Source organism: Photobacterium sp. WH24, assembly GCF_019204055.1.
Lineage (GTDB): Bacteria > Pseudomonadota > Gammaproteobacteria > Enterobacterales > Vibrionaceae > Photobacterium > Photobacterium arenosum.
Genome location: NZ_JAGSOZ010000015.1, coordinates 1 through 57,671 on the forward strand (window position 1 = coordinate 1; position 57,671 = coordinate 57,671).

The following is a 57,671-nucleotide window of genomic DNA, read 5'->3' on the forward strand; positions in this document are numbered from 1 at the left end:
AACCGACATTAACTTAATCGTTCCATGCAGGAATAATTTTCAAAGCAGCTTCACTTTAATTGCATCTTTCTAATTCAGCACATTGGCGCTGTCTCAGCTTCACGTTATTCTAGTGAATGTGTTGAATATCCTCAGGGACAGCGAATGTCTTCATCTCAATATATCTTTGATACCAGTTTGCCACATTGTCAGTGGTGGCTAGCCATTACTTCGCCACAAATTTGCTACAGCAGAGACTTGTATGACTATCACATTCCAGGCATGAGAAAAACAGATGATGATCTGGAAGCGTGGGGACGGAGTATTACCGACTCCTGGGGAATTGAAAACCGCCGTGATTGGCATCAGGTTATTCATCAACTCGCGATGGCAGAAGTTCATGGCAAAATTTGGATGAGTGAGTTCAGTCGTCGCGCCTGTATGACCAGCAGTGGTTGGGAACAACGCATCGCTGATGCGGACGATGAAGTGGCACAAGGGGAAATGCGTTTTCTGGACGTTGTTTACCGCCATGTGGGTCAGGTTGGTTTTAAAGCTTGGGACTATTGCAGGGGCTCCTTTCTAACCCGAGTCGGTTACGTCCTCGGTATGGTGACGCAAGAAGAGTTTGCTTTCTTGTTGAATTACTTTAGCCAGCAGATTCAGAAGCAATTTTCGGGTTGGGAACAATATCAGCATAGTTTTATTTTCGGGCGAAGCTATTGGGAATATATTAATGAGCAAGATGATGATCAGGTTAATATCCCGTATTTGCTCAACAGTGGGTTCAGTATTGGCTATAGTCAGTTTTTTAACCTTATTGAGAATGACCCTGATATTCCCATTCCCGCATTAAACTGGCATACGGAACTGCCGGATATCCGTATACCTGAAACACTCAGATCATTGTTGAATGAAGAGGAAGAGGGATAATCATGGGTATCTGGGATGTTTTGGAAATAGAAATAACCACCGACGAAGCTGCCATTAAAAAAGCTTACCGCCGGAAGTTACGTCAGCATCATCCTGAAGATGATCCGGCAGGGTTTCAACGAGTCCGGGAAGCGTATGAAAGAGCGCTTGCTACGTTGAATGAAGCCGACGGGTCTGCGACTGCCCCGATTCTGGACGATGCTGAACAAATTGTACCCTTGTCTGTTAGAGTTGTGAGCGATGGACTGGCCGAAGTTGTGAGTCAGTTTGCCGAGTCTTTGAATCAGCTGATTTCCAATCCCTGTTGCCGATTCAAACAGGAGCAATGGCAAAGCTGGATTGAGCCGATGCATCTGTTGCCGATCACACAACAACAAGCGGTATCGGATACAGCCGCAGAATTGATTATGTCTAATCCTTGGTTGCCGGGCGAAGTCATTGAAATACTCTGGCAGGGACTGGGCTGGCCGCTTTTGCTTACAGGGACAGAGCGGCAGCGTGAAGTTGGAGAAAATCTCGACGCTTGGCGTCAGCAGAGCACCTCAGTGGAACTTGCCGATTTGGATCGGTTATCCGGCGCTGAGCAACGCGCGGCCCTCAGTTTTTTGCGCCCGTTTGATCTTGCTTTGGGGTACGGTGATACCGAGGCGTTAGGTCAGATTTTGCGCCAACCGACTACTACGTTATTTCTTTCCTCAGTGAAGTTTCGGATCAGACTGTTGAAAGCCTGTCAGGCTTGTCATTTTTATCCGGCATCTGTGATTGGCTTACTCGTGAAACGACTGGTAGACGAATCGGCTGAATCTCTGACGATCAGACATTGGGAAGTCATCGGCGAAGTCGGCTTGAAGTTCGATGATCATCCGGTGATCCATCAGGTATCTGAAGGTTTTATGGCGCTGAATGCATTTGGCGAAGTTGCAGAGGTTCAATATCAGCAGGCGCTGAAAAACAATCCATTGCTGGCGATGTGTTACGCTTTCCTTCGTCAGCAATGGAAACCGTTACCCCCGGTATTCTGGCGTGCTGAGCGCAGGTTGCTCCCTGCACCTGAATTAGGTGAAGCGCATCGCATGTTCGATTGGTTATATGGCCAACTGATTGAGCTTGATCAGCCAACATTCAACCATCGTCTTGATTTTCTGGGGCTGGATGGTCTCGAGGCCTTGTTGGTCAAAGCTTTCTGGGCCGGGCGGTTCGGTAGCTGGGCGTGGGTGGAAACCATTAGACAGCAGTTAAAAGCGACCAAGACTGATTTCGGTGAAAGCTTTGCGGTTACTCTGACGCTCATTTGGCTTGAAGAACAACTGGCAAGTCAGACAGCTTGCGTGTCATTGCAGAAGAAACTGGCACTGTACGAAACGGATGCTTTCTTTGAAGTCGCTTCGTTGACTGAGGAAGAGATGCAGTCTCAGGATAAATCACAGTGGCTGCAGTGTATGGCGCGGCATCCTCTGGTTCCGGACAGCTGGTTCCATCAGCTTATTGAGCGGGAAATTCTGACGAAGCAAGATCTGTGGGATGTCTCGGTATTTCCTGCTTATGCCGACTCGCTGAGTTTTTTCCGGTGCGTGAACCCTGAATTCCGACTCTCAAGCTGTTGGCTGGATGCCCCATTCGATGGCATATTTGATTGGGCACTGTTTTTCTTTTCTCATATGTCACCTGTAGGAGTGCAGCGGCAGAAGATTCTGGATACGCTTCCGGTTTTGCCATCCTCGCAGGCTGATGGGCCCTTTACTAAACTGATCCCCTTCGCTTTACAGCCGGATGTCTACTTACCGGATGCACTACAGTCCTTAAATGTGTATCCGGAGCAGTTTGTATTTCGCTCTATTGTGGATGCACAAGTCACATTGCTTACTCGCACCTGCGATCAGACACAATTAATTACGCTTGCGAAAAACGGGGATGTTGCGGCCTGTTGCGCGCTTTCCCGGCTTCTGGAACATGATCACTTTGATGAAGCGATTGTTTACTGGAATCTGACTGCTGCAGCTTTGGGCAGGCATCCTCATTTTCTGGATGTGATCGTCTGGCAGCAGCAGTCTCTGACTCGTCTCAGAGAAGAAAAGGGCTTGAAACAGGAGAGTTATCGTGTGACAAATCCCACATTCATTCATGCCATGCTGACCAGGGACAAAGACTGGTTTATGTCACCTGCGGAAATGGCTGAGTTTTCGCCGGCCGATGAAGCTAAAAATTTCCACTATCCGATGTATCACTTGCTGACGCAACTGCATTTAGGTTTGGGTGATAAAGGCTATGATCTGTCAGCATTGGAGATGTTCACTCATCGTCGAGCGCTGCAAACGGATTTGCAACGCGAGACCACGGATGTTGCGATTGCGCATTTAGAAGTCATGTACCAGCATAGGTTGGAGCAGGATATTCAGCATAAAGGAAAAAAAGCGGCAACATTCAGCAAAACAAACTTACAGTGGATGCTGGTTGTTTTTTGTACTGCCTGGTTGTTTTCCTTCCCGTCTACATTTGGTCAGATTGGCAAGCAGGATATTTTTCAGCTCAGTGCTTCGGCGAAAGAGTTTGCCAAGATCTTCTTTATTCCACTTTTCATTTATCTTGTATGGAAAATATCGTCTCAGATCATTGAAAGAGATAATAAATATAAGTTTGTTCTCTATTCAGGATTTATGCTGTGGATAGCTCAGATATCACAATCTTTGTTTTGTGCCATAGTGACGATGGTGACTCTTTTTTCGACTACACGGGGTCTGACTGATCTCTTGGCTACTGGCGGTTGGGAGAAAAAAGCGGTTAAGTCACGCAGAGTGAACCTGCGTCAAGTTTTGGGATTTAAAGATAAAAAGCAATAAGGCAGCTGGAAAGAGACCGAAAGGTCTCTTTCTGTACAACAATTTCTGCCAGGAGTTATTACGGGAGCATCGCACCATTCAGCGTTGGTTTTTTCAGCAGAAAAGAGATTCATTAAAAAAATCTTCGTTAGATCACTATAAATCAATTGAATAACAACAGTACTTCCAGTATTTTTTGACAGATTTTTGACGGTGCTATTTCGGCTTTCATTTCGGGCTGAGGTGTAATCAGTATCGAATAGCCATTATTTCACTTGAAAAATATTCTGTATGCTGAAGGTTGTATTTGTGCAGACGACTTGTGCAACCATGATAAAAATTCGATGGGGAAATAATGAAAACGATGATGAAACATTTGAAAGGGATTTTAGTTTTTGGCTTCGCAGTCTTGCTCACTGCCTGTTCAGTAACACCTCAGCCAACTGTTGCGTTGGATGAGAATCTTTTGTCAAAAGACATGAAAATTGGTGTGGTTTATGTGCAGCCTGCAGATAAGGCAACGACCCATATTTGGGGGGCTAATTGCTTGCTTTGCTATGGTGTTGCCGCAGCATTAACCAGTGAGCTGGATACTCATTTAGAGAGTTCTTTAACGAATGAAGAGCTGGATAATATCAAAGAGTTGGTTTTGTCTGAGTACGCAACGCGTGCCAGTCAGGTAAAGCTGGTTGATCTGGGTATGGATATCCGCGATTTGAAAGATTCGAATAAAGGACTTGGCTTTGCTTCAAAAGATTTTACTGGTTTGAAAGAGAAAATGGATCTGGATTTACTGGTCGTATTACAAATCTTCCAGCATGGTGCATACCGGGGTTTCAGTAATTACATCCCAAACACGGATCCACAGGGATATGTGAATGGGATGCTGTATGCAGTTGATTTAAATACAAATGCATATGTTCAGTATCTAGTTATTGATGAAAAAGTGCAGCCAACCGGTGAGTGGGATGAACCATCAACTTTCCCTAGTGTGACTACATCCTATTACCAAGCGGTTGAGAATGTGAAACACAATATCAAACAAGCCATTTAAGTGTTTCAGGTTAATAAATGAGATTCTGGAAGTTTCTGCTGATGTCAGCTTCGTTGTCTCTGGTGGGGTGTGGAAGCACCCCGTATCAGGATGATTATGCAAGACACATCAATAATCTACCGAATGGTACTATTTCGGATTCGGTGTTTCAGTTTAGTTTTGAAGATGCCACACTGGTTGATATGCGGGGGAGTTACCTGCCTGACGACTCGGTGGATCCAACACAGATCATGTATCACGGTGGTGCTGGGGTTATTGGTCTGCTGGCACAAGTTGGCACTTACTCTACTCTAATCCAGTCGCAAAGAACTGAAAAGCTGGTCCAGGAGCAGGAAAAGGCAAACGAGAAAATTTTGCCGTTGATTGAGGTGACGAAAGATATACCTTTAGCAAATCTTGTTGGCGAATATGATTCGCATCATTCTCAGGCCGAGACGCAAAATGCTCAAACAATCAGAGTTAAACCTATCTTTTTCAGTAACCGAGAAATGAACAATTTGTCTCTGAAATCGATTGTCTGGTTGCCAAATGAAGGTCACACCGATGTCAGGTATAAGAATCTGATTCAGGTGTACGGACCGCATTTAGATGAATCACAACGGGAGAGTGTTTTAAACGGTGATCAGGCGCAGTTGGTTGATGTTTTATCTTCAATGTTAAAAGGAACGATATACATCATCAAAAATGAACTGACAGGAAAATATACCTCCGCCAAAACGAACCAAGAGACATTTCTGATCAAAAATGAGACAGGCGTGAAAGCAATTCGTGGTACCGTAGTAGAGGAAAAGTGTGGATATCAAATTATCAAAGATATTCGCTCTTGGTATATCGCATACCCCAAACCGGAAACAACAATGAAGAACTTTTCAACACAATGTTAAAATCAATTGGGAGTATGATTCATATTCCCAATTTTTAAATTTTATTCTTATTTCAGTATTTTACTGAAAGCCCCACATCTTCAGTTGCTGTTCGACCTTTTTCCGCATGTCGTTGATACTATGTTCATCCTGACTTTGCAGCGTCTGAGTAAAGTTTAGAATCAGTTGTTCAACCATCTGTCTTTCATGCCCCAGTTTTTCTTCATAAAGTCGGTTGAGTTTTTCAGACAGAGCGATATTCGGTAGTTTATCCCGTGGATGTGTCTTGAGTTTCGCCAGGCGCTCACGACTGGCTTGTTTATTGTCTTCACTCATACCGGTTGGCGTCCGGTCAATTACCTTCTGAATTTTCTGGTTTGTCGACAGAACTGTGACATCGACCTCCAGCATGCCGTTGATATCGTAGCTGAAACGAACATCGATTGCTTCAGCACCCGCTTGATTCAACGGTACATCAATTTCGAATTCGCTAATGAAAATATTCTCTCGTGCCCAGAAACGCTCGCCTTGATAAACAGCAATGCGGACTTTTTCCTGTTGGTTGTAAGATGTGCTGAAGCGCTCAACGCGCGAGACGGGAATGACTGTGTTTCGCTCTATTATTGGGCTGAAAACATCAATTTGGCCGTCCCGATTGGCAGCAATCCCCAGACTGAAAGGGCTGACATCGGTAAGCACGATCTCTTCAACTGCTTCATCCCGCAGTCTGCAGGCAGCCTGCGTTGCAGCCCCCATCGCAACGACCAAATCAGGATCGAGGGTGTTCTGACCAAAGCGGCCGATCAAGCGCGTCGCCAATTGCTGCACCTGACGTAAACGCGTTGCTCCGCCAACGAAAATCAATTCATCAATTTCATCTGTGCTGAGGCGTGCATCGCTTAGCGCACGGCGTAAAGGCTGCGACAATTTCAACAAGGCTGATTTCCAGACTTCTTCTAATTGGAATGGTGTTAGTGTGAAATTTCTGTTGAATGGCTCAGGCAGCGAGATTGTCAATTCTGATTCATTTCGTTTTTTGGCTTCTTCACAGGCACTGATAATCTTTGCTGATTCACTCAGGTCAAGATCACGCTCACTGACCTGAAGCTGAGCAAGAACATAGTCTGCAAGCAGCCGAGTAAAGTCTTCACCGCCCAACTGGTTATCCCCGGCTGAAGCGCGAACATCGACAAAACCATCCTGATGTTCTACGACAGTGACATCAAAGGTTCCGCCACCCAGATCAAAGACAAGGAAACGCCGCTCGTGGGTTTCATGGAGGCTATAGGCGAGACATGCTGCTGTTGGCTCGTTAATCAGTCTGACGGCGATAAGCTCGGCCAGTTCTGCCGCCTGATGGACCTGTTTACGTTGCTGATCGCTGAAATAAGCAGGAACCGAAATCACGACTTCTCGGACACGTTCATCCAGATAGGTTTCCGCATCATCTTTTAGAGAGCGCAGAATCAAAGCACACAGTTCAGTTGGCGTATAGTTGGACTCACCCAACTGGTAAGTTTTCTCTGTACCCAGAAATCGTTTAAAAGCGGCAACGGTTTCCTGCGGACGCGTTATCAGTCTTGACCGGGCTGCATCGCCAACCAATAGCTGTCCTGTATCATCAATACTAACAACCGATGGGGTGAGATAGCTGCCAAGCGCATTCGGGATGAGCTCAGGTTTGCTATCACGCCACACGGCAATTGCGCTGTTTGTGGTTCCTAAATCAATGCCGATCGCCAGATGATTGTTCTTATTCACATTTATACCTATTGCAAACCAACCGGAGCCAGCAGGATAACAAGAGATAGGTCTCCCGCCAATGTGTTGATTTCGGAGATGTGAAGCTTTGAGGCGACCCGTTTCAGCCCGGCTCAGTAGCCGGGGCTTGTGTTGCACTGAGGTTGATATCGACAGATTTCCACATAGTCAGTAATAGGACATTGAGCGAGTTGTATATGATGTGTGTCACATATAATTAGGTTAAATACCTGTCAGGCATAGAGTTTCAACTTTCTTTGATTTCAGATAACTCTTCCCCGGATTCCCTGCTGCAAAATACGTGCTTTGTTGCTTATTTTGGCAGGGACATCACGTGAAACTTGGAAATATATCAATAAAAATAAAGCTGCAACTGCTGGTGGCAATAGCCGCCGGGATTATTGTATCTGTCTGTATTTATAATCTGGCGCAGCAGCGCAGCGCTTCATTCAGCGAGCGTGAAGATAAGCTGCGCGCACAAGTTGAAACCGCGCAAAGTATCATTCAGTTTTTTGCCGCTCAGACGGCAGATTTAGGTGCAGAGCAGGCGAAAAATATGGCACTGCAGGCCATTGAGCAGCTCAGGTATGATGGTGATAACTATTTCTGGATTACCAACCCAAGGCAACAAGTCATTATCCACCCGTTAAAGCCGGAATTGGACGGCGCTGATGCTTCTGCGATCCGCGATGGTTCTGGCAAGTATCACTGGCGTGAAATGGCGAGTATCGCGTCGGCAACAGGCCAGGGGTTTCTGGATTATACCTGGCGGGCACCGGATGGTCGGCTGCACGAAAAAATATCTTATGTGATGTATTTTCCTGAGTGGGACTGGATAGTCGGCTCGGGCGTACTGGTGTCGGATATAGACGATGTCTTCTACAGTGATCTGGCGAAGGCATCGGTTTTTGCTGCCGCTGCGGTGATCATTCTGGCATTGTTCGGGTACTTGCTGGCACACGATATTGTCACACCGCTCACTGCGCTGGTCGAAAAAGTTCATGTGATTGCAGACGGTGATCTGAAAGTCAGGCTGAATAAAAAGCGTAAGGATGAAATTGGTGAAATGGGGCGGGAAGTCGACCGCATGCTGGATAAACTGCAGGCGGCACTCAAAGTGGCCAGTCAGTCTGCGGAGCAATCACGTGAAATGGCTGGCCGAATTGCCAGTGCCAGTGAAGAGACGGCAACCAGCGTCGAATCTCAGCACGTACAGCTTGAGCAACTGTCGGCGGCGATGAATGAAATGTCGGCAACCATTAACGATGTCGCCCAAAATGCAGAAAGTACCTCCGAGGCCACTGTTCACGTTGCTGAGCAGGCTTCGCAAAGTAGTGTCAGTATGAAAGCCACCAGCGATAATATTCAGTCGGTGGCTGAAAACATCACCCAGGCAGACAGCTTCGTCAATGAGCTGTTACAGGGGGTAAAGGATATTCATGCTGTGGTGAACGTGATTCAGGATGTCTCGGAGCAGACCAATCTGCTGGCATTGAATGCCGCCATTGAAGCGGCCAGAGCCGGTGAGATGGGACGCGGATTTGCCGTGGTTGCCGATGAAGTCAGAAATCTTGCCAGTCGCACTCAGCAGTCGACATCAGAGGTCAAGGCCAGTATCGACAGACTGACCAGTATTGCTGAGCAATCGAGCAAAACCATGCAATCGAGTCATTTTCAGGCGGCAAGCTGTGTCGATGTTGCGCTGGAAACGCGGATCACCTTTGAAAATATGGTGTCAGACTTGAACCAAACCACTGACAGAGTGGTGCTGATAGCGGCCGCGGCGGAACAACAAGGCATAGTCGCCAATGAAATGAATGAAAATGTCAGCAGCATTCACCTGTCTGCTAACGTGATGAAAGAATCATCCATGAACCTTGCTCAGGAAAGTCAGGCAATGGCGCAAGTCTCTGAATTACTTAACCAGCACCTGGCCTATTTTAAGGTGTAGTGTTTACTTGATGATAATAAACAGCAGGGAGTTTGCTCCCTGCTTGATTCGTTAGCCATTCAGTGAAAGATCAGCGGATAAGCGTGCCTGTCTGTCGCTTTGCTGCTGCATTTTCTCTATGAAAACCGCTGGAGGAATGGGTTTATCGTAGAAATAGCCCTGGAAAAACTGAATGTTGCGCAGCTTGAGATAGGCTTCCTGTGTCGCGTTTTCCACCCCTTCTGCAACGACATCTATGTTCAGTCTGTTGGCCAGATCAACCACGTTATCTACGATATGGCTCGGCATGTCTACGGAACCAATCAGGTGGGTAAAGCTCTTATCGATTTTAATAATGTCGATGTTGAACTGGTTGATATACGCCAGCGATGAATGACCGGTGCCGAAATCATCCAGCGCAATTTGAACCCCCAGGTTATGCAGCTTCTCAAACAGGAGGGCAGCATTCCCTGTATCTTCAATGAACTCCCGCTCTGTCAGTTCAGCGACCAGTTTTACCTTTCCTTCCGGAAAGGCAGACATGAAACTCAGGCAGTCATTATAGAAAAGCAGATCATTACACTGGCCTGGGCTGATATTAATGGCCAGGTGAAAGCCGTCGGGCAGATAGTGTTGATTCTGAAGTAAATAAGATTTCACGCTGGTCAGCATCTGAGTCGTCATGATTGTAATCAGGCCGGTGTCCTCTGCTAGAGGGATAAATAAGTCTGGCATGATGAACCCCTGGTTCGGGTGGTGCCAACGCATTAATATTTCCGCACCGCAAATCCTGCCTTGATGGTTCACTATAGGTTGCAGGTAAGGCAGAAACTCATTGTCTTCTACGGCCCGCCGTAATTCCTCTTGGGGTGAGCGCGGGCGCTTGAGCTGGCGGTAGCCATTGATGCTGATGATAATGGCAATGATGATGCACAGATATATGGGAATGTATAAATGCGACAGCATGTAATCCAGATACATTTGCTGGCTTATCCGAGATGAAATGGTGAACTCATCATCCCGGGAATTCAGGGCGATTAATGTGCCGTTTTTTGTCTCAGAGTAAAAAGTGTTGTATGTCACTCTCTGCTGGTTATTTAACGTAACTGTTAACGGAATTTTCTGTCCAATAGTCTTGAGTGTTTTTTTTATATAATGGACATCAATACTTGCGATTGCATACCTGTCACCAGCTTTTGAGCTGAGAAAAAGAATGTTTTCATTTGGATTGAAATAATTATGCGTGGCCAGAAACAGCCGGTTGTCGATTGAGATGTGGGTGTTAGCATTCTTTTTCAATGTCCTGCTGAACAGTGATGAACAGTAAACGTAATCATCTTTGACTAAGTTAATGGTGCGAATATTAGGGCTGAGCACGGAAATGCGCTTTAGCTCTTCCGCGGTTGCAGGGGTACAGGCGGCACCGAGCAATGGAGTAGCCTTATTAACAGCAATATGGGCTTCATCCATGGTGTTTTGCAGAAGCGCACTCGCAATGTTGGCTTTTTCGTTTACAAGGCTTTCCAGACTCCCCCTGGCATGCAGGTAAATACCGCCCAAGCCGAAAGCTAAGACGCTGAGTCCCAGTAATACTGCCAGCAGAAAATGTTTATACCGAATGGCAAAACGAATAATGAACCAGCTTTTACAGGTTAAAGTCATGTGAATACTAATAAAGGAGAAGTAAGCATGGTTACTCCGTGATTGTTATGTTTTTTGCACTTATTATGACTTTCATTAATACGGCAGCGCGAATGCTACAGTATTCTGGTTGTATTTTAAACACTGGTCACATTTTTTATTGTATCGGTTGTTGATATACATCAATGAACAGGGTGCTTTTACAGTTGAACCTTTCGGGTGCAGCGAAGTACGGTCAGACTTTTTCAGCGGAAATCTGCTGTTGCGCCAATGCAAACTGACACTGATTTTTGCCGTTTTTCTTCGCGCAGTACATGGCCTGGTCAGCATGTTTCAGCAGAGATTCGCGGGTCGTGCCGTGTGACGGATACATTGACACGCCTATACTGACGCCGAGATGGAGTGGGTTATCTGTCAGCATGAAAGGACGGCTGAACATGGTGAGTATTTTGTCTGCCAGCATTGTGGTTGTATCCGTCGATGCGATATTTTCCAGTATCAGTATAAATTCATCGCCACCAATTCTGGCCACTGTATCGGTTTCTCTCAGTGAGTTTACCAGTCTGATCGATACGGCTTTCAGCAGTTTGTCTCCGGCATCATGCCCGAAGGTATCATTCACGTCTTTAAATCCGTCCAGGTCGACAAACATTAAAGCCATATTGGTATTGCTGCGTTGGCAACGCAGGATGGCACTGTCAATTTTTTCCTGAGCGTAGCGAAGGGTGGGCAGATTGGTCAGCGCATCGTGATTGGCCATGTGTCTCAGCCTTGCTTCAGTCTGGCTGTGTTTTTTGATCTCATCCTGCAATCGGGTTATCCAGAATCCAAGCACAAGAATGATCACCAGTGAGACTGCAGACCAGCGATAAATATCTGTGAAATTATGACGTTCTGTAATAGTGAACTGTGTCCATTTTCGGGAAATCTCTCGGTGTTCTTCAGGGGTAATAGATTGCACTGCCATGTTCAGTAACCTTAGCAACTCGGGCTTATCCAGCCTGACCCCGACAGCAACAGGCAGCGAAAAGTCGAGCTTGGCAATGATCTTTTTACGAAAGACATCTTCTTTCAGTTCATCTATCAGTGAATCTAACGGGGCAACAAAGGCGTACACTTCCCCGGCATTTAACAGGTGCATGGCTTGCAAAGGGGTGGCGGCATAGACTTGCTGAATCTCTGGGTGGGTGTGTTGCAATCTGGTCATTACAGCGGTGTGTTTTGGCCCGGCAATGGATTGTCCGGCCAGTTCATCCAACGAGGTCAGCATGGGTTTATCAGCCTTGGCAACCAGCACGTTGTGAATCTGATAGTAAGGTGAGGTAAACGACAGGTATTTTTCCCGCTCCGGGGTTTGGCTGATAGCCGGAATAAAATCGCAGTGGCCGAGTTGCAGGGCGGTTAAGGACTCACTCCAACTGCTCGTGAAATAGGGATGAAAAGTGACGCCCAGATAACGCTCAATAAGGTGCAGATAATCGGCAAAAATGCCTTTGTGCTGCTCTTGCTCCTGGTAATCGTACGGACGCCAGGCAGGATTGAAGCAATAGGACACTCTCTGTGAAATCAGTTCAGTTGCCCATGGTTCGTGATCTGCTAAAGGTTGTCTCAATGGATCCTGATGAGAGGCACACGTGATTACCGGTGCAAATCCTGCCAACAATATAAAAAGCTTGAGAAACTGATTTCTCATTGCTCCTCCCTGAGAACTGCAATCCATACCACTGTTTTAGAGAAAATGAATGTAACGATTTGTTTGATTTTTGACCAAGCTCCCACAAGTCTAATTCAGTAAAAAAAATAAGCAGGTCGAAATGACAAAAATTTAATCTTCTGCACAAAGTTTGATTCTTAACGCTTATTGATTAACAGGTAAATTCAGAGAGATCATCGCATTAAGTGAAATAGGCATTGTATTGAAAGAGTGAATTTCATTAATGAATATTTTTGTGCAACCTGGTTTTATGCAGTCGCGTTTTGTGCATCTGGGTTTTTGTGCGTCTGTGTTTCTGGTGTAAGGTAGCGGGCTGATGAAAAACTGAAGAGTTATGACTGGAGTAAGCATGATAATCAGAAAAGTGGCATTAGATGATGCTGAAAGGCTGGTGGCGCTGTTTCATTTGCTCGATACAGAGACAGATTTCATGCTGTTTGAACCCGGAGAGCGTCAGCTGACGATAGAGCAGCAAAGAGAGCAATTGCCGGAATGGGTGGATTCCAATCAGCAAACGATGTTCGTTGCAGAAAACGAGGCTGGAGAAGTGATCGGCTTTATCGTCGGGGTGGGCGGCAAAATGAACCGTATCAGGCATTCTCTTTACTGCGCCATTGGCATTCAAAAAAGTGCTCAGGGTAAGGGTGTCGGCCGGCAACTGATGGCGTCTTTAGAAACGTGGGCATGTCATCATGCTTTTCACCGTATTGAGCTGACGGTGATGGCACATAATGCACCAGCTCGTCACCTATACAAGGCTGCCGGGTTTGACGAAGAAGGGATCAAGCGGGATGCCATGCGGGTGAATGGTAAGTATGTTGATGAAATTTATATGGCTAAGTTGCTGAACGCGAGTTCACAGCAGTGATCACATGGCTGTGATCGCCAAACAAAACCCAGGTAGATAACCAATGATTGAAAAATTAAAGAGAGACATTTGTCAGTTGCAGACCGAAAGACTCATCATCCGGCAATGGAAAGAAGATGACAACGTACCGTTTGCTGCCATGTGTGCAGACCCGAATGTGATGAGGTATTTCCCCGCAACCCTGAGTGAAGATGAAAGTGTACAGCTGGCACACAAAGCGACCTCATTGATTGAGGAGAATGGCTGGGGCTTTTGGGCAGTAGAAAGAAAGGATACCGGTCAGTTTATTGGCCTTGCGGGTTTGCATTATCAGGACCTTGATATACCCGATACCCCCTTTATTGAAATTGGCTGGCGACTGGCCGCCGATCAATGGGGGAAAGGGTTCGCACCTGAAGCAGCACAACGTGCTTTGAGTTATGCGTTTGATGAGCTGCAGGCACCTGCTGTTTATGCGTTTACTACCTTAACCAATCAGCCTTCCCGGCGTGTGATGCAGAAGCTGGGCATGTCGGATTGTCAGAAAAACTTTATGCATCCTAAATTGCCGCATGATCACTCACTGGCTGAACATTGTTTGTACCGGATAACACGGCAAGAGTGGCTGATGTTGAATACGCCAGACAGACTGTGAATGTACCTGCCTTGCATGGCAGTATTGAGCGATATTTTCTTAGTCACATCTGATTGAATTTCAGTACTTCTTTTCCACATAGTCTACGCTTTTTTAGGTACGGTCAGCTTGTCAGTGACCCGTTATGTTTACCGTCCGAATTGGCCGAATAACACTAAGAAGGAAGAGGCGCATGGGATTCATCGCATTTCTGTATTTCCTCATCGGGCTGGTGCTGTTTGGAGGAGGTCTGTGGCTGATCTCCCTGGGGGGTAGCTGGTATTTTGCCATCGCTGGCGTGGTGTTTTTGTTGGTTGCAGCCAAAATCAGAACCAAGCGGGGTAACGCGCAGATCCTGTACGGTTTATTTTTGCTGGCATCGTTGATCTGGTCATTGTGGGAGTCCGGTTATGACTGGTGGCCACTGGCCAGCAGGATGGGATTACTGCTGGTTTTAGGTATACCGCTGCTGTTTTCTTTCCGTCTGATGGGGCGAACCAGAATCAGCCGTTTGACCGCGTACTGGTGGTTAGTCGCGCTGGTGACGCTGGGCAGCATGTTTAACGACACCCACAAGCTGGAAGGTCAGTTAAACACATCCACTATTGTCCAGACACCGAAGCTGGGCCAGGTACCTGAAGGGGATTGGTACAGCTACGGCCGCAGCAATTTTGGGCAGCGTTACTCGCCGCTGGAGGCTATTACTCCGCAGAATGTGGGTAAGTTAGAGCAAGCCTGGCAGTACCAAACCGATGATGTGAAAAGAAAAGGGGATATCGGGGAATTTACTTATGAGGCTACGCCGCTGAAAATCGGCAATACCTTGTATTTGTGCACACCCCACAACTGGCTGGTGGCACTGGATGCCGACAGCGGCCAGCAGCGCTGGGTGTATAACGCGAAAGTCGGCGAGGACAACCAGCGCCAGCACCAGACTTGCCGCGGGGTGTCTTATCTCGCGCCTCAGGCAGGTGAACCGGCCATGATTTCGCAGCCCGGTTCCGGTGCGGCGGAAACATTAGCCAGTGTTGATTGCGATGCGCAGATCTTTTTGCCGACCTCAAATGCCAGGCTGATTGCGCTGGATCCGGCCACCGGTGCACGCTGTAAAAATTTCGCTGAAGACGGGGTGCTGGACTTACTGCACAATATGCCCTTCCCCAAATCCGGTTATTATTATTCCACCTCTCCGCCTGTGGTGGCGAAAGGGGTCGTGGTCGTGGCCGGTTCCGTCAATGACAACTATGACATCAACTCGCCATCCGGTGTTATCCGTGCCTACGATGTCAAAACCGGAGCCTTGAAGTGGAATTGGGATTCGGCCAATCCAACCGATACCCAGCCGATTGCCAAAGATAAACTGTATGCGACCAGTTCGCCGAACAGTTGGTCTGTCGCCAGTGCAGACGAAGCGCTGGGCTTGATATATATCCCTATGGGCAACCGAACCCCGGATCAGCTGGGCATGTTCCGCACCCCGGAGGAAGAAAAATACGCTTCTTCGGTCGTGGCATTGCGCCTGGATAATGGTCAGCCAGTCTGGGTACAGCAGTTTGTTCATCATGATTTGTGGGACATGGATACCCCCGCGCAACCGAGCCTGTTAGATATTCAGACCGACAGTGGTCTGCTGCCTGGGCTGGTTGTGCCGACGAAACAAGGCGATGTCTATGTACTGAACCGGGCGACTGGCGAGCCGATCCATCCGATTACCGAAGTGGCAGCGCCTCAGGGAACGATTGATGGCGACTTTGCCTCTCCGACCCAGCCTGAATCAGCACTGAATTTTAATCCGCCACCGCTGGAAGAGAAAGACATGTGGGGTGCTACGCTGATTGATCAGCTCTACTGCCGCATTCAGTTTCGCCAGCTGCGTTATGAAGGCCGCTATACCCCGCCATCAGAACAGGGAACTATCGTCTTTCCCGGTAATTTCGGTGTCTTTAACTGGGGCGGGATCGCCGTGGATCCAGAGCGGCAGGTGATGTTCGGTATGCCGCTTTATCTGGCTTTTACTTCTACCTTAATTAAGAAAGACAGCAGTGCGTCACTGGGTGAGGTCAACGTAGGGGAACATGGTGTGAATGCCAACCAAGGTGCTGATTACGCCGTGAGCCTCAAACCTTTCTTATCACCGCTGGGCGTGCCTTGTCAGCAACCGCCCTGGGGTTATGTGGCCGGTGCTGATCTGAGTCAGGGCAACGTTGTTTACAAGCACAGAAACGGGACAATTCGCGATCTGACTCCCTTGCCGCTGCCCATCGAAATGGGCGTCCCCGGCATAGGCGGGCCGATCATTACCAAAGGCGGCGTTGTCTTTATGGCAGCCGCAGTCGATAACTATCTGCGTGCTTATGATCTCAGCGACGGTGAAGAAATATGGAAAGCCCGCCTGCCTGCCGGTGGACAAGCCACACCTATGACTTACCTCAATAGCCAGGGCGAGCAGATGGTGGTGATTGTGGCCGGGGGACATGGCTCAATCGGCACAACGCTTGGGGACTATATTGTTGCCTTTAAGCTGAAAAAATAGCCTGAGCTATGATGTCTTTGGTGGTGACTGGCACGGAATTCTTCGGTGCTCTGGCGGCATTCAGTGCCAGTCTGTTTTGCGGCGCGGCTTGCTATATCAGCCTTGTTGAGCATCCCGCCAGACTGGAATGCGGTGCGGAACTGGCGGCGACTGAATTGAGCTAGCCGGTAGAGACCACTTCCCACGTACCGTCCGGCAGTTTGCAGGCGGTGCCGACAGCGGTTTCTGTTGTCTCGTTCACTGTGACCAATTGCTGAAACTCTCTGCAATAGCGGCCACTGGTGGTTGTACCTTCCCGCGTTGCTTTCACCGAGCCAGAAGCGGCACCGTCCTGCCATTGTATAGTGCGGCCCACTGGTGATGTGGTAGCCGTTATCTGCGCTTGTTCATGACGCCGTTGCTGGTGTTCATTGAGCTGGTTTAGCAGTTCGAAGTGAATAGCGGTGAAACCCAGCCAGTTGATGGCTTCCTGATTCGTTCGATATTGTCCGTAGCCATCATACCAGCTGCCGTAAGGTCGGGTGACCCGAATGCTGTTAACCACAAAGTAACGATCCGGTGGGACTGCAGCATTGCTCTTGTTCTGTTTGGCCAGATAGTCGTCGATGTCAACATAGTGACGGCTGTCCATCACGCCATTTTTTAATTCTTCTCTGGTGATTCGCCCTGTGCGCTTTTCGATATTCACCTGTGGTGAGTAGATGGGTTGCTGGCCGCTGAGCAGCGCCAGTTTCTTGCCGGCTGAAAATGCAGTATCGGTGGCGTGAGCGCCGGACGCCGCTAAAATCAGGGAGGACAGCAGTAAGGATGAGCCTGACAACATAAGAGAGACTGTTCGATGCATTGTCGAGTACTCCATATCTAAGGGCTGTACATTGAGTAACCAAATGCCTCCTGCCTGTTATGTCTATACTCCCTTACGCCTTCAGTATAGGCAGCCTATTCATAGGCTTGTGGATTCCATGTCCTGGGTCTAAAAATCGATACATCTTCAGGCAGAATGGTCAGCAAAGGCTATCCTTGACGATATCAGTGACAATGAACTCTGATGCTTCCGGTGGTAAATGCTCTCTGTTCATGCATTAATAATTTATGCGTAACGAGTTGCTTATCTGTTTTTACGCAGACAATACGTTGTTCTGACTCAGTACGGTTGAGTTATTAGCCATATCCACTGTGTCTGATGCAGCGAACAAAACAAGGGAATGTATGCACACTGAATATTCTGAAAGCGAAAATGTGATTCGCCGTTTAAATGAAATTGCCCAGCTTTACGATAAAGGCTTCGATGTCCAGATGAATGCGCTCATTCAGCTGGGACTGGAGCGCTTCAATCTGGACATCGGTATCCTGGCGCAGGTGGAAGGTGATACTTACACCATACGCCATTGTATTTGCCCGGAACACATGCCTCTTATGCCCGGCAATCAATTTGAATTTGGTATGACGTACTGCGCAGTCACTTGCGAATCAAACGGTGTCGTTGCCGTTGAGCATGTCGGTAACAGCGATATACTGGGGAGCCATCCAGCCTACCGGCACTTTGGGCTTGAATCCTATATTGCTATTCCTATCCATGTGGGTGGAGTGACCTGGGGAACACTGAACTTTTCCAGTCCGGCCCCTTATCCCCGCGCATTCAAAGACATAGATACCGATACTCTGCAACTGATGGCGAGCTGGATAGAAACCGAGCTGGTACGGCGAATGCAGGAAAATGAACGGTAAGGAGTCCGTCGGCTAAGTCATGGTAAAACTGGATAATGGATTGAAAATCTGGCTGGATGCCTACAATCAGGGGCTGGCGCAACTGATGCAATCTGGCTACGTTGCCACTGCTGAAGCCGTACGGGACGGACTGTCGACCCTGACGGCAACTTGTGTGACTGACTCGCCCCACATAGCCAGAGTACTCGACACCTGTGTCACTGAGCACACACAGGTTGTTCCTGTCCGTATTTATCATCCAGCACCTGACAGGCCGTTGCCTGTTATTGTTTTTCTGCACGGCGGTGGCCACATGGCAGGCAGTGTGGCTGTGTACGATGCTATCTGCCGGAAACTGTCAAAAGCCACACAACACATAGTGGTGTCGGTTGATTACCGTTTGGCGCCCGAGTGGCCATATCCCAACGGATTATCGGATGCCCGCATTGTTATCGGTCAACTCTGGCCTTTGCTTGAGCAGCATCAGTTAGCGTATTTACCGACACTGTCACTGGTGGGGGATTCAGGGGGCGGCGCGATGGCGGCCACACTGAGTGCTGACTATCAGGACTATCCCAACGTTAGCATAGATAATCAGGTGCTGCTTTATCCCAGCCTGGATTACACCATGAGCCAGCCTTCGGTCACCGCTAACGGCAAAGGGCTGTTTCTCCAGCAGGATAAAATGCAGTGGTATTTTGATCATTATTTTCAGCATGGCGAGGACAGGCAGGCCGCTTCCCCGTTGTTTATGGCTAAGAGCGCCCAGCTGCCCCGAACGCTGATGATCACGGCTGAATTCTGCCCCTTAAGGGACGAAGGTGTGGCTTATGTACAGCAATTGTCAGCGCTGGGAATCCCTACCGAACATTTTCATCTTGATGACATGATCCACGCGTACCTTAATCTTGAATCGTTAGTGCCGATTCAGTGTCGCGCCACCTATCAGAAAATTGCAGATTTTTTAACAACATCGGGTGATAATTAACTCTTTGCACCTTTGTTACTTTGCACAATAAGGACCCTGTATGTTCGAAATCGTGATCCGCTATTTCCACTTTATCGGTATTTTTGCACTCTTCTCCGTGCTGGTGGTCGAGCATATGTTGATCAAACGTCGCCTGACAGCTGAGGAAATGCATCGTCTGGCAAGGCTGGATGCTGTCTATGGCATTTCAGCCGTTGTTGTGCTTTTGGCCGGGCTGGCTATGTGGTTTCTGGTGGGCAAACCTGCCGACTTTTACACCGCGAATCCGGTCTTTCATGCCAAAGTGACCTTGTTTCTGATAGTGGCTGCTTTGTCGGTTTTTCCAACCGTTTTCTTTTACAGACACAGACGCACAACCCGCGAAACCATTCCGGTGCCGCCTGCCATTGTTATTCTTATCCGTCTGGAGTTATTACTGCTGCTTGTGATTCCCTTATTGGCTGTACTGATGGCTAGAGGTGTCGGGCTTGGCTGATGCTTGCGGGATACAGCCTGACGACAGCGCGCGACGCGCCGATATTGATCCAGATCTCCCTCTTAAAACTGCCTGAAACTCAGTATGTTGCAAAATCGCATCTAAGCTTAATGTAAGAGCGAACTGTAGCTGTTGTGCGGTGCTGCTCTGCGGGTTGAGCAAAAGGGGTGAGGCTGATGATGGAAGCGCGAGCAGTAAAATCCGTGGCCGATGCAAAAGCGATTGTCGAAGAGCGTGGCCTGACCCATGTCAAGGTTGGCCTGTTCGATAATGACGGCATCATGCGCGGCAAATATATGTCCAAAGCCAAGTTTTTTGCATCACTGGAGAAGGGTTTTTCTTTTTGCGACGTGGTGCTGGGCTGGGATGCGAAAGATCAGCTCTATGACAATACCCGGTATACGGGCTGGCATACCGGGTATCCGGATGCCCCCGTGCGCATCTTGCCGCATACCTGCCGTGATGTGCAGGACGAAGAGGGCATGCTGCTCTTTATTGCTGAATTTACCGGTGCGGCTGAAGCTGTGTGTCCACGCGGGGTGTTACGCCGAGTGTTGGCAAAAGCGGAGGCGCTGGGGTTCGAGGTTCAGGCCGCGCTGGAATATGAATTCTTTTTATTTCGCGAAACACCGCATTCTGCACGGGAGAAAGGCTTCCGCAATCTGCAAACTGTCACGCCGGACTGGTTTGGCTATTCCATGATCCGCAACTCGGTATACAGCGAGCTGTATCACGACATTCTGGCGATGGGCCAGATTATGGATTTCCCCATTGAGGGTATTCATTCAGAAACCGGACCGGGTGTGATTGAAGCAGCGATTACTGTTGATCAGGCGGAAGCGGCAGCAGACAAAGCCGCGCTGTTCAAAACCTACATGAAAGTGCTGGCGCAGCGCCGGAATTTGCTGGCAACCTTCATGGCGAAATGGTCCATGGACTATCCCGGCCAAAGCGGCCACATCCATATTTCCCTCCAGCATAAAAACGGTCAATCTGCTTTTTATGATGCCAGCCAAACTCATGGCATAAGCACAATCCAACGACAGTTTCTGGCGGGCCAGCAACGTTTGATGCCCGAATTTTTGTGTATGATTGCCCCAACGATCAACAGTTATACCCGTATGGTGCCCGGCTTCTGGGCGCCGACGCACGCGACATGGGGCATTGAAAACCGCACAACGGCGCTGCGGGTAATACCGGGGAACGAGACATCCCAGCGCATCGAATACCGGCTGGGTGCAGCAGATGCCAACCCTTACCTGGCACTGGCGGCGGCTGTAGCGTCAGGCTTGTACGGCATCATGAATCAATGGCAGCCATTGGATGCGGTAACTGGTAATGCCTATGATCAGCCACAGCCTGCCGAATTGGCGCTGCCAGCCACGTTGTGGGAGGCCGCGCAGCGTTTCAGGGCCTCCGATGCGGCCCGTTCCCTGCTGGGAGAGGCGTTTGTAGAGCATTTTGCCGCAACTCGCGAGTGGGAAGAGCGCGAGTTCAGAAAGCAGGTAACAGACTGGGAGCTTGCCCGGTATTTCGAAATCATTTAAGTCGCGATGGTACAGACAGGGAGAGATGACAATGCGATTAGGTGTGCTCTTGTGTGATGATGTGGCGCCTGAGCTTCAGGCCACTCACGGTAACTATCGGGATATGTTTTCCGCTCTGTTTCATGAATATTCAAAACAAATCACTCTGGTGTTCTACCGTGTGATTGACGGTGAATACCCCAAAGATGTTGATGAGTGCGATGCTTATATGACCTCTGGTAGTCAATTCGGCGCTAATGACGGCTTTGTCTGGATCGGACACTTGATGGCATTCATTGAAAGGCTGTATGAAGAGAAAAAGCCCTTTGTGGGTATCTGTTTTGGTCATCAACTGATGGCAAAGGCGCTGGGTGGCGAAGTGGTGACATCCGGCAGAGGCTGGGGGCTAGGTGTCAACGGCTATGCGGTGAAGAAAAAAGCCGGCTGGATGAAAGGTGCCGGGCCAACAGTTTCTCTTGTGGTCAGCCATCAGGATCAGATCAGTCGGTTGCCTGCAGATGCCCGAGTACTGGCAGGCAGTGATTTCTGTCCTTTTGCCATGATCCAGATAAAGACTTACTTTCTGGGTATACAGGGACATCCAGAGTTCACTAAAGCTTATGTGAAAGATTTGATGACAGCCCGGCAGCAGATTTACGCCGCAGAAGCCTATGAAAAAGGTATCGACTCGCTATCGCAACCGGCGGATGACAAACGGGTGGTGTCCTGGATTGTCAGTTTTCTCGATACCGCTCTGGCTAAACGCCGGACATAAAGTCAGAGGAAAAAGAGCAAGCTCAGAGTATGAGCCTGCTCTTTTTTCCCGATATATGCCAACGCGTCTCTTCCCGTTACCGGTCAGGCCGTTTGCAGTGCCATACGTTGTTGCAGTAAACGGTAACAATACACGCTTGCCAGCAGAACCCCGCCGCCCGCCACAATAGTGACGGCGAACCCGGCGCGAATCCCCATTTCATCAATCACCCAGCCAGTTAATGCTGCACCGGCGGCGATGCCTATGCCCAGTCCTGTGATCATCCAGGTAAACCCTTCTGTCAGCTTTGACTCAGGCACAATCTTTTCCACAAGGCCCATAGTCACAATCATGGTGGGTGCGAAGAAGATGCCCGCGATGAAAACGGAGACGGATAGTGTCAGTACATCGTATACCACCAGCAGCGGGAGTGTGGCTGTCGCAGTGGCGATGGAAGCCAGTAACAACTGTTTTGGCAGAGCGAGGTTCAGGCGCAGTGCGCCAAACACCAGACCAGAAATACAGGACCCCGCGGCATAGGCCGACAGGACAAAACTGGCTGCCACAGGCACGCCTTGCTGCTTGGCAAACGCGACACTGAGCACATCCACCGTACCGACTATGGTGCCCAGAGCGATCAGAGTCAGCAGCAGCATTTTCATGGTGACAGGTTCAAGTGCAGATCCCTGCTGATGTTCAGTTTGCTCTGATACCGGCGGTTCGGTTCTTTTCTGCAAACTGAATAATGCTATGCCAACCGCCAGCATTAGCGCTGCCACGAATGGCCCGGCGATGGGCGACACAGCCACGCTGAGACCGACGGCGATAGGAGGCCCAACGATGAAACAGACTTCATCCAGCACAGACTCCAGTGAGTAGGCGGTATGCAGGGCAGGCTGGCCTTTGTAGATGTGTGTCCAGCGCGCTCTGACCATGGCGGGCATGCTGGGCATAAATCCGGCCAGCGCCGCAAACAGAAACAGTGTCCAGTCAGGTGCAGCCAGATGAACACAGCCTAAAAGCAGCAGCATACCCAGCACACTGATTGCTGTCGCAAAGGGCAAGATGCGGCCCTGACCATAGCGGTCTGTCAGGCGGGAGATCTGAGGAGCAATCAAGGCCGTTGAGAGTGTGAAGGTGGCAGCCACCGCACCAGCCAGCCAATAAGAACCATGAATCTGGGAAATCATAGTGATTATCCCGATGCCCGCCATTGAAATGGGCAGGCGGGCAATCAGCCCCGACAGGGAAAAAGCCAATGTTCCCGGGGCGTGAAACAGTTCCTTGTATGGGTTCGCCATGAATATCTCCAGTCAGTCATTAAGAATATGCCCATGCGCACTTATGACGGATGGGATGCATAAGAAACTAATTGACATACGCGGTGTATGTCAACTATAAATGAACCTGTTCTCATACTTTAGGGACCCAAACTAGCATGAACAGAGCAATCACGATGGAACAGACAAGGCTTGCCTTGCTGCAGCATGCCCGTACGCTGTTTGGTACCGTTGGCTTTGCCGACACCGTAATGGATGAGCTGACTGGCCGAGCGGGGTTGACCCGTGGTGCGTTGTATCATCACTTCGGCAGTAAGAAAGGCCTGTTTCTTGCCGTGTACCAACAGCTGGATCAGGAGATGGATAACAGACTGCAGGCGATATCAGCCAGCGCCCCGGACAGCTGGAGCGCTTTTTCAGGGCGCTGTCATGCCTACCTGAAGATGGCGACTGAGCCGGATATTCAGCGGATTATGATCAGGGACGCGTCATCGGTGCTCGATAGCGAGCAGATCCAGGCTGTCCGTATGAGCTGCATTGAAGCGATTGCCGGGTTACTGGCGCAATTAATCGAGGACAAAATCATCCCCGTCACCTCACCGGTTATGCTTGCCAGGCTGATCAACGGGGCATTGCTGGACACAGCACGTTATATCGCAGGCAGCGAAGACAGTGTGATGGCATTGAATGAAGCGGCACAATCGCTGGATCTCATGCTAAACGGCTTGAGGCGCTAAAGGAGTGTCTGTTGCCTGATCCCGCTTTTCATCGGCTCAAAAGCGGGATACATGGCTTAGGGTCTGCAAACCTTGCAACAGATATTGCGCAGCAGATCACTGAGTGACGCTGTCACTTATGTCGTTAATCTAGAGCCGGTCCAATTCGGCGGTATAAAGCACCCTGGTTGGCAGCCCTGACGGCGAGCCGCCCAGAGGTTCTTCACTGACCGCCAGCATCTGGATGTCCAACTGATCAAAGCGGGTGTTTTTCGCCAGTACCAGTTCGCCTTGTTTCGGTAACAGGCCAAGAGAAACCGGGTTCGGCTCATTTGTGGCCACCGCCCACAGCTCGTAATCTTTGTCGGCAAGTCCCTGGAACGAAGATCCGGCCCGGACAGTGATATCGCGCGGGTGGACTTCTATCAGCCAGTATGACGAGGCATCTTCCCCTTTAACGACAGCCACATGCTGGACAGGTCCGGGTGCCACGGGGATCTGGCTTTCCCGCCAGAGCAGCACGGCAAGTAAGAGCGATGCCGCTGTGGCGACACCAGTCAGCACAGGCCACAAACGGGACAACCCGCTTTTGATCACATGGCGGCTGGTTTCGTTGGCTGGTTTCTTATCGAAACCGAGTCGCTGGCTGATCGTTTGCCAGACCGCATCATTTGGCTCGACAGGGGTAATCTGACGGTTGATCTCGTTGAGATGCTGTTCCCACTGCCAGGTTGCTTCCCGAATATGGGTTGATTGCATTATCAGGGTCTGAAAGCGTTGCCGGGCCGGACCGCGCAGTGTGCCCAGTACGTACTCAGCGGCCAGCATATCGATCAATGTCTGGTTGTTATAGTTCATGGCGTCAGACACCTTTGTAGTTGTTGTAACCCGCGGCGAATCCAGCTTTTGATGGTTCCCAGCGGCTTGTCCAGATAGTGCACCACTTCCTGATGGCTCAGCCCGTTAAAGTAAGCCAGATGAATCGCCTGTTGGTGCTCCTGGGGCAGCTCATCAATGCACTGGCTTAATTTATGTCCGGCATCCAGATCGGCAAACCTGTCATCGCTTTCTTCCAGTGGCGCGGGTTCAGCCGTTAAAGCGTCTTCTTTCCTGACTTTTTGGTAGCGCAGTATGTCGAGAGCCCGGTATCTGGCGATGCTGATCATCCAGGTCAGGACACTGCCTTTATGGTGCTGATAATCGGCCGCGTTATGCCAGATTTTCACGTAAGCATCCTGTATCGCTTCTTCGGCCAGCGCCCGGTTACCCAGCATTTTCAGGCACACAGCCAGCAATTTGCCGCTGGTTTGCTGATACAGCCTGGTGAAGGCCTGCCTGTCGCCCAGTGCCGTGGCGCTGATGAGTTTAAGATGATCGTCCTGATCCATGTCTTTCCTTGTACTGTGATGAAGAAATACGTTAAGAAACTGATTTATCAGCTTGTTTCAACGTTAGCAGTCGTAATGACATTCGCCAGTGTGACAATGTCTGTTTGGTATATACACCACAAAATCAAAAGCGTTCAATGGACCATTGCAATGCCATCAGGGCGATACAGGCTGACCCTAAGGGCATAAACCAGCGCTGATAGCGCCATTGATGCCTGACAAGCATCAACACAGGTAAAGCAAGCAGCAGTATCGATAACTGTCCGAGTTCGACCCCTAGATTGAACGCCACGACCGCCAGTAAAGTATGGCTCGATGGCAGCCCCAACTCGCCCAGCACAGAGGCGAATCCCATGCCGTGCAGTAAACCAAACCCGAAGGTCACCCAGCCCAGTTTGGTGATCAGCGGGAAGATATTGTTCAGCGCGGCAAAAAGCACAGACAGAGCAATAATGAACTCCACCCAGCGGCTCGACGGCAGCCAGTTGAGTGCTGTGGCTGTCAGCGTGATAGAGTGCGCGAGGGTAAAGGCCGTGATAATCCAGGTGGTGCTGAGCAGTATAGACTTAGGGCTGTCGATACCTTTCCACTGTTGTTTATCGCGATACAGCACGCAGGTCAGGAGTAAGGCCAGCAGAAACAGGATATGGTCGGTACCGATCAGGATATGGACTATTCCCTGATACAGATATTCACGGGCCGTTTCGCCCATGGCAGAGGCTTGCATGTTGACCGCCAGTGAGCGGTTGCTGGTATCCAGTATTCTGTTGATGCTGTGCTCAGGCTGAGAAATATTCACGATCAGCTTATGGCCGGTATTGATGTCGAACATCGCCTGATAGGACAGGCTCAGTCCGGCAGCCGACGGACAATTGACCTCTAACGGCAGCCACAGGTAAGGCAGGTTGGCGTGTGATTCCAGCATCATGTTGCTAGCGACTGTTATGTTGCAAGGACGTCCGCCCTGCTCGACGGTCAGTTGGCTCAGTAACTGTGTTTGTATTGCAGCCTGCTGGTTTGTGATTTCACGCCAGGTCAGGTTGCCGTCCTGATTGGCGTCCAGAATCATCCCCTTATCAGCCATCAAAGGATACAGATCAGACAGTTGCAGTTGCCAGTTTCCGCTTAGCGTGGCGTTGTTATCTTGCTCCAGGGTCAGATACGCTGTGCTTAGCTGGTGTGCTTGTGCAGAGAATGCTGCCGCAAGCAGTGCAAAAATAATAACGAGAGTTCGCATGGTAGCCCTTCCTTGATAGCGTTATACCTGCTGATTAAAAGCCTGTTCTGCGCGTAACAGCAATTGCCTGTCTGATAACAGCCGGTTTTGCTGCCAGTTGATTCTTGCCCAGAACAGCGCCCTGTCAGGGCGATCACCGAGTAGCAGGTAATAGCTCGCCAGTAATCCGGCATGGCTGGCATCCTGTCGTTGCTCGCGCAGGGTGATCCGGTTCAGACAGCGAACCTGCCAGTGCTGAAATGTCCCTGTCATCTGTTCTGCGAGGGCCAGTTTCAGCAGCAGGTTGTCATCAGTTGCCCCTGAACGGGAGGCAATGTCTGCCAGGGTGGTGAGTACGGCCTGGGGGTTATCCTGAGCCAGTTGAGCATCCGCCCATAAACTCAGGTAGCTGATGGGACGCTGACTGTCGGCAGGCAGGCTGAGGTGAGCCAGTGCTGCTTCCGGACGGTCAAGCGCCAGTGCCATACCGGCTAGGATCTGCATGAGCCAGACAGAGTCTTCCTGCTGTTGCGGAGGATAACGAGTGGCGATTGACTGAAGTTCACTGTAGCTCTGGACGCGCTTCTCCCGGGTTTTGGCTTGCTGGAAACTGTTGTCCAGTGCGCAGGCAGCCGTTACGAGCATCGAAGAGCGGCCAATAAGCTGCAGGCACGATTGTCTGGCCTGCCCGAATTTACCCTGGATGGTCTGCACGCTGGCCAGCAGCAATCTTGCACTGGCATCATCGGGCTGCTGTTCCAGTAAGCGCCTTAATGTCAGCTCTGCGCCTCTGAAATCATGCTGATGTTGCTGAATTCTGGCCCAGAGGTAGAGCGCTTCCGGAGCGGAACCCGCCGTCAGGTGCGGTTGCATCAGGGCATCGGCCAGGCTGAAACCATCAACAGTGCCGGACGGACGCTGCGCCTTGTCAATTAATGTGCGAATGTCTTCCAGCGTCGCTGACTTGACGGCCAGCTCCGGCACCACCAGCAAAGCGGCATCCTGATTGTCAGGCAGGTAAGGTTTGGCAAGCACCGAGACACTGCAAAATACGGCAATGCTGATCACCAGTGCGGGGAAAGGGTGTGTATTCATGGGACAATTTCCTTAAAAAGTGGCCATCCCTGGCCGATCGAACACAGCACAAATGTGGCCTCTGGAGCAGGCCACAGCAGGTACGCGTTATTCCATCAGCAGGTCGTCATAAAAACTGGCACTGCTGACGTCATTGTTGACAGCCCGTCCGCGCAGGCTTTTCGGCGTACTGTTTGCCGGGGCGTTGAAGACCTCTCGGCTGAACGAGGCAAAACTGACCTGAAGGACCTCAATAGTGACGGAGACCTGGGCACTGACCGGCTGGTTGTTTCCGTCGCTGACCGTGTAGCTAAACTGGTCATTACCTGTGACCCCGCTGGCTGGGGTGTAGGTGACGGTGCCATCGGGTGTGATGACGACTGAACCCAAAGCCGGCGCATTGCCAAGCGCAAAGCTAAGGGCGTCACCCTCTTTGTCTGTGGCCTTCAGCGAGTCGGTGACCGGGGTATCGGTTTGTGTTGTCAGGCTCAGGGCCATGGCTGCCGGGGCGGTATTTGTTCCCCCGGACGAATTCTGGCCGGAATCTGAACTGCCGTTACAGCCTGCCAGTATCAGCGCGGACAGCAGCAAGGTAGTGCGAATAGACCTAGTCATTGTACTGCTCCTTACTCTGAAACCGTGTCAGTACCGGAACCGGAAAGAGGTGGCGCCAGGTAAGGGAAACTGTCATCCATCATGGTGGCATTGACCGGTGCGCCATCAGTAAAGGGGACGTTGCCGACATTGGCATCTTCCGGTTGGCACAGACCAAGATCTGTATCCGTTCCGTTAACCGGGATGGGGTAACACAAACGGCCCATGACAACACGCAGTGCAATATCTACCACGTCATCTCCGGGTCTGCGGCCGTTAGGAAAACCCGCCAGATCGTCACCCGCAACACCGAAAGACGATTGCTGGGCAACAGGTTTGGCTGGAATGGCCGTGTTCAGGCGTAACATTTCTGAAGGTGTGACCGTTTTTAGCTGGTTAACGCCGGGAAAGCCGGTCAGGAATGCTGTGACCAGATCGGTACGGGGAAAATGGGTGGGGGCCAGTGTGGCTAAGTTGGCGCCCAGAGTCGAGTTGACGGCATCTTTGAACAGAATGTTCAGCAGTTCCGGCAGGCTCGGGTGTGTCACATAAGTGGCAAACTGCGCGTCATCGGCAGGTTTGGCTGCCGAGAAGGTATCTTTGTCTTTCAGGCCGATAACCAGCTCATTGACCAGCGGGTTACCCAGTCTTGATACCTGTGTCAGCGCGCCGCCGTTGACTTCCGGCCGGGTGAAGGTGGCATTCGGATTCAGAATTCTGGCCTGTGGCAAGCTGGCGGTGGTCCAGGTGCCTATGGTGCCGTTGCCATCTCCGGTAATGCAGGCTTTGGGGACTTCAATTGCCAGTTCGGTGACATTTTTGAGCCTCAGATCGTCATTGTCGGCTGACTGGGTGATCCCGCCAGGAAAGCCGCCGCCATCGTCAGCACCGGGCGCACTGTCGCCCTCAACAGGCACATAGTTGACCAAGTCGAAGGTTTTACCCAGATTGACAACAAAGGGATCTTTGCGCTGACCGGCAAAGACTTTTCCCGTTGCGGCGCAGCCTGGCATCGTAAACTCATAGATGAACTGGTTGGCGTAATTGATATAGCCACTTTCGCTGCCAAAGGTTTTGGTGCCGATAAAATCCAGCGGCTTGTGAAATTCAGTCTGGCCTGTTGATACATTGGTCAGCTTGGTTGGCTGACCATTTTGCTGCGGGCCGCTGACCAGACTGAGCGTGTAGGTTTCATTGAAATTTGCCGCACTCTGATCGGCGTCACTGATACTGCCGACAACTTTTAACGGCACCGCCACAGATTGGGTTTCTCCGCTGTTGCCGATAGTAAGAGAGACGCCTATGTTGTTGTTCGGCAGTGCATTTTTAAAATTGAACTGAAAAGTCAGATCTTCCACCGCATCGCCGTCGTTATCAATGTGAATGCTGTACACGGCGGCGGGATCCATGGCGAAGTAATTCGGGCCACCATAAGCATCTTGCAGCGGTATGTAGTTGGCGATCAGGGTAACGTAATCTTCCCGGCCGCTTTCATAACTGTTGAAGGCATAAAAGTCGGTGGAGTCCAGGGTGGGAAGCCGGGTAATGTTAGGTGCCTCCCGGTGGCTGGACGCAGAGGCGATGCCGGAAAGGCTCATAGCAATGACACTCACAACGAGTTTTGTATTCATGACAGATCCTTTTTTGTTATTGGTGGTCATTGAGTAAACGATTGGGGGCGGCAACTGGATGCAAAAAATTTGCAGCGCTGCAGAAAACAGAGAAACCACCGGAGATATCAGGCAAATACCTTTGTCAGACTTTGATTCGCGGGTCAGTTCGACTAGTATGAGGCGTTGCATCGGTTGGAGGGATGAAGTCAGGTTATGTCACGTATTCGAGAAAAAAATCAGGAAGTTATTATCAAGTTTGCGGGCCGCTTGTTTGCGGAGCAGGGTTTCGCGGCAACCAAAGTGGCCGATATTGCCAAGCTGGCCGACGTCCCTAAGCCGAACGTGTATTACTATTTCAAGACCAAAGAAAACCTCTATCGTGCAGTGCTGGAAAGTGTGACTCAGCCATTGCTGGAAGCCTCCAGCCCGATTGAGCAGCTGGATGATCCGGCTCAGGCACTCACCTCTTATATTCAGACCAAACTGCGGATTTCCCGTGATCACCCATTCGCCTCCAAAGTGTTCGCCAACGAAGTGATGTCGGGCGCACCTTATTTGCCGTCAGATATTGGCGATGAGCTGCTGGCCCAGTCAAGAATGATCATTACCAAGCTGGAACGCTGGATTGAGAAGGGGATGATGGCGCGAGTGTCGCCGCAGCATCTGATGTTTACTATCTGGGCATCGACCCAGACTTATGCCGATTTCAGCTGGCAGATTTGCAATGTACTGGAAAAAGAAGCACTGGATGATCAGGATTTTGCCGATGCTGCAGAATTTCTGACGCAACTGGTGATTCGCGGTTGTCAGATAAAATCAGCCTGATGCCGATAAACATCAAGTCGCCGAGACACTTGAATCGCCAATACATTTGAAATCGCCGATACACTTTAAATCAATAAAAAAGCGCTTCCGCCCAACGAGGTAAAGAGCGAAAGCGCTTGGATGTTATTTATCCTGAACAAAGCGGTTGTGAGTGATTTCGTTTACCGGCGTTGCTGGAATCGCTCGACCAGACGTTTTGCTGCTGCCTGATGACGGCTCAGCAGTGCCGGTAAATCGACCCCGATCACCATGCCATCATGGACGCGCCATTGGCCTGCCACCATCACTCTGTCTGCCTGATGCGCGCCACAGAGCACCAGTGCGGCCAGTGGGTCATGCGCGCCAGAGAAGCGGATATCATCAAGACGGAACATGGCGATGTCTGCCTGTTTACCCATCTCCAGAGTACCAAAGTCTTCACGACCCATAGCGCGTGCTGACCCTGATGTTGCCCAGCGTAAAGCATCGAAATGGGTGACAGCTGCTGAGCCATAACGTAAGCGCTGGATGTAAAGACCCATACGTACTTCGTTGACCAGGTTAGAGCCGTCGTTCGACGCTGAGCCATCAACACCCAGGCCTACTTTGACGCCCGCTGCTTCCAGCTCTTTGTTGCGGCAGATACCGGAGGCCAGCATCATGTTTGATGACGGGCAGTGACATATCCCGACTTCGGCCTGCCCTAAACGGCGGATCTCTTCTTCGTTGAAGTGAATACCGTGTGCCAGCCAGGTGCGGTGATTCAGCCAGCCGGTTTCTTCCAGGTAATCAACCGGGCGCAGACCGAAACGCTCCAGACAGAAGTTTTCTTCATCAATGGTTTCACACAAGTGGGTGTGTACCATGACATTTTCACGTTCTGCCAGGCGGGCGGTTTCTTTCATCAGATCGGTTGTGACGGAGAAAGGCGAACAGGGTGCCAGTGCTATCTGGGTCATCGCACCATCACCACGTTGGTGGTACTGACGGATCAGACGCATGCTGTCATCGAGTATGGTGTCTTCTTTCTGGATGGTATGACGGGGCGGCAGGCCACCTTCGTCTTCGCCCAGACTCATTGAACCACGGGTAAAAATAGAACGGATACCCAGTTTCTGTGCTGTCTCTACCTGGATATCAATGGCATGTTCCAGCCCGCGGGGGATCAGATAATGGTGATCCGATGCGGTTGTACAGCCGGACATCATCAGCTCAACCAATGCCAGCTCAGTGGCGACCTGCATCATTTCTTCATCAAGACCGGCCCAGACCGGGTACAAGGTTTTGAGCCAGTGGAACAGCTCTTTGTTCAGTGCATCCGGATAGGCGCGGGTCAGCGTCTGATAGAAATGGTGATGGGCATTGACCAGACCGGGCGTGATGACATGTTCACTGGCATCAATTACCTGATCGGGTTTGTTAGACGGTTGAGCACCAAGAGGAACCAGCTCAATCACCTTAGTACCTTGAATCACTACGCCGCCGCGTGCATCCAAATCTGTGTTTGAGCCAGTGTAAATGGCTAAAGGGTTTTTCAGCCAGATGGTTACCATTTTGTTTTCCTTAGCCTTCTCTGCCGTTGCCGAGGAGAAGGTCTTATGGGGTGGGGATCGTTATGATCCCCGGGTTAAAGTTAATGTGTTATTTGTCTCTCTGTTCAGGATTGTTTTGCTGTTTCAATGTGTTGCTTCTTTTCCGCAGTTTCAGAGGTTTGAACCGGGAGTTCACTCTCTGCCTCTTCGTCTGTGGTTTCCTCGATGCTGTCGCTGACTGCGTTCTCAGGCAGGATCTGGTTTAGCAGTACAGTGACGATTGTGCCGGTAGTAATGCCTGAGTGGAACAGGTTAGCCAGATCGTGTGGCAGGTGCTGAACCAGACGCGGTTCGATAGTCACTGCCAGACCAGAAGCCAGACCGACGCAGATCACCAGTGCGTTACGCTTGGTGTCAGCCGCTTTGATCAGCATGCGAATACCTGCATAGGCGATCATACCGAACATAATGAAACCGACACCGCCCAAAACAGGCTTGGGAATGGTCACGGCCAGTGCGGCCAGTTTAGGGAACAGGCCACCCAGAATCAGCAAGCCGCCGGTTGTTGCCACAACATAGCGGCTGGCAACGCCTGTGATACCCACGATACCCACGTTCTGACTGAAAGAAGCCAGAGGCATTGCGGTCAGGAAGGCTGCCAGTGTACTGCCCAGACCGTCACCCAGCAGACCGCGTTTCAGATCGTTACCAGACAGCTTGACTTTACAGTTGTTCGCCAGGGCCATGAAATCCCCTGTTGCTTCGGCAATCACGACTATGTATACCAGGCTCATGCTGATGATAGCCGACAGGCTGAAGCTCATACCGTATTCCATGATGGCCGGGCTGCCCACCCACTCAGCGCGTGCAATCTGGTCAAGGTCAACCATGCCCATTGACAGGGCCACCAGATAACCACCGGCCAGGCCAATTACAATGGCAGAAGCGGCGACGGCACCACGGCAGTAAATAGACACCACGATAACGATTGCCAGCGAGATAAATGCCAGGAACAGTTTTGGCATGGTGGCAAATTGCTCGCTGGTATTGGGTGCATCTCCCACCCAGTTCATGGCAACGGGGAGGATGGTCAGGCCGATTAGCGTCACCACCACACCGCTGACCACATTAGGGAACAGCTTGCGAATTTTATCCATGAAAAAGCTGGCTGCCACGACCACGAAAGAGCCGATAAGGGCTGCCCCCATGATACCGCCAACACCGTCAGCGTTACCTATGCTGATGGCAACACCCAGAAAACCGAAACTCGATCCCATGACAACGGGAAGACGGATACCGACAGGGCCAAGGCCAAGACACTGTGCAATGGTGACAATACCGGATGCGAGCAGAGCGGCGTTGATCAGTGTGACGACCTCATCGGTCGGCAGGCCAATAGAGGTACCGACAATCAATGGCACAGCGACAATGCCGCCGATGGAAGCCAGCATATGCTGGATAGCTAAGAGCAGGGTGATGCTGTGTGGTGGTCTCTGGTTTAGCGTATAGAGAAGTTTCATCGTTAGTTCTCCACAATTCATCCGATGAATTGGCTGCGTAGGGTTATAGGTTGTGTTCGCGTCTTTGGTTTTATTAAATTAGGTTTTTTAAGTGTGCAGTGACCTGCCTCTGCCGTACGACAGAGGTAGGTGTGCATCAAATGTTACTTTTCTAATTATGACTTTTAGATTGGTACTGCATGTGTCTGTTTGTGATCAGAGGTACACCAGTTTGGCGACAAAAATCGCGGTCAGTATGTACATGCTGATTGAGACATCTTTGGTTTTGCCTGTGGCGACTTTGAGCACTGTGTAGGTGATGAAACCCAGTGCGATACCGTTGGCGATGGAGAAAGTCAGCGGCATCATCAGCGCTGTGATAGCGGCGGGTGCAGCGTCTGTGAAATCGTTCCATTTCACGTGCTGCATACTGCTCATCATGACGAAGGCAACGTAAATCAGCGCGCCGGCAGTGGCGTAAGCCGGGATCATGCCAGCCAGCGGCGAGAAGAAGATTGCCGCGATAAACAGCAGACCGATCACTATGGCTGACAGTCCGGTACGGCCACCGGCAGCGACACCCGCTGCACTTTCTACATAACTGGTGACAGGCGGACAACCCACACAGGCACCTGCCACGCTGGCGATACTGTCAGCTTTCAGGGCTTTGCTCAGACCTTCAATTTTTCCGGTTTCTTTGTTTCTCAGGTTTGCCCGTTCAGCCACACCCATCAGGGTACCGGCAGTATCGAACATGTTCACAAACAGGAAAGCCAGGATCACGCTGATCATAGAAATGTTCAGGGCGCCGGCAATGTCCATGGCGAACAGGGTCGGAGCCAGACTCGGGGGAGTAGATATCACCCCGTTGTAGTGGACCAGACCCAGCAGAATACCGATCAGGGTGACACTGAACATACCAATCAGCACGGCACCGAAGACTTTACGCTCACTCAGTACGGCAATGATCAGGAAGCAGATGGCGGCCAGCAGCGCCTGTGGCTGGGTAAAGTCACCCAAACTGACCAGGGTGGCAGGGCTGTCAACTACGATACCGGCGGTTTTCAGGCCGATCAGTCCCAGAAACAGACCCACACCGGCTGTCATGGAAAAACGCAGGCTTTCAGGGATACTTTCGATGATCCATTCGCGGACTTTGTAAAAACTCATCGCAACGAAAAGGATACCGGAAATGAAAACCGCCCCTAAGGCAACTTGCCAGCTGTAGCCCATTTCTCCCACAACAGTGAAAGAGAAAAAGGCGTTCAGCCCCATGCCCGGAGCCAGACCGACAGGCCAGTTTGCAAACAGGCCCATCAGCAAAGTGCCTATTGCAGCACCAATACAGGTTGCAACAAAAATTGCTTCGGCATCCATGCCTGAGGCCGACATGATCTGTGGGTTAACGAAAATGATATAAGCCATGGTGGCAAAAGTTGTAATCCCACCTACGATCTCATTTTTCACGCTGGTGCCGTGAGCTCTGAGTTTAAACAGGCGCTCTAACAGTGAAGCTGAACCAGCTTCAGAACGACCGAGCGTTTCTGTTTTAGAGTTGTTCATGACGACGCTTCCTTTTTTTGCCCGAATGACGATGTGTGCTGGTTGTTTTTTAATGTTTCCAACTTCACCTGCCAGACAGGACTTCCCTCTATGTTTCAGGCCGTCACTTGCTGAAAACCCTGCCGGCCTGATAGCTGCCGGAGACTGCATGGTTTTTGAAGTGATAACTACTTAGCCTGCACTCATTGTATACAATCTTCAAACTCTCTTGCGCGGTGCCCTGACCTGCATCTGACCTCAGGCCAGGGATCCCCCATTGTTCTGCTTGTGTTCCGTTTTGAATCAGCTGCCCCGGTATGTGGAGAAGCTGTAAGGCGACACCAGCAGTGGCACATGATAGTGGCTGCCTGTATCTGCGATACCGAAACGGATGACTACATCGTCCAGAAAGGGAACTGAAGGCAGTTCTACGCCTCTCTGGCGGAAGTAACGGGCAGTTTCGAATACCAGCTCATATTTGCCGGTCTGAAACTCGTTTCCTTCCAGCAAAGGCTGGTCAGTTCTGCCATCAGAATTGGTATGAGTGGTTTTAACCAGAACGAAGTCTGTGCCCTCTTGACGATAAAGCGACACTTTAATCTCCGCTCCAGGTAAGCCTGAGGCTGTGTCAAGCACGTGAGTTGTCAGTTTTCCCATGGATAACCTCGCGCGTTGCGCTCCTTAAGTTGTACAGAAAATAGATTACTTCTTGCATACTAATTGTATGCCTTCTGATGTGTGATCCGTAATCAGTTCGCCACATTGTATTTAACTATGTACACAACTTTACCGATTAGTAAAGGCTTGTGTAACCGAAATGTTAACCCAAAAGTTAGGGTATGTAACCCTTTGTTGTACCTGACTGTTAGCTAACGTATTGATATTAAAGTAGGCAATATAGGGATAACAAGCGGTTAACTTTTTTTGATGAATATTAAAAAATGTTGCGCACATTTTATTTACAAAAATTCTGGATATTGTATACAATCACTGTTATAAATTGATTATCAGATGGTCAGTGTGTTGACCAATTAGGATTTAAAGGAGTCATGTGTGAGTAATGAGTATCCACGCAATCTGATCGGCTATGGTGCAGTACCCCCGCACCCACGTTGGCCAAATGACGCTCGCGTTGCTGTCTCTTTTGTTCTCAACTACGAAGAAGGTGGGGAACGTTGCATTCTTCATGGTGATAGCGAGTCGGAAGCATTTTTGTCTGAGATCCCAGCGGCACAGCCATTTCCGGGTCAGCGTCATATCAGCATGGAATCGATTTATGAATACGGCAGCCGTGCTGGCGTATGGCGCATCCTGCGCTTGTTTAAAGAATACGATGTGCCGCTGACTGTGTTCGGTGTCGCTATGGCACTGGAGCGTCACCCGGATGTAGCGAAAGCGTTTGTCGAAGCCGGCCACGAGATCTGCAGTCATGGTTATCGCTGGATTGATTATCAGCACATTGATGAGTCAGAAGAACGCGATCACATGATGAAAGCGATTGAGATCATCAAAAATCTGACTGGTGAGCGTCCGTACGGCTGGTACACAGGCCGCACCGGCCCGAATACCCGCCGCATTGTGGCGGAAGAGGGCGGTTTTATGTACGACTCTGATGCCTACGATGACGATCTGCCTTACTGGCACGAAGAGGGTCCGAAACCGCAACTGGTGATTCCGTACACTCTGGATACCAATGACATGCGTTTTGCCACAGTACAGGGCTTTAATGCAGGTGATCAATTCTTCAATTATTTAAAAGACACCTTTGACACCCTGTATGAAGAAGGTGCTACAGCACCCAAAATGATGTCAGTGGGTTTGCATTGCCGCCTGATTGGCCGTCCCGGACGTATCGCTGCACTGCGCCGCTTCCTGGATTATGTGAGCCAGCACGACAAGGTCTGGCTGTGCCGCCGAATTGATATTGCCAAACACTGGCACGAACATCACCCGCACCCAAGTATGAAGGAGTATTAATGATGGCACGTTTTACGTCTTGCCAACCGAGCCAAATGAGCAGGGAAGAGTTTGTCTCTCAATTTGCAGATGTGTACGAACACAGCCCCTGGGTGGCGGAAAAAGTTTACGACAATGGTCTCAGCGATGCTGATGATGACATCAGCACCCTGCATGCACGCATGGCAGACACTTTGCTGTCAGCCAGCAAAGAAGAACAGTTAGCCCTGATTAATGCGCACCCGGATTTAGCCGGAAAAGCAGCAGTGAACGGTGAACTGACCGAAGCGTCCACCGCCGAGCAGGCTGGCGCAGGGATTAGCCAGTGTTCACCAGAAGAATTCGAGAAGTTCAATCGTTATAACGATAGCTACAAAGCACGTTTTCAGTTTCCCTTTATCATGGCGGTGAAAGGGGCCAATCGTTATCAAATCCTTGAATCGTTCGAGGCGCGATTAGGCAATGAAATTGAGGCTGAGTTCGATAAGGCGTTGGAAGAGATCAATAAGATCGCTTTGTTCCGCCTGCAGACAATGTAATCAGGACAGGAATAGTCACCATGAGCACACCAGTGAGACAACTGACGATTGAGCCACTTACCCGCGAAGCATTTGCCCCTTTTGGTGATGTTATTGATAAAGAAGTAAGTGACTACTTTATGATCAATAACGGGTCAACCCGACGTTACCATGCCATGGCCAATGTGGATGTGCAGGAAGAGGGTGGTTCAGCCATCATCAGTATCTTTGAAGCCCAGCCTTTGAGTTATCCTTTACAGATAGCCATGATGGAGAGGCATCCTCTGGGATCTCAGGCTTTTATTCCTTTGCTTGGAAATCCGTACCTGATCCTGGTGGCCCCGGCAGGGGATACACCGGACCCCGCTCAGCTTAAGGCGTTTTACAGTAACGGACGTCAGGGCGTGAATTATGGCAAAGGGGTCTGGCACCACCCGGTTCTGGCTCTGCGCAAGGACGATCAATTTCTGGTTGTCGATCGTGCCGGGCCTGGCAACAACTGCGATGAAGTGTACTTTTCTGACGATATTCGTATCGAATTATCACTGAGCAGTTTGGAGCAGGAAGCATTAACCGTCGCACTTTGATAAGCCCAAGGCAATTAAAGTTCGCATAACATAACAGGAGTTCGTTATGGATCCACATATGACGGAATGGCTGAATCTGGCAATTCGCTGGGTTCACATGATTGTAGGTATCGCCTGGATTGGTGCCTCATTCTACTTTGTCTGGTTGGAAAACAACCTGAACCGTGTCAATCCGAAAACTGGCTTGTCTGGTGACCTCTGGGCCATTCACGGCGGTGGTATCTACCACCTGGAAAAATACAAACTGGCACCGCCAAGCATGCCTGAAAACCTGCACTGGTTTAAGTGGGAAGCTTATTTCACTTGGATCACAGGTGTTCTGCTGCTGGGTGTGGTGTATTACCTCAATGCGGATATTTATCTGGTCGCGCCGGGATCCGGTTTGAGTGCCACGGCTTCAGTTGCACTGGGTGTGGGCTCTCTGGCTGCAGGCTGGATTATTTACAGCCTGCTGTGTGATTCAGCACTGGGCAAGAAGCCGATGCTGCTGGGTATTATCCTGTTCTTCGGTTTAGTGGCTGCAGCCTATGGCCTGAGCCAGGTGTTCAGCGGGCGTGGTGCTTACATCCATGTTGGTGCGATCATCGGTACTATCATGGTAGGTAACGTATTCTTCGTTATCATGCCGGCTCAGCGTGGTCTGGTAAAAGCCATTGAAGAGAATCGCGAACCGGACCCTGTACTGCCGGCAAAAGGTCTGCTGCGTTCACGTCATAACAACTACCTGACGTTGCCAGTGCTGTTCATCATGATCAGTAACCATTTCCCGAGCACCTATGGCTCAGAATATAACTGGTTGATCCTGGCTGGCCTGGCGGTCTTCAGTATCCTGGTACGCCACTACTTCAACACCCGTCATGGCAGCCAGAAGTTTGCCTGGACAATGCCGGTGGCAGCACTGGGTATGATCGCACTGGCATTTGTGACTTCGCCTTATGCAAGCAAAATGGGTGAAACCTCTGCACCTGCTGCGTCTGCACCTGCTGTAAAAGCAGAGTCAGCGACAGCTCAGGCGGAAACCGACTCGGCACAGCCTGCCAGCAGCGGAGTGAGCTTTGCTCAGGTGAATGAAGTCATTCAGATTCGTTGTTCAGTGTGTCATTCAGCACAACCGACGCACGCTGCGTTCTCGACAGCGCCTGCGGGTGTGATACTGGATACACCGGAAGAAATTAAAGTGAATGCCCCCCGCATTGTTGCGCAGTCGGTACAAACGAAAGTGATGCCGCTGGGTAACCTGACTCAGATGACCGATGATGAGCGTAAGCTGATCGGTACCTGGGTTGAACAGGGCGCGCATCTTTAATCACCCCGGGGGCGAAAGCCCCCACTTTATAGTCCGTTAGCCCAGACATACCCGGTGTTCCAGCTTGGAAGCAAGCACGCGAAGTCCATAAACTAGATGGCAATCTGATGGGGTAAGCGTGTTGTGTGGCTCAGGCTGAATCCTGGGTAAGAAGGGCAGATAATCTCCTTTACATATCAATCCATAATATGTGACCAGCCCCATACGTGTTGTATCGGGGCTTTTTTTTGTCTGAACTTTACGCCGGCCTTGTCAGCAAAATCAGCAATTCATCGTTATCTGCCAGCAGATCGGTGATTGTGCACTGGTCTAACTCCGCCAGAAAGGCGTCTTTGGCTTTCGCCAGATAGGATTTCAGACGGCAGGCTGGAGTGATATGGCAGAACTCGGGGGCGCAATTCACCACTTGCAGCGGTTCCAGATCCCGAACCACCTGACCCACAATGATGTCACTCGCTGGCATCGCCAGACATATCCCGCCATTTTTTCCGCGAACGGTTTTCACATAGCCTAGCTGACCCAGTTTATTGATGATTTTCACCATATGGTTTCTGGACACAGCGAACGTGTCACTGACGTGGCTGATACTGGTTAGCTCCCCGTCTGGCAAGGCACCCAGCAGGATCAAAGCTCTCAATCCGTAGTCAGTAAAGTTGGTCAGTTGCACATTTTTTCCTCTTTTAACACTAGCGGCAAGTGTAATTCCTTTATTGACTGAAAGATATATTTAAGATACAACTTTAAAACATGCATTATAAATACATCTTTTAAGGAAGCCGCTATGCTGAGTCAGAACACCATTGATATCGTTAAATCCACAGCACCGCTTTTAGCCGAAACCGGCCCAAAACTCACCGCACATTTTTATGATCGTATGTTCAGTCATCACCCTGAACTGAAAGATATTTTTAACCTGACGCACCAGGACAGCGGCCGTCAGCGCGAAGCTTTGTTTAACGCGGTGTACGGTTATGCTGCGAATATCGATAATCTTGAAGTGCTGTTGCCCGTGGTGGAGAAAATTGCTCAGAAACATGCCAGCTTCAGCATTACGGCAGAGCAGTACGCGATTGTGGGTGAGCACTTGCTAGGCACCATTGATGAATTGTTCGCACCGGGCCAGGCGGTGCTGGATGCGTGGGCTGAAGCATACGGTTTGTTGTCTACAGTGTTTATTGACCGAGAAGAGGCTATTTACCAGGAGAATGAGGCAAAAACCGGTGGCTGGCGCGGCACGCGGGAATTTGAACTGGTGGAAAAAAAACCAGAAAGCGATGTGATAACCAGTTTTGTGTTTATGCCGACAGATGACCAGCCTGTCGCGACTTATCAACCGGGGCAGTACATTGGCATTTATCTGAAGCCGGATAGTTTTGACAATCAGGAGATACGCCAGTATAGCCTTTCCGGTGCCCCTAATGGTGAGACCTACCGAATTTCAGTCAAACGTGAGGATCTGGGTACTGTGTCATCTTATCTTCACCAGCATCTGAACGTGGGTGATAAAGTTCAGCTGGCAGCACCATCCGGTGACTTTTTCTTCCGTTCTGAAGTTACTCAGCCTGTCGCTCTGATTTCGGCAGGTGTTGGTCTTACACCTATGCTGGCGATGCTGGAAAGCATCAAAGACAGCCACCAGGCGCCGGTTCACTGGTTGCATGCCGCTGAAAACCACCGTCAGCATGCGTTTGGCAGTCATGTAGCAGAGATTGCAAATACTGCAGAGGGTGTCAGCAGCCATGTCTGGTATCGCGAGCCTCAGGGAGCCACCGCAGACTTTGAAGGATTTCTGGATTTGAGCAAACTGGATACGGCTGTCGACTGGCAAAACACCACTTTCTATTTCTGTGGCCCGGTGGGTTTCATGCAGCATGTGGCCAAGCAGCTTAAAGAAAAAGGCGTGAGCGAATCGCAGATGCACTACGAGTGCTTCGGACCGCATAAGGTGTTGTAAGTTAGATTCAGAAAGATGCAGGCAAGATAAAAAACGCCCGTCCGCGGCGGTGTTAGAGACGTGAATACCGGGACGGGCAAGGATAGACGCATTGTGGAGACGCGAGTTTTTAGCTCGCTTTTTTCTTAGTTACCATTTCTGGTTCGGTTGTGCCTTCGGCATCGTAGGCTTTTTCGCCATAGACGAAGGTTTTGCTGACGGTGCGGTCATCGCCCAGACTCATCAGCACAAAAAGTTGCTCTTCCAGCGTTTTTGCTTGCTGCATGCGGAAAGACATTAACGGTGTTGCGTGCAGATCCAGTACCACAAAATCCGCTTCTTTACCCGGTTTCAGGTTACCTATCTTGTCGTCCAGATACAGCGCTTTGGCGCCGCCCAGGCTCGACAGATACAGGGATTTCAGCGGATGCAGTTTCTGCTGCTGTAACTGCAGAATCTTATAGGCTTCGCTCATGGTCTGAAGCAGTGAGAAACTGGTGCCGGCACCAACATCGGTTCCCATACCGACACGAATACCGTGCTGCTCCATTTTCGGCAGGTTGAATAAACCAGAGCCTAAGAACAGGTTAGAAGTCGGACAGAACGAAATGGCAGAACCCGTTTCTGACAGACGTTTGCACTCACAGTCGGTCAGGTGCACACCGTGGGCAAAAACGGCCCGGTTTTTCAGCAGTTTGTAATGGTCGTACACATCTAAGTAACTGTCGCGCTCAGGGAAGAGTTCCAGCACCCACTCAATTTCTTTCTTGTTTTCAGAAAGATGAGTGTGCATATACACATCCGGATACTCTTCCAGCAGTTTACCGACAGTCGCCAGTTGTTCGGGTGTGCTGGTTGGCGCGAAACGCGGTGTCACGGCATACAGCAAACGGTCTTTGTTGTGCCATTTTTCGATCAGCGCTTTTGAGTCCTGATAACCGGATTCCGGGGTGTCTGTCAGGTAATCCGGCGCATTGCGATCCATCAGAACTTTACCGGCTATCATGCGCAGTTTGCGTTTTTCAGCTTCTTCGAAAAACACATCAACAGATTCTTTATGCACTGTACCGAAAACCAGGGCGGTGGTTGTCCCGTTGCTGGCCAGCTCATCAAAGAAAATGTTGGCGACCTGGCGTGCATACACCGGGTTTTTGAACTTCAGTTCTTCCGGGAAAGTGTAGTTTTCCAGCCAGTCCAGCAACTGCTCGCCGTAAGAGGCGATCATGCCGGTTTGCGGATAGTGAATATGGGTATCAATAAAACCGGCAGTGATCAGCTTGTGCTCATATTGCGTGACGGACATTCCGGACGGGTGGCGAGCCAGTACCTCGTCAGCCGGGCCCAAGTCCAGAATGTGGCCGTTCTCAACCACCAGAACACCGTCTTCAAAAAATTCAAAGCTGTTATCAAGGCCGACTTCCTGGGGATCGGCAATGCTGTGTAAAATCGCTGAGCGATAAGCCGTGCGTTGTAATGTCATGTATTTATCCTTCGTTAATCGCTGTCAGGCGACTTGATTGTCGGGGCTGTCATCGGGCTCTGTGGCAGCAGAGTCCTCGCGTTTATCGGCCAGGGTTTCGCCCTGATAGTGGGCGATCAGCTCGCCCGCGACAGAAACCGCAATTTCTGCCGGATGCTTACCCTTGACGGCATCAATCCCAATCGGGCAGACCATACGCCGTATGGTTTCATCATCGTATCCGCGTTGCGACAGTCGATAATCAAACTTCTTCCTCTTGGTCAGCGACCCTATCATGCCAAAATAGGCAGTATCATTTCTGTTGAGGATTTCCCTTGCCAGCTCAAAATCCAGCTGATGATTGTGCGTCATCACCAGATAGTAACTGTTGGCGGGCATATCGCGGATATCACCCACCGGATCATCAGACACCAGCTTGGTCACACCGAGTGGCAGCTCGGCCGGGAATTCACTTTCCCGTTGATCGATCCAGGTCACGCGAAACGGCAATGTACTGACAACATGGATTAATGCTTTCGCAACATGGCCTGCACCAAAAAGCACCAGATGGTGTTGTTGCTGACCAATCGGCTCCAGGCTAAGGGTGGCCATGCCACCGCAGCACTGACCGAGTCTGGCACCTAAATTGAAGTGCTCGACTCGCGGGTGTCTGTCTCCGGTCAGCAGCATTTCCCGTGCCAGTTTGATCGCTTTGTGCTCAAGATGGCCGCCGCCAATCGTGGCGATGATCTCGTTACGTGTCACCAGCATTTTGGTACCGGCATCGCGGGGTACTGAGCCCCGATCAGCCAGCACAGTGACCATGACACAAGGTTCACCACGTTGATCCAGTTCAGCCAGGGCATGAATCCAGTTGTCTTTAAACATCGCGCTTTCCTCATCAGGCGAGCCCGAAGGCCCGCCATATACTACTTTTGGCTGTTTTACTGGGCTTGTTCACTGGTTGCTGTCTCGGCCTCTTCTTTCTTCCTGCGACTCAGGAAAGGTTGAGACGAAGACGGTTGCACTTCGTTGATCGCCCAGAGTACGCGCTCTGGTGTTGCAGGGGTGTCCAGTTTGACCAGCGCACCCGGCTCGGCAACCGAACGGATGGCGTCTTTAATGGCACTCCAGACCGACATACCCAGCATGAACGGCGGTTCACCCACGGCTTTTGAGTTGAAGACTGTGTCTTCAGGGTTACTGCGGTTTTCCAGCAGATGCGTGCGGAAATCAATCGGCATATCGGCAATGGCCGGGATCTTGTAGCTCGCCGGGCCGCTGGTCATCAGACGGCCCTGATCGTTCCACACCAGCTCTTCTGTGGTCAGCCAGCCCACACCCTGAATAAAGCCACCTTCAACCTGGCCGATATCAATGGCCGGGTTCAGAGATGCCCCTACATCATGCAGTATGTCAGCACGCAGGATCTTGTATTCACCGGTCAGGGTATCCAGTACCACTTCGGCACAGGCTGCACCGTAGGCGTAGTAGTAGAATGGGCGACCGCGGGCTTTCTCATGATCGTAGTAAATCTTAGGTGTGCGGTAGAACCCTGTGCTCGACAGCGAAACCTGATTGAAGTAAGCCATCTGGATGATTTCTTCAAAGGTTTTCAGCTCTTCACGGATTTGCACCAGGCCGTTTTTAAAGATCACTTCTTCCGGCGTGACTTTAAAATGGCTGCAGGCAAAGTCGATCAGACGCTGTTTGATGGTCAGGGCGGCATTCTGCGCCGCTTTACCGTTCAAGTCGGCACCTGAGGAGGCTGCCGTTGGCGAGGTGTTCGGTACTTTGTCGGTGTTGGTCGCCGTGATCTGAATCCGGTCGATATCCACCTGGAACACTTCAGCCACTACCTGAGCCACTTTGATATTCAGGCCCTGACCCATTTCAGTACCACCGTGGTTGAGGTGAATACTGCCATCGGTGTAGATGTGGATCAGTGCACCTGCCTGGTTCAGGAAGGTGGCTGTGAAGGAGATACCGAATTTAACCGGTGTCAGTGCCAGGCCTTTTTTCAGTATCGGGCTGGTTTTATTGAACTCGGTAATGGCTTTACGGCGCGCTTTATACTCACTGCTGGCTTCCAGCTGCTCGGTAATGTCATGAATGAAGTTGTCTTCCACTTTCTGATAGTAGTGGGTGACATTGCGATCCTCATGGCCGTAATAGTTCACCTTGCGCACATCCAGCGGATCTTTACCCAGATGCTGGGCAATTTCGTCCATGATGTGTTCTATGGTCATCATGCCCTGCGGGCCACCGAAACCACGGTAGGCGGTATTCGACGCTGTATTGGTTTTACAGCGGTGACCTGTCACTGTGGCATCGCCTAAATAGTAGGCGTTGTCAGAGTGGAACATGGCACGGTCCACGATAGAGTTAGACAGATCCGGTGAATAACCACAGTTACCAGATACCGTAATATCAATACCGTGGATCCGGCCGTCATCATCAAAACCGACTTTGTACTGGTTGAAGAACGGGTGACGTTTACCCGTCATGACCATGTCTTCCATACGTGGCAGACGCATTTTGGTCGGGCGGCCGGTCAGGTGTGCAATGACAGCAGCCAGACACGCCGGGCTTGCAGCCTGCGTTTCTTTACCACCGAAACCACCACCCATGCGGCGCATGTCGATCACCACTTTGTGCATAGGGACGCCCAGCACTTCAGCGACCAGTTTTTGCACTTCAGTAGGGTTCTGGGTAGAGGTGTACACTATCATGCCGCCGTCTTCGGTTGGCATCACAGAGCTGACCTGGGTTTCCAGATAGAAGTGTTCCTGACCGCCGATATGCAGATCGCCTTCCAGCACGTGCTTCGCACTCGCCAGTGCGCCTTCGGAGTCACCGCGCTTGTGCTGGTGACTGCCTGAGACGAAGTGTTTCTTGGCCAGTGCCTCTTCAACATCCAATACGGCTTCCAGTGGTTCGTATTCGATGATGGCCGCCTGAGCGGCTTTGCGGGCAGTTTCCATATCATTGGCGGCTACTGCAATGACTGGCTGGCCATAGAATTCAACAATGCCGTCTGCCAGCAATGGATCACCCGGCAATACTGCACCTATGTCCAGTTGTCCCGGTACATCTTTGCTGGTGATGGCAATGGCGACGCCTTCAAAGGCGTAACACGGGCTGACATCCAGCTTGGTAATTTTGGCGTGCGCGTAGGTACTGGTACGAGCATACACGTGTAATTGGTTGGGAAATTCCAGCCGGTCATCAATGTAAACGGCTTCGCCAGTCACCTGTTTGGCAGCGCTGTCATGCTTTACGCTTTTACCCACGCCGGAAGTCAGATTCTGCGCGAATTTCGCCACCATTTCATCGTGACTCAATGTGTTATGGTGATGATTAGACATAAGCAGTTACCCTTGTTTCAATTTGGCCGTTGGACTGTTGTTCGAGATAGAAACGGTGCAGCATGTTCGCGGCCGTTAATGCACGATATTCCTTGCTGGCCCGGAAATCAGACAGCGGCTCGAAATCGTCAGATAGCGCAGCCATCGCGGTCTTGACCGTCTCCAGATTCCACTTCTGACCAACCAGTGCGGCTTCGCAGTTGGCGGCTCGTTTTGGCACTGCCGCCATACCACCGAAGGCAATACGGGCATCAGCCACTTTTCCGTCATCGCTCAACGCAATAGTGAACGCACCACAGACGGCGGAAATATCATCGTCCAGACGCTTCGACAGTTTGTAAGCCCGGAACTGGCTGCCAATCACAGGCTTAGGCACAATGATTTTCTCGATGAACTCGGAAGGCTGCTGCGCTGTGACTTTATAACTGATGAAGTAGTCTTCCAGCGGCATGGTGCGGCGGTCGTTACCACGACGCAGCACGATCTGCGCATTCAAGGCAATCAGCAGTGGCGGACTGTCTCCGATTGGCGACGCATTCGCCACGTTACCGCCGATTGTGCCCTGGTTGCGTACTTGCAGAGAAGCAAAGCGGTGTAGCAGTTCTCCGAAATCCGGATAGTACTTTTTCAGTGTGGCATAACAGTCGGAAATCGGCAGGTTTGCACCAATTTCAATGCTGCTTTCAGTCTCGGTCAGGATCTTCATATCGCTGACCAGACCCACGTTGATCAGTTTATCGATCGGACGGTGGAACTGAGTGACTTCCAAAGCCAGATCTGTACCACCAGCAACCATACGGGCATCCGGGTGCGTCAGCAGCAGGTTGGCCAGTTCATCGCCAGAGGTTGGTGAGAAGCCATACTGGCCTTCAAACTTCAGTGTTGCATTGGACAGATTGATTTTCGACAGCTTGGCAACCGTCTGGCGCTCCAGCTCTGCGAACTGGTCCATCAGCTGCTCTTCCTGGCTTAGCGACAGGGCAGCATCAACGATAGGGCGATAACCGGTACAACGGCATAAGTTGCCCGCTAACGCTTCCATGACATCTTCTTTATCTGCAGCCGGCTTGTTTTTGCTCAGCGCAAACATCGACATAATAAAGCCTGGTGTACAGTAGCCACATTGTGAACCGTGGTATTCGACCATGGCTTGCTGAACAGGGTGGAGCTGCTTGTTGGCATTCTGCAGATCTTCAACCGTAATCAGCTGCTTGCCATGCAGAGAAGATACAAACGTCAGGCAAGAGTTGACTGAGCGGTATTGCAGTTTTCCGTCGACAAGTTCACCCAGCACTACGGTGCAGGCACCGCAGTCACCAGAGCCACAACCTTCCTTGGTGCCTGTTTTCTTTACATGGGTACGCAGGTAGTTCAGTACCGTCATATTCGGGGAAACATGCTCTTCTTCCCGAATGTCCTGGTTTAACAAAAAAGTAATCAAGTGACCTCCTCACAGGCTCATGATCTGACCTATAAGTCAATTCTGGATATACTTGACCCAGTAGTCAACTTTTGTGTTAACGCTGTGTGACAGACCAGCTTGAGTGAAAAAATACAGTTAATTCTTTTTAATCAATATGTTGCTTCATTTTTGTGCTGTTGCGGCATACCTTCTGTGTCAAATTTGTTTCTAAATGTTGTGATATAGGTAACAAGTCATAGTTTTGATATCACTGTCACCAATTAAACGGAATCTTCATCTGTAAATTTTAGTATTTATTGGTGGAATGTGCTGAGTGGTAGGTGTGAGATTGTTTGTGGTTGGCGATATTAACTTATTGATATATATGAAAATAAAATGATTTTCTGCCAGTTGGGATTTAATGTAGAGACTCTGTGATCTGACAAGCTTTTTTACGGTAGCAAGCCGTATCCAACCACCGGGCTGAACTAAACTGAAGTGAAGGCAGAGCTGTAATGAGGGACTAGACTGTGCAGAGTACCGGCTTTGCCGGGCGGTGTGTTTTTTAACAGTTGCAGTGGTACGGATGTTAATCGCCTGTGAAAAGAAAGCCTTCGTCATCAAACAGGCTGAAATAGATAAATCAGAGCATGAGTATAAATGTGATGAATGAATATGGGAGTAGCATTTTTTTATTTTGTGGATTATAACAGCCCGGTAATACTGAATATTATTCTGCACTGCTTCATAGGTTACTGTCCCCGTATATTTTTGACTTAACAGGCTGAAACAGGATGTTTTCATCCGTTTATGTGGCTTAATACGATGAGTAATTCGTGTGCTTTTACACATAAACAGTCTGTGAGAACATTCCAAGTTCAGGCAAAATTGGGTACTATCAGCAAAAGTTATCCCGCCAATTCCGGCAGGGTGCAGAGCCAAATCATATTGGAGATACAGCTTGATCAATGTATTCCTTGTAGATGATCACGAACTGGTTCGCACAGGGATCCGACGTCTTCTGGAAGATGTCCGTGGTATTAAAGTGGTAGGGGAAGCCATCAGTGGTGAGGACGCCGTAAAGTGGTGTCGAAACGAGCATGCCGACATAATCCTGATGGATATGAATATGCCTGGCATTGGTGGGCTGGAAGCGACACGAAAGATCCTTCGCTTCAATCCGGATGTGAAGATTATCGTGCTGACTGTCCATACGGAAAACCCATTCCCGACTAAAGTGATGCAAGCCGGCGCTTGTGGCTACCTGACTAAAGGTGCCGGTGCCGATGAAATGGTCAACGCTATTCGCACAGTCAATAGTGGTCAGCGTTATATTTCACCGGAAATTGCACAACAAATGGCGCTGAGCCAGTTTGCATCCAACTCAGAGAACCCGTTTAAGGATTTGTCTGAGCGTGAATTACAAATCATGATGATGATTACCAAAGGCCAGAAAGTGACCGAGATTTCTGAGCAGCTGAACTTAAGCCCTAAAACGGTGAACAGCTACCGTTATCGCTTGTTCAATAAGCTGGATATCAATGGTGATGTCGAACTGACCCACCTCGCAATTCGTCATGGCATGTTAGACACAGAGACCTTGTAGTGTCAGAAACCTTCGATGCAAAAAGTTTCCTGAAATCAGTCACAAACCAGCCTGGTGTATACCGGATGTATGACCAGGCTGGTGACGTTATTTATGTCGGTAAAGCCAAAGATCTGAAAAAACGGCTGGCGAGTTACTTCCGTGTTCAGGTGTCGAGTGAGAAGACCCGGGCGCTGGTACGCAACATCTGTAAAATCGATGTCACTGTTACGCACACCGAAACAGAAGCCCTGATCCTCGAGCATAACTACATCAAGCAGTACCTCCCCAAATACAATGTACTGCTGCGCGATGATAAGTCTTACCCCTATATTTTTCTGAGTGGCCAGCATCATCCAAAACTGGCGGTTCACCGGGGGGCGAAGAAACGCAAAGGCGAATATTTCGGCCCGTATCCGGATTCAGGCGCTGTTCGCCAAAGTCTGCACCTTCTCCAGAAAATCTTTCCTATCCGGCAATGTGAAGACTCGGTATATGCTAATCGCAGCCGTCCCTGCCTGATGTATCAGATTGGCCGTTGCCTCGGCCCTTGTGTAAAGGGGCTCGTCAGCGATGAAGAGTATGCTGAGCAGGTCAATTTTGTGCGTCTTTTCTTGCAGGGCAAAGACCGTCAGGTGATCACTTCGCTGGTGGACAAAATGGAAGTGGCCAGTCAGCAGCTCGCGTTTGAGAAGGCGGCACGTTACCGGGATCAGATTCAGGCGTTGCGCCGAATTCAGGAGCAGCAATTTGTCAGCCAGGACAGCGACGATGATCTGGATGTTATAGGTATCGCTCACGATAAAGGCATGGCGTGTATTCATGTCCTCTTCATCCGTCAGGGCAAGGTGCTGGGCAGCCGCAGTTATTTTCCGCGTATGCCAGCCGATACGGATATGAATGAGGTGATCACCAGCTTCATCAGTCAGTTCTATTTCAATCAGGCGGAAGGGCGGACCATTCCTTCCGTTATTCTTGTCAGTGAATCATTGGGTGATGAACAGGCGGCCCTGTCTGCTGCGCTGACTGAAGTTGCAGGTCGTAAAGTCGAACTGCGTTCACAGGCCCGGGGCTATCGCGCCCGCTACCTGAAACTGGCGCAAACCAATGCCCTGACAGCATTAACCAGCAAACTCAACCATAAAATGACGGTTCATCAGCGTGTGACGGAACTGCGTGAATTGCTGGGACTAGACTCACTTTCCCGTATGGAATGCTTTGACATCAGCCATACGATGGGCGAGAAAACGGTAGCGTCTTGTGTTGTCTTCAATCAGGAAGGGCCGGTCAAGGCTGAGTATCGACGGTTTAACATTACCGGTATCACGGGCGGCGATGATTATGCTGCGATGGGACAAGTGTTGAATCGCAGGTATAGTAAACAGATTGATCCTGATAAGATCCCCGATATTATTTTTATCGACGGGGGCAAAGGGCAACTTTCCCGCGCCCATGAGGTTGTGAGTCCGTTGTGCAGTGACTGGCCAAAAAGGCCGCTGCTGGTGGGGGTGGCGAAGGGCACAACCCGAAAACCCGGCCTGGAAACTTTGTTGCTGGTCACCGGAGAAGAATTTTCATTGCCTGGCGATTCACCGGCGCTGCACTTAATTCAGCACATTCGTGATGAAAGCCATGATCATGCTATCAGTGGTCACAGGGCGCAGCGTGGAAAAGCCCGTAAACGAAGTACACTGGAAGATGTTGAAGGTATCGGGCCGAAACGCCGACAGGCATTGTTGAAGTACATGGGGGGATTACAGGAACTGAAACGCGCAAGCAGGGAAGAAATCGAAAAAGTGCCGGGCATAAGCCGATCTCTGGCCGAAAAAATATACGACGCATTGCAACACGGCTAGCTTTGCGGCACCCTTAAGGTCTGTTTACAGCGGAAAGGCTTTCGTTGGCAGGCACAATACGTTAAACATAAGAACGAACAATATGCGCTTAACAATTCCAAATATCCTGAGTTTCATCAGGCTGGTGCTCATTCCATTCTTCGTGATTACCTTCTACCTACCTTACGAATGGTCACCGTTTGCCACCGCTCTTATCTTCACCATAGCAGGTATCACAGATTGGTTTGACGGTTACCTGGCCCGTAAACTGAACCAGACGTCAAGATTCGGTGCTTTTATTGACCCGGTTGCCGATAAAGTCATGGTAGCAACGGCGCTGGTGCTGGTGACAGAACACTATCATTCGGTCTGGGTAACCATACCGGCGATTACCATGATAGGCAGAGAGATCATTATTTCAGCATTGCGCGAGTGGATGGCTGAACTGGGCAAGCGTTCCAGTATTTCTGTTTCCTGGGTGGGCAAGGTGAAAACGGCCGCGCAGATGTTTGCTCTGGTGATGCTGATGTGGCATCCCAACGAGCTGTTGGAGACAGTGGGTTTTGTTGCCCTCTACATTGCAACAATTTTGACTTACTGGTCAATGTACCTGTATCTGAAAGCTGCAAAGGGTGATTTACTCCATCCCGACAATATGTGACAGAACAATCACCTACCTATTGATAGAAAGCGGCCTTGGCCGCTTTTCTTTTTCGCTTGTAACCAGTGTGTTGAAACAAAGTAGATGAATTTTTTTATTCAATCGCAAATTCTGCTTGGCAATGAAAAGCGCAATATGTTATTTTTCGCGCAATCTCAGGGGGCAACATATCTGAGACACATCCGTCATCATGAACTCAGGCTGATTGCATGTTGACGATCCGTAGGTACTGCTAGCGATGGCGCTGTCAGTAGAAGGGCATTAATAGTGCAATCTTGCGTAATGAAGCAAGGGCATCATTGAGGGAACCCAACTGTGAATACTTTAACGTCTCTAACCCAAATCAGCTTTGTCTTACCCAATTGCAGTATTATTACTGAGCCTTGATCGTCCGATCACCATGTCTTCAGCTGACTATCTATCAAACTACAGTGATGTTTATCGCTGGGGTTGTTAGTTGTGTGCTGAGTGCGCTTTACCGATAAGTTACTGACTTATCAATGTCTTTTATACTCAAAAGTACCACCTTTGGTGGGCTTCACTATTTTGGATTAAAAACCAATGAGTAATGTGTTTGATTTTGACGATGTCAAGCATGCGTCCAATGTTCCTGTAGTTCATGACCTGTATGACCTGACCCCAGATGAGTTGCTGCTCAGTCAGGAGCATTATGAGTCCGAAGTTCGCTCTTATCCGCGTCGTTTGCCGCTGGCGATTATGAAAGCGACAGGTGTATTGGTTGAAGACAGTCGTGGCCAGGTCTTTCTGGACTGCCTGGCAGGCGCAGGTACTCTGGCCCTGGGTTACAACCATCCTGAGATTAACCAAGCAATCATTGACCAGCTGAATGCGGGTATCCCGTATCAGACGCTGGACATGACGACACCAGTAAAAGATAAATTTATCCGTGAAGTGATGAACTTCCTGCCGGATGAGTTTGCTGCCAATGCTCGCATTCAATTCTGCGGTCCGTCTGGAGCAGACGCTGTAGAAGCGGCTATCAAGCTGGCCAAGCAAACCACTGGCCGTAACGTGATGATGGCCTTCCATGGCGCGTACCACGGTATGACCAACGGTACTATGGCCATGATGGGCAACCTGAACACCAAGGCACGCCGCCAGGGTCTGATGGCTGACGTCCACTTCATGCCGTTCCCGTACAGCCTGCGCTGCCCGTTTGGCATCGGCGGTGATGAAGGGGCGAAACAAACGCTGCGTTATCTCGAGCGTATGCTGAACGATGATGAGAGTGGCGTACAAAAGCCGGCTGCGATCATTGTTGAACCCGTACAGGGTGAGGGCGGTGTGATTCCTGCCCCGGCATTCTGGCTGCGTGAACTGCGCCGTATTACCAAAGAACACGGCATCCTGCTGATTTTTGATGAAATTCAGTGTGGTATCGGTAAAACCGGTTTCAATTTCGCGTTCGAAGAATCAGGCATTACCCCAGACATCCTGTGCTTGTCTAAAGCTGTGGGTGGCGGTTTGCCTATGTCTGTGCTGATTTTCGACAAGTCGGTTGATACCTGGCGTCCGGGTGAACACACAGGCACTTTCCGCGGCAATCAGCTGGCGATGGCAACTGGTGCGAAAGCACTGGAAATTATCCGTCGTGACAACCTGGTTGAGCATGCCCGCGTGGCGGGTCAGTACCTGCGCGAAGGTCTGGAGCGCATTGCTACTTACGTTGACTGCATCGGCGAAGTGCGTGGCAAAGGCCTGATGCTGGGTGTTGAGATCGTCAAAGGCGGCAAGAAAAACAAATTCGGCGAGCCGGAAGCGGATCCTCAACTGACAATGCAAATTCAGCGTGCTGCGCTGGAGCGCGGTTTGATCATCGAAAAAGGCGGTCGTCAGGGCTCTGTACTGCGCTTCCTGCCACCTTTGATCATCAGCCTGGAGCAAATTGATTTTGCGCTGGATGCACTGAGCAAAGCGATTATCGCTACTGCCGGTCCAGCGAAAGTGGTTGAAAAGTCAGCGGCCAGCGATGCCGACAAATGGCGCTCATTCTTCATCCAAACCGGTGAAGGTGGTGCTGATCAGTTCGAAGCTGCGCTGAACCAGACAACCAAAGTACTGAAACAAGTATTTGAAAGTACCACTGCGCCGTACTCAGGTATGGAGCCACAGGTGCTGAAAAACCTGATCAACAATATTGAATTGAATGATCAGCAACTGCCGTTGGATGCTGTGATTGATCAGGCTGGCGAGTTGATTGCCAAAAACTCAATCATTGTTCAGCATCCTAACTGCATTGCGCACCTGCACACGCCACCACTGGTACCGGCTGTAGCGGCTGAAGCATTCATTGCGGCTCTGAATCAGTCTATGGATTCATGGGATCAGTCAACGGCTGCCACCTTTGTTGAGCAGAAAGTGGTCGACTGGCTGTGCGGTGTCTATGGTTACGACAAGCAAGCTGATGGTGTATTCACCAGTGGTGGTACACAGAGCAACCTGATGGGTCTGTTGCTGGCACGTGACCGGTTTGCAGATATCCAGTCGGGCCATAACATTCAGAAGCAAGGTCTGCCTGAGTATGCCGGCAAGATGCGCATTCTGTGCTCGAAGAAATCGCACTTCACCGTACAGAAGTCCGCTTCGTTGATGGGCCTGGGTGAGCATGCGGTAGAAACCGTGGATACGCATCCGGACGGCACCATCAAACTGGCATCGCTGGTTACGCGTATTGATGAACTCAAGCGTGATGGTTTGCTGCCGTTTGCGGTAGTGGGTACAGCGGGTACAACAGACCACGGTGCGATTGATGATCTGGATGGTCTTGCAGATATCGCCGCTCAGAACAAGATGTGGTTGCATGTAGACGGTGCTTACGGTGGTGCGCTGATCCTCAGTCGTCACAAAACGCGTCTGCATGGCATAGAGCGTGCGGATTCGATCAGCGTGGACTTCCACAAGCTGTTTTATCAACCAATCAGCTGTGGTGCGGTGATCATCAAAGACAAGAGTAATTTCAAGTATCTGCTGCACCATGCAGATTACCTGAACCGCGAAGACGATATTGTTCCTAACCTGGTTGATAAGTCTATCGCGACAACTAAGCGTTTTGATGCACTGAAAGTACTGATGACAATGCAAGCTGTTGGCACACATTCACTGGGTGCTATGTATGATCACCTGCTGGGTCAGACACAACAGGTTGCAGACATGATCAACCAGTCAGAAGAGTTTGAACTACTGGCTGATCCTGCACTGTCGACAGTACTGTTCCGCTATGTTGGCAATACAGAGGCTGATCTTGACCAATTGAACAAAAAATTGCGTTTTGAGGCCCTGGTGAAAGGTGTTGCAGTATTGGGTGAAACCGTAGTTGATGGCAAAATTGCCCTCAAGCTTACGATTCTCAACCCATGTCTGACCATGGCAGATTTTGAGAACCTGCTAAATGAAGTTAACCAGCTTGCTTGTTCACTGGTTGACTGAATGACGTGGCTTGCTCCAGTGGGGCTGGAGCAAGCCAATGTTTTATCTGAAGAAGACGGAATGAATTAAATGGCAATTTTACAAATCGGTGCTGGGGGTGTTGGCTGGGTTATTGCCCATAAAGCTGCTCAAAACAATGATGTGTTAGGTGATATTACTATCGCTTCGCGTACTGTGAACAAGTGCGAACAGATCATTGAATCCATCAAGGGTCGCAACAATATGAAAGATCCAGGCAAGAAGCTTGAGGCTCGTGCCGTGGATGCTGACGATGTCGATGCCCTGGTGGCACTGATCAAAGAGGTTCAGCCAGATCTTGTTATTAACGCTGGTCCTCCTTGGGTTAACGTTGCAATCATGGAAGCCTGTTATCAGGCGAAAGTGTCCTATCTGGATACATCAGTGGCGGTTGACCTTTGTAGCGAAGGCCAGCAAGTGCCAGAAGCCTATGACCCTCAGTGGGCTTTCCGTGACAAATTTGCAGAAGCGGGTATCACAGGTATTTTGGGTGCCGGATTCGATCCGGGCGTAGTCAGCGTTTTTGCTGCCTATGCAGTGAAGCATCTGTTCGATGAGATTGATTCTATCGACGTGATGGACGTCAATGCTGGCGATCACGGTAAGAAATTTGCGACCAACTTCGATCCTGAAACCAATATGCTGGAAATTCAGGGCGACTCTTTCTACTGGGAAGACGGCGAGTGGAAGCAGGTTGGCTGCCACACCCGCATGATGGAATTCGATTTCCCTCTGGTCGGCTCGCAAAAAGTGTACTCCATGGCGCACGACGAAGTGCGTTCAATGAAAGAATTCATCCCGGCGAAACGTATCGAATTCTGGATGGGCTTCGGTGACAGTTACCTGAACTATTTCAACTGCATGCGCGATATCGGTTTGCTGAGTCCTGAACCTGTCACACTGGGTGACGGTACGGTTGTTGAGCCGCTGAAAGTGCTGAAAGCTTTGCTGCCGGATCCAACCACGCTGGCACCGGGTTACACAGGTAAAACCTGTATCGGTACCTGGGTGCAGGGCACCAAAGGTGGCGAGCCTCGCAGCGTGTTCATCTACAACAACGCTGATCATGAAGTGGCTTACAAAGATGTTGAGCATCAGGCGATTGCCTACACCACAGGTGTACCTGCGATTACTGCAGCATTGCAGTACTTTGGCGGGAAATGGGCAGATGCCGGTGTGTTCAATATGGAGCAGCTGGATCCGGACCCATTCCTGGCAACTATGCCGAAAATTGGCCTGGACTGGCATGTTCAGGAGCTGGAACCTCGCCAGCCACTGATTAATATTCTCAAGTAAGTCACCGACTGTTGAGTTAACCATATTCAAGCCGGCGTTGGAAACGACACCGGCTTCTTTAGATAGAAGCTTAGAATATGCAGCATCCTGAATTAAAAACCCCGTATTTCATGATTGATGAGAGCAAACTGATCCGCAATCTTGAAATTGCCAAGAAACTGAAAGAACTGTCCGGCGTTAAACTGGTTCTGGCCCTGAAGTGTTTCTCTACCTGGGGTGTGTTTGACATCATCAAACCGTACCTGGACGGCACCACCAGCAGTGGACCGTTTGAAGTGAAGCTGGGTTATGACACCTTCGGTGGTGAAACGCATGCCTACAGCGTGGGTTACAGCGAAGATGACGTCAAAGAGGTCGCGGATATCTGCGATAAAATGATTTTTAACTCGCAAAATCAGCTGGCAGCGCACCGTCATCTGGTGGAAGGTAAGGCTGAACTGGGCCTGCGCCTGAACCCTGGTGTCAGCTATGCAGGTCAGGATCTGGCCGACCCGGCACGTCAGTTTTCTCGTCTGGGCGTACAGGTTAATCACATCAACCCGGAAGTATTTAGCAGTATCGATGGTGTGATGTTCCACATGAATTGTGAAAACAAAGATGTGGATGCCTTTATTCGTTTGCTGGATGATATTTCTGAGCAGTTCGGCGCGTATCTGGATCAGTTGAAATGGGTGAGTCTGGGGGGCGGCGTCTTCTTCACCTGGCCGGGCTACGATGTCGAGAAACTGGCAGCAGCGCTGAAAGCGTTTTCTGAAAAACACGGTGTTCAGCTGTATCTGGAGCCGGGCGAAGCCATCATTACTCAAACCACAGACTTGGTAGTGACTGTGGTTGATATTGTAGAAAATGAGCTCAAAACAGCCATCGTCGACAGCGCGACAGAAGCG

46 protein-coding genes and 1 pseudogene (1 of these 47 running past the window's edge) are annotated in these 57,671 nt (G+C 50.2%); 27 read left to right on the forward strand and 20 right to left on the reverse strand.

What is annotated here, in order from left to right:
• Positions 1-144: 144 nt before the first annotated feature.
• The 4 genes from KCG43_RS16570 to KCG43_RS16585 all read left to right on the forward strand — a co-directional run bounded on the left by KCG43_RS16570 (position 145) and on the right by KCG43_RS16585 (position 5,666).
• Positions 145-912: a DUF1266 domain-containing protein gene (locus KCG43_RS16570; protein ID WP_218386335.1), complete on the forward strand. Its 768-nt coding sequence runs from the start codon at positions 145-147 to the stop codon at positions 910-912.
• Positions 913-914: 2 nt separating this feature from the next.
• Complete coding sequence (locus tag KCG43_RS16575) at positions 915-3,749, forward strand: J domain-containing protein (RefSeq protein ID WP_218386338.1); 2,835 nt, start codon at positions 915-917, stop codon at positions 3,747-3,749.
• A 334-nt stretch (positions 3,750-4,083) separates the two neighbouring features.
• Positions 4,084-4,782 carry a hypothetical protein gene (locus KCG43_RS16580; protein ID WP_218386339.1) on the forward strand — a complete coding sequence of 233 codons (699 nt, stop codon included), beginning with the start codon at positions 4,084-4,086 and terminating at the stop codon, positions 4,780-4,782.
• 17 nt (positions 4,783-4,799) lie between these two features.
• Positions 4,800-5,666, forward strand: coding sequence for a hypothetical protein (locus tag KCG43_RS16585; RefSeq protein WP_218386340.1), 867 nt, complete (start codon positions 4,800-4,802; stop codon positions 5,664-5,666).
• Positions 5,667-5,726: 60 nt separating this feature from the next.
• On the opposite strand, the gene KCG43_RS16590 is transcribed toward KCG43_RS16585, so the two are convergent.
• Positions 5,727-7,406 carry an Hsp70 family protein gene (locus KCG43_RS16590; protein WP_218386341.1) on the reverse strand — a complete coding sequence of 560 codons (1,680 nt, stop codon included), beginning with the start codon at positions 7,404-7,406 and terminating at the stop codon, positions 5,727-5,729.
• A gap of 334 nt (positions 7,407-7,740) precedes the next feature.
• Between KCG43_RS16590 and KCG43_RS16595 the strand changes: the two genes are divergently transcribed.
• Positions 7,741-9,357: a methyl-accepting chemotaxis protein gene (locus KCG43_RS16595; protein WP_218386343.1), complete on the forward strand. Its 1,617-nt coding sequence runs from the start codon at positions 7,741-7,743 to the stop codon at positions 9,355-9,357.
• A gap of 51 nt (positions 9,358-9,408) precedes the next feature.
• Here KCG43_RS16595 and KCG43_RS16600 read toward each other — a convergent pair whose 3' ends face one another.
• Entirely contained in the window at positions 9,409-10,998 is a 1,590-nt protein-coding gene (locus KCG43_RS16600) for a cyclic diguanylate phosphodiesterase (protein ID WP_218386346.1), read from the reverse strand.
• Between the two features lie 214 nt (positions 10,999-11,212).
• The gene (locus tag KCG43_RS16605) at positions 11,213-12,670 is read right to left on the reverse strand and encodes a diguanylate cyclase domain-containing protein (protein ID WP_218386349.1); all 1,458 of its coding nucleotides are present in this window, start codon (positions 12,668-12,670) and stop codon (positions 11,213-11,215) included.
• A gap of 370 nt (positions 12,671-13,040) precedes the next feature.
• Between KCG43_RS16605 and KCG43_RS16610 the strand changes: the two genes are divergently transcribed.
• The 4 genes from KCG43_RS16610 (at position 13,041) to KCG43_RS16625 (ending at position 16,869) form a co-directional block, all read left to right on the forward strand.
• Positions 13,041-13,559, forward strand: a complete 519-nt coding sequence (locus tag KCG43_RS16610; protein WP_218386352.1) for a GNAT family N-acetyltransferase — start codon at positions 13,041-13,043, stop codon at positions 13,557-13,559.
• A gap of 43 nt (positions 13,560-13,602) precedes the next feature.
• A complete protein-coding gene (locus tag KCG43_RS16615) occupies positions 13,603-14,193 on the forward strand; it encodes a GNAT family N-acetyltransferase (protein WP_218386354.1) in 591 nt (196 codons plus the stop codon).
• A 172-nt stretch (positions 14,194-14,365) separates the two neighbouring features.
• The gene (locus KCG43_RS16620; protein ID WP_218386358.1) at positions 14,366-16,705 is read left to right on the forward strand and encodes a membrane-bound PQQ-dependent dehydrogenase, glucose/quinate/shikimate family; all 2,340 of its coding nucleotides are present in this window, start codon (positions 14,366-14,368) and stop codon (positions 16,703-16,705) included.
• An 8-nt stretch (positions 16,706-16,713) separates the two neighbouring features.
• A complete protein-coding gene (locus KCG43_RS16625) occupies positions 16,714-16,869 on the forward strand; it encodes a hypothetical protein (protein WP_192015002.1) in 156 nt (51 codons plus the stop codon).
• On the opposite strand, the gene KCG43_RS16630 is transcribed toward KCG43_RS16625, so the two are convergent.
• A complete protein-coding gene (locus KCG43_RS16630) occupies positions 16,866-17,549 on the reverse strand; it encodes a hypothetical protein (protein WP_218386360.1) in 684 nt (227 codons plus the stop codon). The genes KCG43_RS16625 and KCG43_RS16630 overlap by 4 nt on opposite strands.
• 365 nt (positions 17,550-17,914) lie before the next feature.
• Here KCG43_RS16630 and KCG43_RS16635 point away from each other — a divergent pair, with 365 nt between their 5' ends.
• The 5 genes from KCG43_RS16635 (at position 17,915) to KCG43_RS16655 (ending at position 22,176) form a co-directional block, all read left to right on the forward strand.
• Positions 17,915-18,433, forward strand: a complete 519-nt coding sequence (locus KCG43_RS16635) for a GAF domain-containing protein (protein WP_218386362.1) — start codon at positions 17,915-17,917, stop codon at positions 18,431-18,433.
• Between the two features lie 19 nt (positions 18,434-18,452).
• Positions 18,453-19,400 (forward strand): alpha/beta hydrolase, encoded by a 948-nt coding sequence (locus KCG43_RS16640; RefSeq protein ID WP_218386364.1) that lies wholly within the window; start codon positions 18,453-18,455, stop codon positions 19,398-19,400.
• A 40-nt stretch (positions 19,401-19,440) separates the two neighbouring features.
• Complete coding sequence (locus tag KCG43_RS16645; RefSeq protein ID WP_192015006.1) at positions 19,441-19,875, forward strand: DUF2214 family protein; 435 nt, start codon at positions 19,441-19,443, stop codon at positions 19,873-19,875.
• A gap of 176 nt (positions 19,876-20,051) precedes the next feature.
• Positions 20,052-21,422 carry a glutamine synthetase family protein gene (locus tag KCG43_RS16650; RefSeq protein WP_237794549.1) on the forward strand — a complete coding sequence of 457 codons (1,371 nt, stop codon included), beginning with the start codon at positions 20,052-20,054 and terminating at the stop codon, positions 21,420-21,422.
• A gap of 31 nt (positions 21,423-21,453) precedes the next feature.
• The gene (locus tag KCG43_RS16655; protein WP_218386366.1) at positions 21,454-22,176 is read left to right on the forward strand and encodes a gamma-glutamyl-gamma-aminobutyrate hydrolase family protein; all 723 of its coding nucleotides are present in this window, start codon (positions 21,454-21,456) and stop codon (positions 22,174-22,176) included.
• Between the two features lie 83 nt (positions 22,177-22,259).
• On the opposite strand, the gene KCG43_RS16660 is transcribed toward KCG43_RS16655, so the two are convergent.
• A complete protein-coding gene (locus KCG43_RS16660; RefSeq protein ID WP_218386368.1) occupies positions 22,260-23,456 on the reverse strand; it encodes an MFS transporter in 1,197 nt (398 codons plus the stop codon).
• A 137-nt stretch (positions 23,457-23,593) separates the two neighbouring features.
• Between KCG43_RS16660 and KCG43_RS16665 the strand changes: the two genes are divergently transcribed.
• Positions 23,594-24,172, forward strand: coding sequence for a TetR/AcrR family transcriptional regulator (locus tag KCG43_RS16665; protein WP_192015009.1), 579 nt, complete (start codon positions 23,594-23,596; stop codon positions 24,170-24,172).
• A 129-nt stretch (positions 24,173-24,301) separates the two neighbouring features.
• Here KCG43_RS16665 and KCG43_RS16670 read toward each other — a convergent pair whose 3' ends face one another.
• The 6 genes from KCG43_RS16670 to KCG43_RS16695 form a co-directional block, all read right to left on the reverse strand.
• On the reverse strand, positions 24,302-25,009 hold the full coding sequence (locus KCG43_RS16670; RefSeq protein WP_218386370.1) for an anti-sigma factor domain-containing protein: 708 nt from the start codon (positions 25,007-25,009) through the stop codon (positions 24,302-24,304).
• Complete coding sequence (locus KCG43_RS16675; protein WP_192015011.1) at positions 25,006-25,539, reverse strand: sigma-70 family RNA polymerase sigma factor; 534 nt, start codon at positions 25,537-25,539, stop codon at positions 25,006-25,008. The genes KCG43_RS16670 and KCG43_RS16675 overlap by 4 nt, the downstream gene beginning before the upstream one ends.
• Positions 25,540-25,663: 124 nt before the next feature.
• On the reverse strand, positions 25,664-26,776 hold the full coding sequence (locus KCG43_RS16680; RefSeq protein WP_192015012.1) for a HupE/UreJ family protein: 1,113 nt from the start codon (positions 26,774-26,776) through the stop codon (positions 25,664-25,666).
• 21 nt (positions 26,777-26,797) lie between these two features.
• Positions 26,798-27,850 carry a lipopolysaccharide assembly protein LapB gene (locus KCG43_RS16685; RefSeq protein ID WP_218386372.1) on the reverse strand — a complete coding sequence of 351 codons (1,053 nt, stop codon included), beginning with the start codon at positions 27,848-27,850 and terminating at the stop codon, positions 26,798-26,800.
• Between the two features lie 87 nt (positions 27,851-27,937).
• Positions 27,938-28,444, reverse strand: coding sequence for an Ig-like domain-containing protein (locus KCG43_RS16690; protein WP_192015014.1), 507 nt, complete (start codon positions 28,442-28,444; stop codon positions 27,938-27,940).
• Between the two features lie 11 nt (positions 28,445-28,455).
• The gene (locus tag KCG43_RS16695; protein WP_192015015.1) at positions 28,456-30,054 is read right to left on the reverse strand and encodes a DUF4331 domain-containing protein; all 1,599 of its coding nucleotides are present in this window, start codon (positions 30,052-30,054) and stop codon (positions 28,456-28,458) included.
• Positions 30,055-30,249: 195 nt separating this feature from the next.
• Here KCG43_RS16695 and KCG43_RS16700 point away from each other — a divergent pair, with 195 nt between their 5' ends.
• Entirely contained in the window at positions 30,250-30,861 is a 612-nt protein-coding gene (locus KCG43_RS16700; RefSeq protein ID WP_192015016.1) for a TetR/AcrR family transcriptional regulator, read from the forward strand.
• Positions 30,862-31,022: 161 nt separating this feature from the next.
• On the opposite strand, the gene KCG43_RS16705 is transcribed toward KCG43_RS16700, so the two are convergent.
• The 4 genes and pseudogenes from KCG43_RS16705 to uraH form a co-directional block, all read right to left on the reverse strand.
• Positions 31,023-32,393, reverse strand: coding sequence for an 8-oxoguanine deaminase (locus tag KCG43_RS16705; RefSeq protein WP_218386375.1), 1,371 nt, complete (start codon positions 32,391-32,393; stop codon positions 31,023-31,025).
• A 226-nt stretch (positions 32,394-32,619) separates the two neighbouring features.
• Positions 32,620-33,892, reverse strand: a pseudogene (locus tag KCG43_RS16710) (nucleobase:cation symporter-2 family protein); the annotation flags it as partial.
• 195 nt (positions 33,893-34,087) lie between these two features.
• Positions 34,088-35,434: an NCS2 family permease gene (locus KCG43_RS16715; protein WP_192015019.1), complete on the reverse strand. Its 1,347-nt coding sequence runs from the start codon at positions 35,432-35,434 to the stop codon at positions 34,088-34,090.
• A 282-nt stretch (positions 35,435-35,716) separates the two neighbouring features.
• Complete coding sequence (uraH, locus tag KCG43_RS16720) at positions 35,717-36,070, reverse strand: hydroxyisourate hydrolase (protein WP_218386377.1); 354 nt, start codon at positions 36,068-36,070, stop codon at positions 35,717-35,719.
• Positions 36,071-36,466: 396 nt separating this feature from the next.
• On the opposite strand from uraH, the gene puuE reads away from it, so the two are divergent.
• The 4 genes from puuE to KCG43_RS16740 are packed head-to-tail and all read left to right on the forward strand — an operon-like array spanning position 36,467 to position 39,780.
• A complete protein-coding gene (gene puuE / locus KCG43_RS16725; protein ID WP_218386379.1) occupies positions 36,467-37,390 on the forward strand; it encodes an allantoinase PuuE in 924 nt (307 codons plus the stop codon).
• A 2-nt stretch (positions 37,391-37,392) separates the two neighbouring features.
• Positions 37,393-37,908, forward strand: a complete 516-nt coding sequence (gene uraD, locus KCG43_RS16730) for a 2-oxo-4-hydroxy-4-carboxy-5-ureidoimidazoline decarboxylase (RefSeq protein WP_120511855.1) — start codon at positions 37,393-37,395, stop codon at positions 37,906-37,908.
• Positions 37,909-37,928: 20 nt separating this feature from the next.
• A complete protein-coding gene (locus tag KCG43_RS16735; protein WP_218386380.1) occupies positions 37,929-38,474 on the forward strand; it encodes an ureidoglycolate lyase in 546 nt (181 codons plus the stop codon).
• Between the two features lie 46 nt (positions 38,475-38,520).
• Positions 38,521-39,780, forward strand: a complete 1,260-nt coding sequence (locus KCG43_RS16740) for a urate hydroxylase PuuD (RefSeq protein ID WP_192015022.1) — start codon at positions 38,521-38,523, stop codon at positions 39,778-39,780.
• A gap of 238 nt (positions 39,781-40,018) precedes the next feature.
• Here KCG43_RS16740 and nsrR read toward each other — a convergent pair whose 3' ends face one another.
• Positions 40,019-40,447: a nitric oxide-sensing transcriptional repressor NsrR gene (nsrR, locus tag KCG43_RS16745; protein WP_218386382.1), complete on the reverse strand. Its 429-nt coding sequence runs from the start codon at positions 40,445-40,447 to the stop codon at positions 40,019-40,021.
• Between the two features lie 114 nt (positions 40,448-40,561).
• Between nsrR and hmpA the strand changes: the two genes are divergently transcribed.
• Positions 40,562-41,734, forward strand: a complete 1,173-nt coding sequence (hmpA, locus tag KCG43_RS16750; RefSeq protein WP_218386385.1) for an NO-inducible flavohemoprotein — start codon at positions 40,562-40,564, stop codon at positions 41,732-41,734.
• A gap of 109 nt (positions 41,735-41,843) precedes the next feature.
• On the opposite strand, the gene guaD is transcribed toward hmpA, so the two are convergent.
• The 4 genes from guaD to xdhA are packed head-to-tail and all read right to left on the reverse strand — an operon-like array spanning position 41,844 to position 47,981.
• Positions 41,844-43,193, reverse strand: coding sequence for a guanine deaminase (guaD, locus tag KCG43_RS16755; RefSeq protein WP_218386387.1), 1,350 nt, complete (start codon positions 43,191-43,193; stop codon positions 41,844-41,846).
• 24 nt (positions 43,194-43,217) lie between these two features.
• The gene (gene xdhC / locus KCG43_RS16760; protein ID WP_218386389.1) at positions 43,218-44,060 is read right to left on the reverse strand and encodes a xanthine dehydrogenase accessory protein XdhC; all 843 of its coding nucleotides are present in this window, start codon (positions 44,058-44,060) and stop codon (positions 43,218-43,220) included.
• A 56-nt stretch (positions 44,061-44,116) separates the two neighbouring features.
• Positions 44,117-46,540: a xanthine dehydrogenase molybdopterin binding subunit gene (gene xdhB / locus KCG43_RS16765; protein ID WP_192016474.1), complete on the reverse strand. Its 2,424-nt coding sequence runs from the start codon at positions 46,538-46,540 to the stop codon at positions 44,117-44,119.
• Positions 46,533-47,981, reverse strand: coding sequence for a xanthine dehydrogenase small subunit (gene xdhA / locus KCG43_RS16770; protein ID WP_192016475.1), 1,449 nt, complete (start codon positions 47,979-47,981; stop codon positions 46,533-46,535). Before xdhA ends, xdhB begins: the two co-directional genes overlap by 8 nt.
• A 922-nt stretch (positions 47,982-48,903) precedes the next feature.
• Between xdhA and uvrY the strand changes: the two genes are divergently transcribed.
• From uvrY to nspC, 6 genes are all read left to right on the forward strand, one after another.
• Positions 48,904-49,548 (forward strand): UvrY/SirA/GacA family response regulator transcription factor, encoded by a 645-nt coding sequence (uvrY, locus tag KCG43_RS16775; RefSeq protein ID WP_027252441.1) that lies wholly within the window; start codon positions 48,904-48,906, stop codon positions 49,546-49,548.
• A complete protein-coding gene (uvrC, locus tag KCG43_RS16780; protein ID WP_218386392.1) occupies positions 49,548-51,383 on the forward strand; it encodes an excinuclease ABC subunit UvrC in 1,836 nt (611 codons plus the stop codon). The genes uvrY and uvrC overlap by 1 nt, the downstream gene beginning before the upstream one ends.
• Positions 51,384-51,465: 82 nt before the next feature.
• Positions 51,466-52,023: a CDP-diacylglycerol--glycerol-3-phosphate 3-phosphatidyltransferase gene (gene pgsA, locus KCG43_RS16785; RefSeq protein WP_027252439.1), complete on the forward strand. Its 558-nt coding sequence runs from the start codon at positions 51,466-51,468 to the stop codon at positions 52,021-52,023.
• 561 nt (positions 52,024-52,584) lie between these two features.
• Positions 52,585-55,470, forward strand: a complete 2,886-nt coding sequence (locus KCG43_RS16790) for a pyridoxal phosphate-dependent class III aminotransferase (protein WP_218386393.1) — start codon at positions 52,585-52,587, stop codon at positions 55,468-55,470.
• Between the two features lie 69 nt (positions 55,471-55,539).
• Positions 55,540-56,784, forward strand: coding sequence for a carboxynorspermidine synthase (locus KCG43_RS16795; RefSeq protein WP_218386394.1), 1,245 nt, complete (start codon positions 55,540-55,542; stop codon positions 56,782-56,784).
• Between the two features lie 77 nt (positions 56,785-56,861).
• Positions 56,862-57,671 carry the 5' portion of a carboxynorspermidine decarboxylase gene (nspC, locus tag KCG43_RS16800; protein ID WP_218386395.1) on the forward strand. The gene runs 324 nt beyond the window's last position, so only the first 810 of its 1,134 coding nucleotides appear in the window; the start codon lies at positions 56,862-56,864; its stop codon lies off the right edge, out of view.

What these genes read in the sequence shown, in the direction of transcription:
- KCG43_RS16575 (WP_218386338.1), top strand. Translation starts at nt 915, where the DNA reads ATGGGTATCTGGGATGTTTTGGAAATAGAAATAACCACCGACGAAGCT.
- KCG43_RS16715 (WP_192015019.1), bottom strand. Translation starts at nt 35,434, where the DNA reads ATGAACAACTCTAAAACAGAAACGCTCGGTCGTTCTGAAGCTGGTTCA.
- KCG43_RS16620 (WP_218386358.1), top strand. Translation starts at nt 14,366, where the DNA reads ATGGGATTCATCGCATTTCTGTATTTCCTCATCGGGCTGGTGCTGTTT.
- xdhB (WP_192016474.1), bottom strand. Translation starts at nt 46,540, where the DNA reads ATGTCTAATCATCACCATAACACATTGAGTCACGATGAAATGGTGGCG.
- KCG43_RS16660 (WP_218386368.1), bottom strand. Translation starts at nt 23,456, where the DNA reads ATGGCGAACCCATACAAGGAACTGTTTCACGCCCCGGGAACATTGGCT.
- KCG43_RS16655 (WP_218386366.1), top strand. Translation starts at nt 21,454, where the DNA reads ATGCGATTAGGTGTGCTCTTGTGTGATGATGTGGCGCCTGAGCTTCAG.
- uraD (WP_120511855.1), top strand. Translation starts at nt 37,393, where the DNA reads ATGGCACGTTTTACGTCTTGCCAACCGAGCCAAATGAGCAGGGAAGAG.
- KCG43_RS16675 (WP_192015011.1), bottom strand. Translation starts at nt 25,539, where the DNA reads ATGGATCAGGACGATCATCTTAAACTCATCAGCGCCACGGCACTGGGC.
- KCG43_RS16615 (WP_218386354.1), top strand. Translation starts at nt 13,603, where the DNA reads ATGATTGAAAAATTAAAGAGAGACATTTGTCAGTTGCAGACCGAAAGA.
- KCG43_RS16600 (WP_218386346.1), bottom strand. Translation starts at nt 10,998, where the DNA reads ATGACTTTAACCTGTAAAAGCTGGTTCATTATTCGTTTTGCCATTCGG.
- KCG43_RS16570 (WP_218386335.1), top strand. Translation starts at nt 145, where the DNA reads ATGTCTTCATCTCAATATATCTTTGATACCAGTTTGCCACATTGTCAG.
- KCG43_RS16640 (WP_218386364.1), top strand. Translation starts at nt 18,453, where the DNA reads ATGGTAAAACTGGATAATGGATTGAAAATCTGGCTGGATGCCTACAAT.
- KCG43_RS16690 (WP_192015014.1), bottom strand. Translation starts at nt 28,444, where the DNA reads ATGACTAGGTCTATTCGCACTACCTTGCTGCTGTCCGCGCTGATACTG.
- KCG43_RS16605 (WP_218386349.1), bottom strand. Translation starts at nt 12,670, where the DNA reads ATGAGAAATCAGTTTCTCAAGCTTTTTATATTGTTGGCAGGATTTGCA.
- KCG43_RS16700 (WP_192015016.1), top strand. Translation starts at nt 30,250, where the DNA reads ATGTCACGTATTCGAGAAAAAAATCAGGAAGTTATTATCAAGTTTGCG.
- KCG43_RS16585 (WP_218386340.1), top strand. Translation starts at nt 4,800, where the DNA reads ATGAGATTCTGGAAGTTTCTGCTGATGTCAGCTTCGTTGTCTCTGGTG.
- KCG43_RS16685 (WP_218386372.1), bottom strand. Translation starts at nt 27,850, where the DNA reads ATGAATACACACCCTTTCCCCGCACTGGTGATCAGCATTGCCGTATTT.
- pgsA (WP_027252439.1), top strand. Translation starts at nt 51,466, where the DNA reads ATGCGCTTAACAATTCCAAATATCCTGAGTTTCATCAGGCTGGTGCTC.
- KCG43_RS16630 (WP_218386360.1), bottom strand. Translation starts at nt 17,549, where the DNA reads ATGCATCGAACAGTCTCTCTTATGTTGTCAGGCTCATCCTTACTGCTG.
- guaD (WP_218386387.1), bottom strand. Translation starts at nt 43,193, where the DNA reads ATGACATTACAACGCACGGCTTATCGCTCAGCGATTTTACACAGCATT.
- KCG43_RS16705 (WP_218386375.1), bottom strand. Translation starts at nt 32,393, where the DNA reads ATGGTAACCATCTGGCTGAAAAACCCTTTAGCCATTTACACTGGCTCA.
- KCG43_RS16670 (WP_218386370.1), bottom strand. Translation starts at nt 25,009, where the DNA reads ATGAACTATAACAACCAGACATTGATCGATATGCTGGCCGCTGAGTAC.
- KCG43_RS16735 (WP_218386380.1), top strand. Translation starts at nt 37,929, where the DNA reads ATGAGCACACCAGTGAGACAACTGACGATTGAGCCACTTACCCGCGAA.
- KCG43_RS16665 (WP_192015009.1), top strand. Translation starts at nt 23,594, where the DNA reads ATGAACAGAGCAATCACGATGGAACAGACAAGGCTTGCCTTGCTGCAG.
- KCG43_RS16695 (WP_192015015.1), bottom strand. Translation starts at nt 30,054, where the DNA reads ATGAATACAAAACTCGTTGTGAGTGTCATTGCTATGAGCCTTTCCGGC.
- uraH (WP_218386377.1), bottom strand. Translation starts at nt 36,070, where the DNA reads ATGGGAAAACTGACAACTCACGTGCTTGACACAGCCTCAGGCTTACCT.
- KCG43_RS16635 (WP_218386362.1), top strand. Translation starts at nt 17,915, where the DNA reads ATGCACACTGAATATTCTGAAAGCGAAAATGTGATTCGCCGTTTAAAT.
- KCG43_RS16680 (WP_192015012.1), bottom strand. Translation starts at nt 26,776, where the DNA reads ATGCGAACTCTCGTTATTATTTTTGCACTGCTTGCGGCAGCATTCTCT.
- KCG43_RS16625 (WP_192015002.1), top strand. Translation starts at nt 16,714, where the DNA reads ATGATGTCTTTGGTGGTGACTGGCACGGAATTCTTCGGTGCTCTGGCG.
- KCG43_RS16795 (WP_218386394.1), top strand. Translation starts at nt 55,540, where the DNA reads ATGGCAATTTTACAAATCGGTGCTGGGGGTGTTGGCTGGGTTATTGCC.
- KCG43_RS16790 (WP_218386393.1), top strand. Translation starts at nt 52,585, where the DNA reads ATGAGTAATGTGTTTGATTTTGACGATGTCAAGCATGCGTCCAATGTT.
- hmpA (WP_218386385.1), top strand. Translation starts at nt 40,562, where the DNA reads ATGCTGAGTCAGAACACCATTGATATCGTTAAATCCACAGCACCGCTT.
- KCG43_RS16580 (WP_218386339.1), top strand. Translation starts at nt 4,084, where the DNA reads ATGAAAACGATGATGAAACATTTGAAAGGGATTTTAGTTTTTGGCTTC.
- KCG43_RS16740 (WP_192015022.1), top strand. Translation starts at nt 38,521, where the DNA reads ATGGATCCACATATGACGGAATGGCTGAATCTGGCAATTCGCTGGGTT.
- KCG43_RS16610 (WP_218386352.1), top strand. Translation starts at nt 13,041, where the DNA reads ATGATAATCAGAAAAGTGGCATTAGATGATGCTGAAAGGCTGGTGGCG.
- xdhC (WP_218386389.1), bottom strand. Translation starts at nt 44,060, where the DNA reads ATGTTTAAAGACAACTGGATTCATGCCCTGGCTGAACTGGATCAACGT.
- KCG43_RS16645 (WP_192015006.1), top strand. Translation starts at nt 19,441, where the DNA reads ATGTTCGAAATCGTGATCCGCTATTTCCACTTTATCGGTATTTTTGCA.
- KCG43_RS16650 (WP_237794549.1), top strand. Translation starts at nt 20,052, where the DNA reads ATGATGGAAGCGCGAGCAGTAAAATCCGTGGCCGATGCAAAAGCGATT.